This is a genomic window from Brucella thiophenivorans, assembly GCF_002252445.1.
GTDB classification, from domain to species: Bacteria; Pseudomonadota; Alphaproteobacteria; order Rhizobiales; family Rhizobiaceae; genus Brucella; species Brucella thiophenivorans.
On record NZ_NNRJ01000027.1, the window covers coordinates 1 to 56012 of the forward strand.

The following is a 56012-nucleotide window of genomic DNA, read 5'->3' on the forward strand; positions in this document are numbered from 1 at the left end:
GTAAATCGCACGCAATCGCAAATGCCTCTGTTAATACAGTAAACTCCGGTCTTGTGTAGTTGCTGCTGTGTTCATACCTATTGCCCACGCCGACGATAAAATCTATTTGTGTTCCATAATTAGATTTGCGTACAGCCCTAATTACTATGCCTGTATCGGGTATGTGCATATGCTTCTTGATAGTTGTAATAGCTTCTGTTTTTCGTATTTCTTCGAGACGTTCAGACACTCGATCTTCTTTATTTTTTCTTTTAGAGATATTCAATGGATTGATCTTCCTGCGCATAAAGCGCTGTTCTGTGGCTGCTTTAAATCCGCGCATAAAGCGGAAAAATTAATTCGATGTTCTGATTATAAAATCAAATTTTTTTTGAGGTGACGCAAGCATTATGAGTACCATATGCTCTATTAAACAATTTAAATGGTTATTAAGGATCGAACTCTCACGCTTCAGACGCTGCTGATCTTTTTGCATCTTCGGAAGCTTTTTGAATACAAATCTTCCGAAGATGTGATCAGGGCTGAATGCCGAGGCAGCGGTTAATTGTGCTCGATGAACTGGCTAACCGCCGCCTATGCCGCTCTATGCGGATTTGTCGCTATTTCAGAGTGATCTTGCAGACGGCTTGGCCATCATCAGTTTTAGATATTTCAAAGTTGCATTTGTGATCATTGTTATCAAGTTCTTCTAAAACCTGATTAAACGTCTCCAAAACACTGCGATTTCCAGCACTATTATTTGGTATGTTTATGCTCACATTAAGCTTAATATCACCATTAACAGTGCTATTTTGTTGGACAAATTTAGCTGCCTCTAAAACAAGCGACCGTGTCTGTCTCTCACTTTGGCGCTGCTCTTCGGTTCTTTTAACCATATAGCGCTTATGATCTACGGCATCAGAGCCTAAAAATCCAATAAGAGCCACGTTTTCAATTTCTTCTACAGATAGATGCTTTAAAAATATCTCTCTCAAACCATCATCACTATCCATACCTACAATTGTTTCAGCCTCGTCATCATTTATACAAGCAAGCGCCATAATTGTTCGGTTATTATTTTCTATGCAAAGTAGGTATTCTTCATTACCGATCTTGTAAAAGTCAACTTCTAGCCACCAGGAACGATTCTTACTCTCAGCGGTACAAAGATATTCGTAAGTTTCTATGTTATTGTATTTCATGTAGCTGTCGCATAGCATTTCAGTGGTTATTTTAGATCCGTAGGCCTCTCCTACTATATATTCTTCATCGTTGGTGTCTTTATCTTCGTTATCTTCGTTATCTTCGTCATCGTCCTCTCCTACAACTTCGGTACAGGACAAAACGTTAAAGTTTATTTTTGTAAACGCAGTATCTTCAATATCCTCTAAAAATCTTACTGCATCCATTTCTTCGCCGTCTTCGACTACGACAACAAAGCCGTCAAATTCAACTATATAATCCTGCGCATCATCTGCCGAGCTTTCAATTGAATCCTCGTCATATTTGTTATAGCTGTAGGTTTCTTTGTAATTAATATATATTTTTTTGTTTTCGAAAATCGTTGAAGATTCAACAATTAAATGGCCTTGTGTGTAGCCGTCATCATTTTCATAGGCTTCAATTTCTTCAGTCGTATGCTTCCATTCGCCTTTTTCGAGTAGAGTAAGGAAGTTTTTGAGCTCAATCTTTGGGTTCTGAAACTCGGTCATTTGATTATCTTTCTGCGCATCGCGCTGCTCTGTGGCGGGATTGCCAATCCGCTTATGCAGCGGCAATTTTTCTTTTCTGTTTATCCAGAGTCGCACTTATTGCACCATTATGCAAGCGTTATAAACTTATAAAAGGATTTTATTTTTGTTTTTTGTTTGCTTCTGGCGAGGGCGTATATAGCCACTTCAGACTCTGTCGTTCTTGTAGACTACGGTGGCGTACTCGTCGGCCACGATGAAAAACAGTGAGCAACTTCTGATCATTTTTGTTTCACGCAATTACTAATGCATGAGACTTTTATGAAGCTTCTGAAATTGAGATTGATAACAAGAAAAAAGTCCCTAAAGGGGCTTATTTTATTTAGGCTCGATCTTCCCAGTCTTGCGGTAATTCATGCAGAATGGCGTATTCAACACCTTGTTTTCGCATTTCCTCAGCGAGTGCCAGGCGCAGTTGTTCCGCTTCAGGCGCATGCGCATTCACCTGCTCTGAAATCTCGACTTCATAACAAAATGCGTGTTCCAACTGCTGTCTGAATGACAAGAAAAACAGTGAATCTGGGCCGAACTGGTCAAAGATAACTGCAAATAGCTCGCCTTCTTCATCTTTTCGTATGCAAACAGTCAGTTGCCGTGTGTGGCTTTTAATGCACAGGCTCATGCTCTTTTTCTCCAGTCACGTGGCAATTTACCCAGAATATCTAAGTTGTAATGATAAGCGCCGCCTTCCATCTGTGCGCGCAGCGCCATAGCCTGTTCATCAACACGATCAACTGCCTCGGTATCGGCGATGTAAAGCAGTTGCACGTCGTTGTGAGCGCCGTCAAAAGTGAGGAAACGTGTGCGTTCGTCTTCATAAAAATCGATCAGAACTGCAAAGACGTCTTCACGGTATTTCTTATGCCTACGGAAACAGACCTTCTGAGGGGTTTCGGTATTAAAATTCGCCATTTTCGGGAAATTCCTCTCTGATTATTTGAGAAATTCACTGGCGCTTCAATTATTAACGTCGTAAATTTAATCACATTAGCGGGGTTATATATGCTCGATAGGTTTACCGTTTGGCTGACTGAAATTTCAGACGATTATTCTTTATATGTTTTTCCACTTAGGATGCGAGATGACGGGTTTTCATGGAATGATCCTGGATTAATAGGAGCGATAATTGGCGCGTCTGTTTCAGTCGCTGTCGCTTTACTTTTACTAACAGTTACGGCGTATCTTGAAAAAGGACGTCGAATGGAAGATCGGCTTCGTCGTGAAGCCGCAGGTGCGTTGAACACCTACACCAAGGTAACTCGCTATGCGAATATCGTACTCTCAGTAAAAAAGGCGATTGATCACCGCTATGCTGAAATTGATAAAAATGGTTTCAAGCTGAAAAATCCCTCGCAGTTGATCGGACCTATAGCGGGTAAGAGCGTCGTGCCTGAAAGGCTCAGGTCGGAAGAGTTTGGCTTTCTTTTTAACAATAAAGACTTTTTAATAGCGGGAGAGATTGAGGACTTAGAATCCTCTTGTATTCAGATGCTTACCTTGATTGAAGATTACAATGCAATGCAATATGAGCTGCAAACTTGGCTTGATGAAATGCCTGGAGTTGTTCGGAGGATGGAAGGCATGATTGCTTCAGATGAAGTACCTCACGCAAGAAAGGCTAGTCTCGATCGACGGATTACTCAAATGAATATCCTTATTCGTGCAGTAATAGATGTAATTGAACAAACGAACCCAACACCATTAGAGGTCATTGACCATTTTATTGATGCAGCTCTTACTGCTCCCTTTGGAAAATATTTTCCTAAAATACAAATGTACTAAACAAAACACCGCTGTATTCGGATATAGATATCATTTTGGAATAGAAGTAAGTGCGTTTGGCATAAAATATGCAATCCCTTATTTCCAGCTTGTATGAGGGATAGATGGAGAATGTTTATGTTGCTGATACAAACTTATTCTTCGAGTGTAAGCGATTAGAAGAACTGCCATGGTCGGAACTTTCAACAGATAATGTCGTAATTGCGCTGATTAAACCTGTTTTGGGAGAGATCGATGCGCATAAAAAAGATAACGGCAGGACTGGCAGACGAGCTAAAGAAATTTCAAAGCGAATTCGCGAGATGCTTGGGGCACATGTTTTGGAAGCTGTAATTCAAGAAACATCTCCACGTGTGGTGCTTCGGCTAATGTCCATTGTCCAACCGTCGCCAGAGCTCGCCACTTCACTTGATTACAGCATCAACGATGACCGGATTGTTGGCACCGCGTATGCTATTTCAAAAACTGAAACATTTGCCACTGTTACAGTTCTGACTCACGATAGCGTTGCTGCATCGACTGCGTTAGGGCTCGGCGTTCCCTTTTATATAATCCCAGAAAGTTGGAGGCGACCGCCAGAGGACACGACAGAAGCAAAGCGTATAAAGGAACTTGAAAAAGAACTAACGACATATAAGGCACAAGAGCCTGTCATTAGCATTGAGAATGTTACAGAAGAGGTAATGTCTGTTAATGTAGTCCGCAGGGTAGCGTTAAAACTTAATCCGTCAGAAATTGATCATTTAATTGATAAGCTTAAAATTCGTCATCCTCAGAAAAAAGATTTTTCCGCGCCAGACACCGAGCTTAGTCCTGATGGAACTACGATTTTTTACGAACAACCAAGTGCTGAAGTTGTTACAAAATATTCATCGGAATCTTATCCAGAATGGATCAAAACTTGTCGGTCGCTTTTCGAAGCTTTGCATGAAAATCGCTTGGAATCAGAGACTGACGTAACTTTGACATTTGGCATTAAGAATAATGGAACTCGCCCTGCCTTAAATATGCGCGTTTCCTTTGAGGCTGTCGGAGACGTCCATTTTTGTCGATTTGAAGCCGAATTGGACGAAAGCGAGGAACGAAGAGATGATGAAGTTCCAGTCAAAAGCGATCCCATTTCTCAACTGCCTAAACCGCCCGTAGCGCCAGAAGTTCGACGGATCATAACGCGGCCTACCCCCGTTTCTAATGGCGTTGATATCGCAGCACTGAAAGCACCGGTCATCAATATTGCAAATTCAGAACTTGAAAAAGCGAAGCTCGCAATCATGGGCAGCTTAGCTACCGATACTTTAGATATGCTAAACATGCAGTCAGCGTTTGATAACGTTTACGGCAAAGGCGCACTCTCGGATCTAGCGCGTGGTGTAGGTCCAATGTCTGAAATTCTTAAGATCGCTCGCGGAAACGCCTTCGGACATAAATCACTTATAGACTCCATCACCGTGACTAGACCGAAAATAATGGATCATTTGTCAATCCAAGAATTCCCAATAGTGGAAAAGCACAATCCTGAAGCATTTTATTACGAAAAATGGCCTGATGGAAAACCAATTAAAAATGGTTCTCTAAAATGCGATCGGTTTCGTCATCAAGGCGATGAAGAGTTATTTGACATTGATGTGGTGTTTCCGGACGAAGGTGACGTCTCTGGGGCTATACGATGCACTGTCGTTGCAGAAAATCTAACAAAACCAAAAGAGCTACTCGTATCTGTCAGCCGAAAGGTTGAAAATTACAGTCTCATGTGTATCGCAAATGACATGGTTGAAAGATGCGAGGGCTAGTAGTGCAAGTAAAGCACTGTCCTTTCAATAATCTTTTTGAGAAGATACACGTAAGCACAATGAGATAGCACTACTTATCAGGACGACTGTGGTGTACTCGGCATTCGTTATTGATTAGGCATAGCGTATCTAAGCTTCGCTTCCGTGTATCATAAATCGCAAACACGGATCGATACTGGCCGAGAAATTTCCTCCATTAAAAGCCCTGCCAAGCGGTGGCAGGTCTAACGTATGCGCCAAGGCTTGGTTGGGCGGGATGTATTAAGCTGCAACGCTTACATCAAAATCAAAATGAATTCTGTCATATGGAAACACAACGCCCTTATCGTCGCGGTCTATAACACCTGCGCTGATCAGTGTTTGCACATCGCGATGCACAGCTTGAAAATCCCGATCGACGCGGCGCGCAATTTCTCTAATAGACAGAATGCCCTGACCGGCCAATGCCTTCACGATTTTAAGGCGCGCAGGCGCGAGAATGCGGTGCATATCATCGTAGCTTGTGAAATTCAGCGACGGCGTTGCAGGGGCTGTTTTAACCAAATCTGCGCTCTTCAACGCGGCGAGCAAGCCAGCCTTTTGAGCGGAAACGCTTTGAATGCGGATATTCAATGTGTTCATTTCATTATCCTTTCCATATCGGCATAAAAGGCTTGTACGACGGTTTCCATATCTTTGAACTCAATTGGCTCTTCCCGATCGTCAATATGCCTGTGGTCGCCCTTGCCGCGCTCGTTGTCATATCTAAGTACGCAAACCTCGTTCACAACGAGTGCTAGCCGATATTTGTAATTATGTTTACTCCCTGGAACAGGCGCAGGCAGCAACCAGATAACCGTTTCATAAAATGCACCATCAGACAGATTGGTGCGTGATTTCTCAATCAGAAGTGCGCTCATGTGATGTTATTGATAACATCATTCAGGATGTTTTGAAAGGCTGGATTCATCAAAATGAATGCCGGCCTGCGCTTTGCGCGTCGTGATAGCAATCATTTCGTCTTGTTCTTCTTTACATACCCCGCTCGCGGTGCAGATTTTTCGCAATTTCGCGATAATTTCGCATTGTTCGTCCATTTGTAGCGCTCCTTTTTTTGGGTTATGGCCTGATTAGGCATAAAAAAACCCCGGAATAACCGGGGTCTTTAAATCAAAGCTTGGGTGCAACGACTGGTTCTTTTGGCAACTTGTCGAGGTATTCAGTTATGAACGTAGGTATGCTGTTAATATCAAGCCTGCTAATGGTATTATCATCCAGATTAACTACTAACCTTTTAAGCTCATCACCGCTGCTAATGTCAATTCTCGCATTCAAGGAAATAGGGCACTTTTTGGTGGTATAACTCCAACCATCCGGTTTAGCCACCTTCTTGCAATCATCACCATAGTGCCAGCTCAATTTAAATTGTGACCTGCTTTTACTGTATTGAAATGGCTCCCCGTATTTCTCAGATAACATGACCATCAGATCAACAGGGCTAGGTTTATTTTGAACGTCGGAATAGTCTATACTTCTTTCAATTGAAGATACCACAGATCCTAAAACCGGCGACGTTAAACGTAAAATCACATTGCCATCGCTTTTTGTATATCCGTACAGACCAGTAATGAAAGGCTCGGACTCTACATTCTTGTATTCGTATCGAGCACCACTCTCTTCTATTCTTATTCCTTCAAATTCTTTGATGAGAATTTCTTTTGCTACATCCATTGTCATGCCGGGCTTAATACCCACAACATCTAGGTTATATTTAAACTCTGGAACTTGACTTGTTTGCGTCAATTTCAATAATTCAGCATGTGCGGAATGAGTGAAGCTGGCAGCTGCGATCAGAGCTGCTACAAACAGTGATTTCTTCATATGTAATACCCCTAAGCCCATATTGGTGATGCACTTTACATAAAATTTAGCATAAAAAAACCCCGGAATAACCGGGGCTTAACTGAGATAGAACTTGTGATAATTAAGCAGCGACGCGCCTTGAGTGCATCCCGATTGTAGGAATATTGCTGACGTCAATTTTGGATTCCGCATGCCACGCGTCATATTCAATTTGTTTATTTAGCCAAAACAGCGTGCCGGTTCCGTAGAATTTGCCGAGACGTACAGCAAGTGCAGCGGTCAAGTTCTTGTTTTGATTCATCAAATGAAACAAGCTGTCGCGCCCGATCCCCAAAGCGTTAGCGGTCTGGGATGGGTTCATGTCAGAATTTTTAATCAATTCGCTGATTATAATTCCAGGGTGCTTTGGCTTGTCATTCATCAGAAAACCCCAAACAATTTAACTATAGAGTATAGTGCAACTATGTCTATTTTTCAATGTGACTATCCGTTCTTTGGTAAAGGCGTTATGCGCAGCAGATCGTTGCAGCCGCCGTCAAAGATTGGATAATCATGCGTTAGTTGAACATACTTTATATCTCCGCGCATAACAAATTCCGCCCTTGTTTTAAAAAACATTTGCTGATTTTTAATGTCTGAAAAAATACAAACGTTGTTAAAATTGATGATTTCCGGCTCTGCATTTGGCCTTTTAATTGCAAGTCTCAACATGCATCGCTGCGGTCTTTTAAAATCAAATTCGTATATAGTTTTACAAAATTGATCGGTCGCAACTGTTGAAAAAACATACTCAATATTATCTTGCTGAATCGCAAAAAAATACCAGTTGTGGAAATGATATTTTGTCGGGTCTGTTTTTGCATCAGAAAACATAGGTGGTAATTCAGTTGATTTAATCGGAATATAATAGAATTGCCCCATTTTCAGATTGTTAAAATTATTTTTGGTCGCAACCTGCGCAAAGCTGGGAAATGCAATCGTTGACGCAGTCAGGATAAGCGCGATTTTTTTAAACATTACGGATCTCTTTTTTTGGGAAAATTGGAAACACTGAATTCTAAATTTTTTCGCGGCGCTGGATCTCTCGCGCGACAGTTTGGCGTGAAATTGAGAAGATCTCGCCAATTTCAGTCAATGATCTGCCCGCCTCTCGCATCGTGAGGGCTTCTTTTATTTGTATAGATGACATTTTGCGTTTTCTGCCAATCACGACGCCGCGCTCTTTTGCGCGCGCAAGGCCCTCTGCCGTTCGTTCTTTAATCAAAGCTCGTTCAAACTCTGCAAGGCCAGCAAATACTGTGATTATAAGTTTTCCTGCCGCTGTTGTGGTATCCAGCCATGCATCAGAAAGGCTTTTTATAAACACGCCGCGCTCTTCGAGCTCGCGCATTATTTTGAGCAAGTCAAATGTCGATCGGGCAAGCCTGTCTAGACGCGTTATTATGATTGTGTCTCCCTCCCCCACTTTTTCTAAAAGCTTTTTCAGTTCTGGCCGCGCGACATCTGCTCCAGATTTTTTTTCAGAGAATATCTTTGAACAGCCGGCCGATTTAAGCGCATCAATCTGAGCATCGAGTTTTTGATCTAGGGTCGAGACGCGCGCATATCCAAAAATCACCAAAATCCCCTCTTTTTCAGGATTATTTTTGGACATAGGTTTTGGACATAGCAACTGCTTGTTTTTGTTATCCCCAAAAGTCACGTCCATAACTTAGGGGTTATGGACGCGCATAAAATCAAATAGTGAAATTTTGATTGACAATAGTGAATGTATTTGCAAAAATTCAACAGGATTAGAAAATGATCCATTTCCCAGTATAAAGGATTACACAATGCGCATCCAATTTCTGTCGTTTGCAGCTGTTGCTGTTTTCGCTTTTACCACTTCTGTCATGGCTGCTCCCTCTGTTAGCGGAGTATCGGGCTGCATTTTAAATAACGGGGCAAAAGCAGGCTCCGTTTCATACCAGCCTGCAAAGTCAGGCGGCGGTTCTGGTTCTGGCGGGAATTCTGGCGGCGGGAGAGATTCAGGAGCATCTGTGAGCTCTAATTTCCCAAATTGTGGCAGTGGTAACAATGGCACCTGGAACAGTGTAAACACTGTCAACGCGAATGAGGTAAATTCGGCATTTTGGCAAATGGAACAACAGACTAACGCCGCCATCCACAACGCAGTGCAGAACAGCACGGCAGCTATTCGGAATGAGTACAACAATGCAATTGCTCAGAATAAGCAGCGTATTGAGGTAAACACGAAGGATCCCGTTGATAATGTTCGAGGACCAAACGACGGCGTTTTTTCAACCAGTACAAAAGGTTATGTTGGCGTTACAATCAGCACGCGCATTTCTGACATAACCGCAAATGGGACGGATATAACATCAGCAGGTGCTGCTTTTAGATAAAATGAATCTTCTTTGTGTGAAACTAGCCGCCCTTTTGGGCGGTTTTTTTTGTGATGAAATGTAGCGCGCAAATATAAAGCGCTGTAGCAAATTTCATCAGCAAAACATTTTATAAGTTTTCATTTTCAGGTAATTGTAATATGCAATTTTTCACTTACAATAATATTAAAATAGATTTGAGGGTATTAGAAAATGAGAAATGCAGTGAAAAAGAAACTTCTGGTTTCAACTGCGCTTGTAAGCGCTTTTTTTGGATCCATGGCGGCAGCGAATGCAGCTTGTGTTGCACCCGAAGGATCAAACTACGTGTGCTCAGGAAAATCGACGAGCGTGTCGATTACGAACACAGAAGCGAAAAATCTGACGTTTACAACTGAGCCTGGCTTCGAAATTACGGGCGGCGACGGGCTTTCTATTAACAATGTTGGCAGCGTTGAATTTGTGGATGCTGTGAACTCAATAATTTTCGCTAACGCGTTCCGCTCATCGGTTAGCATTTTTAACGAAAACGCGGCTGATGCTGCTGTTGTGTTCAGATCTAACGGTCAATTTTCTGGCGATATAGGCATCACCAATAGAGCTGATGCTGGCTCTGCCACGCTTGGCGTTGAGTTGAGTGAAAAATTGAACGATAACAGCAATTTGGCGCTATATAATACAGCGCTTAATGGCGGTGCTGCTACTACTCTGAGCATGGCCGGTGCAGAGCGCGGCTTACGCGTCATAAATCGTTCAAATAACGGATCGAGCTCAATCGACATTTTATCCTCAGACACGATCAGTGTTGATGGTGGCTTCGGCATTGAAGTGTCAAATGTAGCTGAAAACGTTAATGCAGCTGAGAAAGCTGATGCTACAGTTTCAATTGATGTAAAAGACGTGCACGCATCTGGAAATGAGGCAATAGCGGTTTACAACATTGCTCAAGCGTCGGGCGGTATATCCGCTGGAGATACAAGCGTTTATGTTAAAGCGGAAAATGTTTCATCTGACATTTCAAATGGCGTCAGTGTACAGAGCAACACGATCAATTTTGACGACAATTTCCAATATGCGGAAGGCAGCAACCGAACCGAAATCGATGTTAAAAATGTCAGCGCTTTAAACGGAACCGGCATTTTTGTTAGTTCGGGCGCGCATGACGAGACTAATGTTTCTGTCAAAGCGGAAGAAATCAATGCGTTCACAGGTGTTGCTGCAAACGCGTATGGCTCTTTGTCTATGAGCGACACAACTTCCAAAATTATTGTTGATACAATAACGTCCGGCGATACAGGTGTTGCTGCTGTTGCTCAAGGCAAAACGGTTAACCAGAGCATTGATGTTAGAGAGGTTGTTTCCTCAAATATTGGTGTCTCATCGAATTCTGACGGCACAACTTCTTCAGCAAATACTGTCAATGTTGGTGAAATTGATGCAGGTGGATCAGGCATATATGTGAACAACCGAGTTCGCGACAATGCTACAACCGGAGATAACGCTCGATATGCAGCCACGACCGTTGCAGCCGATCGCATAAATGCGGGTGGAGATGGCATCAATCTTCAAAATTCCACGTTTTCTGATACGTCAGAATCTGTTGCTGCTATTGCTGTCAATGTTGGTGAAATTGTTGCTGGAAACGACGGAATTAATCTGCGCAATTCGTCCAGCGGTGGTTCTGTTTCAACAGTTGTAAACGTTGATCAGGTCAATGCTAGCGGTGTCGGTGTCCTCGTTGATGCCAGCACACTAAGCACTGATCAGCGCTCAATAATGACTGTTTCGGTAGGCGACGTAAACGCTATCGGCAATGGTGTTCAGCTAGAGAATTATGCAAGTAATTCTAATGGTTCTAACATCTCGCTAACTGTTAATGGTAGTGTTTCATCTGAAGCTGGAACGGGCGTCCTGATGACGACGTCAGGCAGCAACCAGGAGCTTCTTGTAAACTCGCGGATCGCTGGCGGAAACGGCAAAGCTATCGAGATGCGCAATAATAATGGCATTGCGACATTGGGTTTGTCTGCTGGTTATGTGCTTGATGGCGCGGCGATTGCGACGACATGGGGCTCTTTAAATATTGGGAATGCAAAGCTTGCTCTTGTCGGTGATCAAGACGCAATGCTTGATCTCACACGGATCGATAATCGCAGCCAGGCTGCGACTGGCGGCGGGGTTGTCAATTCAATCAGCGGTTTTGGTCAGTTGGACAAAAATGACGCTGGAAAATGGACACTCACGGGTGCGAATAACCGCGACATAAATGACATTTTCTTAAGCACGTCGATCAACGCAGGGACGATGCATTTTGACAATGCAGTGCTCGGCTCTCAGCAAACTGCAATCGGCGCAGCTGCTGTTCTGTTTGCTGAAGGCAGTTCAGGCATAGACACTTATAATGGCTACTGGGGCTTGCCAGCGCAGTTTACAAACGCTGGCACGTTAACAATGGCGAACGGAAGGGCTGGCGACGTTTTTTCTATCAACGGCAACTATGCCGGTGATGGCGGTACGCTTGTCTTAGATACTGTTATGGGTGGTGATGAAAGCCACACTGATCGATTGACTGTTTCTGGCGACACGTCGGGTCAAACAAATGTTGTGATCAATCAGGTTGGTGGTAGTGGCGCTCACACGGTCAATGGCATCGGTGTCGTTTACGTCGGTGGCGTGTCGGCTGGCACCTTCGATCTTGTTGGCGATGTTGAATACAACGGTCGTCAAGCAATTGTTGTGGGTGAATACATTTACGGCCTCGGTCGTGGTGCTGGTCAGAATAATGGTAATTGGTATCTAACCTCTGATCTTCGCGAAACTCCGGTTGATCCTGAGCCGCCGGTAGATCCAGAGCCACCAGTTGTGCCTGTTGATCCAGAGCCAGAAGTGCCTGTCATACCTGTAGATCCGGTCGATCCAGAGCCGCCAGTTGTTCCGATTGATCCAATTGACCCAGAAGTTCCGGTCATCCCGGAGCCTATCGATCCAGAACCTATCCGTCCGGTCGTCGCGCCAGGTGTACCAAGTTATGAAGCGTTGCCGCAAAACATGCTGATCGCTAACAACCTGCCCACGCTTCAACAGCGCGTTGGTGATCGCTATTGGTCATCTGAAGGCAAGTTGATGATCGATTCAGGCGCACTTTCGGCCAATAAGTCAGCTTGGTGGGGTCGTGTCGAAGGCGAGCATGGCGACATTAAATCTGCAATCACGACGTCTGGCACTGATTACACGTATAACAAATTTAAGATGCAAGCTGGCACGGACATGCTGCTTTACGAGGGTGATAAAGGCATCTTAATTGGCGGCTTTACGATGCATTATGTCAATTCAGCAATGAAAACGTCATTGCGTGGCGAAAATGGTTATGGATCGGGCAAAATCTCGACGTCTGGTTATGGTGCGGGTCTTACTGCAACCTGGTATGGCAACAACGGTTTCTATGTTGACGGACAGCTGCAAACGACATGGTATTCGTCAGACATTGAGGCCGGTGGCCGCAACATGGCATCGAGCATCAAAGGCATGGGTTATGCGGCGTCTGTTGAAGTCGGCAAGCGCTATGAACTGAAAAACGGATGGGTAATTACACCGCAAGCGCAGCTGCAATACAGCCGTGTGAAGTTTGATCCTTTCGTTGATACCTACGGCACAACAGTCATGCATAATTATGCTGACAGTCTCGACGGTCGCCTTGGTGTTTTGATTGCAAAAGAAACAGTCAAGCGGGACGCCAAGGGTAAGGTTAAGAGCCGCTCAAAGGTCTATGCAACAGCCAATGTGCATCAGGAGTTTAAGAAGGGTTCAAGCGTACGCGTTGGTGAAACCGACTTTGACAATCGCCGTGATCGTACCCGCGTAAGCGTTTCTGTTGGTGCACAGCACACATGGGGCAAGACTAAATACAATGAAAACGACAAGTACACGATCTACGGCGAAGCACGTGTAGAAAAGTCGATTTCATCGAGCTCTTTCAGCGCCGGTGCATTTGCTGGCCTGAAGATCAAGTTTTGAGGGTTGAGAAGATGACCAAAGAAAATAGCGCTTTTCGATCTAAAGATTATTCGACAAGTCTGGAGCGCGCTCTTCAGAACAAGACCAAGAAGCTTGAAATTATAAATGCCACAACTTTAAAAGTGGCGGAGATGATTATGTCGGGGTCGCACTATGACCCCGGCAACCTGTTTAAAACTATATACTCAAAACTGGCGATTGAAGAGGGAGTTAAAAAAGAAAGGCCGGCGGTTAGACGACGAAAGGTAAACTACGATGAAGTTATTTCTCTTCATAAAAGTGGATTATTGCCGCTGGAGATATCGGAGTTACTTTGTGTCAACCGCGTCACTGTGTACAGAATAATTCGATTGAACCGGGAAAAAAAGAATTTCTAATCGTGCTAATTAGCGTGAAAATAGAAAGCCCTGGATTTTCCGGGGCTTCATTTTACTCAAAGCTCAATCATCATTATGATCAAGATCAGAAATATTTGTAAAGTTTTTCAGCATAATTTTTTCATCTGAATGCATCACAGAGCTGTCGATAAACGAATTGCCGCTAACTGTTAAGTTGCCCGAAATCTCAGACTGAGTGATGTGCGCGTTGTCAGTAATAACAACATTGCCGCTGATAACAGAATGGCTGTCAACAATCGCATTACCATTAACTAGCGCATTGTCGGTCACACGTGATTTTTCACCCACATAACCGTCTTCTGCAATCCAACAGTCGCCATCCTGAGAAAGAACGCCAATGCTGTCAACATAACCGCCCTTGTCGCCAGTCTTAACACCGTGCGTATCATTATCTCTCAAAGCAACGAGTTGAAATCGATTATTATTTAAATTATGGATTACGTCATATTTCATAGTTCAAGTCTTCTCTCTCTTTTTTCTATCTCTTTTTTTCTCCAAGCTTGCTGCTTGTTGTATATAATGCTGCAAAAAAGTATTTCCTGCGTCAAATATTATTTTTAACTTTATTTTAATAAGCCGCCACATTTGCGCCGCAAAATTTTCTGACGCGCACGTGCATTATACATACGCGCGCGCGCATTCATCTTTGTAAGTCGTAAAATGGAGTGCATGGTGATCTCTCGGCGGTCACTTGCACAAATTCACACTCAAAATTGAAAAAGCCGCCTCGATCAGATCGGGCGGCTTATGTTGCTATACGCATTTGTTCTCAATTTTCTGCATCTCGCAGCGCTTGGTTAGTCAGCTGGATAATTTCAGTCTTACTGAATGCAGACAGATCCGGAAGATCCGCATCCTTTAGAACATCGGTCAGAATTTCTTTGATATGTTCGGCGTCCATAGTATTACTTCCTAAAATAAGAGCGCACGTTTGGCGCTGCCGGTTTCGGAATATTTTGGGCTCCATGGATCGACATGATTGTCGGCATCAAAATGGCTGTCTACCTCCACAATTTTTTTGCCGAATTCTTTTTCAGCAGCCATTTTGCCACTTTTTGTATATCTATTGGATTTATTGATCCTCATTTGTCTGTTCCCTGTTGTGTTGATGTTGATGGGGTTAATGTAAGGCCAAGGATGAATCCCCCGGCGGCGATAAAAGCAGCAATCGCAAGGATTTTAGTCATTCATAGCCTCAATTACTAAGTTCAAGGCTTCTTCAGTGGCCGAAAGTGCAACTGGCGCATGAACGCGCTCAACATATGCAAAATCCGGATTTGATATGTGGATAGGCAAAGGCTTAGTCGAGCTTTGATTGCTGAAGCCGAAAATGATGATTGCGAAAAACGCAATTAGTCCAGTTACAGACGAAATTACATTCAATGTAGATGCGCCCATTTCTTCGTTCTGGGCGGCGTCGAAGCGGATTCTGTCTTCCAAGGTCAGTGCAGTCATTTTTCCTCATCCTTCTCTTCTGTGGCGTGTTTTTGTGGATTTAGAGCTGGTCTGCGCGCTTGCCGCCGATCATAATCTTTGACAGATCGACAATACCGCCTGTCATGAGCTGCGCACGCAGCTGATCAGCTGCCTCGTAATTGGCTGTGTAATCAGCTTGCGCGGCATGCGCTTTGTTCGCAGTTTTAGCCAAATAATTTGCGCCAGCGAGCACTGCGATAGCGGCAAGACCGATACGAATAAGCGCAAACATTTCCATTTTTCTTTTTACCTCTATTAGATGTCGTTGTATATTTATCATTATACATTTATAACGTTATTGATCAACAGTTATTATGTCTAAAAGTGAATTTATGTTAGGAAATTTCATTTATTGTTAGAATCTCAGTTGGGGATTGACCTATAGATAAAAAAAAGCCCGGTTTTCCGGGCTTTTGCTATCGTAATGGGTAATATTGAGTGAATGAGATTCAGTCCTGGAATTTGACTTTCTTAATTCCAAGGCGGGATTTGCTTAGTCCAGTCCGTGCAGATATCGCAGAACGTTTTTCAGACAAAGCGGCAGCAACGATCGGGTAATCTTCTGGAAGGCCATATTTAATTTTATATTGATCAGCTGTAAGGCCGTGCGCGACTTTTAAATGTTTGCGCAAGTTCGTGAATTTGGCACCGCATTCCAAGCACGTAATTTTGTCGTGCTGGACACTTCCTTCAATCGGGATAATGGGTTTCTCAATCTTATAAACAAATGCAGTCCGGGCATTGTCTGGATCTTTCAAAAAGTCGGGTATTTCGTCCTCTTCGTCCACTTCAACCATTTGTTCGACAGATGCTGGGGGTGTCTGCGCGATTGGTATTTCAGACCGAGAAACAGGAGCTGTTTGAGGTATATTCATTGCGCTCACCGCTCTGTATGCTTCTGCAAATAGCGTGCCCATGTCGGCATCTGGCCTCTTATCGAGCAGGGCAATGGCCAATTTCGTTGCCGCGTCGATGCGCGCAATTTCGATTTCATTTTGTGACATTGGATGACCTGTTATCTTTTGTGGTGTCTTGTTTTAAATTTTATATTTTTTCTGAAATTAGCAGTTGAATGAAGTTAATGCAATTTTTTTGGGGAATTATTAAAGTGTAATCTGTTCAAAAGTGCGGATTTCATATTTTTGCGGGTTCTTGAAAGAGCCTGTGGCCTTAGGATGTACGGAAACCTTATTAAGTACGTTTAATAAAGAATTACGTAAGACCTTATAATTCCTTTATCAAAAATTAGCAGGTTCGTTTTGGATTGAGTTAGAAAAACAATATAAAAATTGTTTTTCCGTAGGTCCGAGTCGATTAATGATACACATAGATCGATGAAATCCTCTCATTTTTGCTTTCACGCCCCTTTCTGTGCTTTGTAAGATAACGCCAGACGTGCGAAAACAGGCAGCTGAACTGCCTTTCTCTTTTAAAAAGGGAATAATTACATCAATCCGGCTATGTCGGCGGCGCGGATGCGCCGCATATCTGTTTTAGATATGCTGGCACTTCAGGCTCAATGAGTGCTTGAGGGGTAAAGTTCAGCTCGTCAAAGGCATCAGCTGGCTGCGGTTTCGCAAAAGTGTCAGCATCAAAATCTGTGTGAGCAAATTCAGCGATTTCACCCAGATGCTCTGTGATAATGCGTTTGACGTCGTCTGCGGTAAAACGACTGTCAAAAAGACCGCTTTGCAGCTTCATGCCTGGACCAGCTAAGCGGTAATAAAATGCTGTGTATTGTGCACGCCAGCTTTGATCAACACCATAATCTCGCAATTTTGCGCGGCGTTCTTCGAGCGTCCGGTTCGATATAGCAAGTGCCGTTCCTTCAGAAACCTTTGATTCTGCCGCTGGCATGTCAAACACGATGCCGCGCACTTGCATTCTCTGGTGATCGTCAAACAGGTCAACCTCTGCCGGATTAATTACTTCAACTGGGAAAGGAACGCTAACATCAGATAGAATGTATGTGTCGCAGACAGCCCCCTCCTCGCGCCAAATTTGACGAAGACGGCCAAGGCCCTGAATAACCTGTCCAGTCGCTGTCTGTTGCAAAACGCCATTCGCGATCGGATCTGAAGACCCTGCACCTTTATATTTCGCAGTCCACTTCTTACAGCCTATCACTACGGTGCGCGACTTTTCAACTTGTTGCCACTCTTTTGCGTCGTGAGTGCCGCCGAGGGCATGAATTGTATCGCTTACAGATTCCACTGATGGCTGTGGGCGTCCGATGACAAAACACGCTTCATAATTCTTATAACCGTCTAAGCCGGCGACTGCGTTAAAATGTTCAAATGCACATTGTTGAAGAGACGGAATCTTCCTCATTTCTTCAGCAACAGACTTGTTAGTCACTACCAAAACTGAGGACATACCTTTGGTTGTGCGAGAGATAAAATCAGCAATCTTTTCAATGTTCTTCTTTTTTGAGAGATATGTTTTGGAATAGGAACGGCTGACGTCTTGAAAGAAGCGCGCATGCGGTGCCGCAATGTCCGCAACAACTGATGATGAAATGTGTCTTCCGAACATTGGCTCAATGAGGCTCATTTCTGCCGTTGCGTCGGCGAAAATGATTGGAGCATAAGAAAGATCTTTATGCACGCCTGACACGGTCATCTTTAAGTGCGTGGTCGCTGTCTTGTCGTCAAACACAAAGGAAATCAGCGGTTGCCAGCCATTTCGCAGGCGATCAATTTTATATTGTTCGACCTTACAGGATGACGTCTGATTGCTGCTTAAATCGTAGGTGAAATCGAGATAAGCTATGTCCTTGAGTTCTTCGATAAAGCCAACCATGCGCATAACGCGCGCATTAAAACTGCGGTTCTTCCAGTCTTTCTCGTCTGATTTGCCCAAAAGCATTGAGTAAATGCTTTTGTGTGCTTTTTCGAGCATTTCCAGTACGTTAATAGATATATTAACATTGCCTGATTGGGCTAATTTTGGATAAAAGTTATGTGTTAGTCGCTTCGCAAAATCGTATGCTCCGACCGGCTTGCCGTCCTTTACATATGCTTTGATTGTCGCATTTAAAGCAGTCAGAAATTCATCAGCTGTTTCAAGAATGCTCGGCTTGTTTTTCAGCAACGCGCGCTGATCTTTAATAGCGACAGATGGGTGCAAGGGCTCATTGATTTCGGCAACAGACAGAATATGCTTTTTTTCAAGTGCCGCGAGTGGGCTTTCATCAACAATGATCGACACAATTCTTCTACCGCGCAAAGCGTAAGGTGTTTTACCACTTTGAAGCATGTTTTGGCTCGCGATCAGGACGCGTGGACGATTGTATTCCAGACGACGAAGCTGGTTTTGAAACCCGCAATCCTCGAAAAAAGGGCAAGTTGCGCAGATTTCTTTCTGCATATCGATCATGTTTGCGCGATGCGGCGCAATCTCTGCTGCTCGTTTGCAGAGCTTCTGATCTGGGTTCTCCGGATCCATTTGTTCAATGGACTTGTAAATTTCGCTTGATATTCCAGTGTCGCGGGTGAGACGATCAGAAAATTCCTGTGACAGCTTGTGATTTGGAACAAGCATCAAAATGATGCCTTCAATATTATCAAGTTTGTCGGGATCGACATAGCTATAGGTTTTTCCTGTTGCTGTAAGAATTTTCGCAACGTGCTGATCAATCGCGTCCGAAAAGCGGACGATTGCGCTATGAATAATTTCGTGCGTCTTTCCTGCGCCAACGCTCGATTTGGCGACGTGCAGGAAATTTCTGCGATTTAACTGGTCTTCGATGACCTGTGCAGGGATGGATTCAGGCTTGTTTTTAACAGTAAGCTCAATGCTATTATCTTCAACAATCGTGCGCGCAATCTGCTGCTCGATCGAATTCTTTACAAATTCTGGTCCGTATTCAATGAGCAAGTCGTTGAAGTCATGGCCGGTGTGCGTACGCTTACCATAAGGCCAAACCTCATTATACATTCCCCCGCGCTTCAAAACCTGACGCTTAATCGCTGCTGCGGCCTTATCTGGTCCAATGTTCGGCTTGCCGTTCGAGGTAAATTGCTTGTCGTCGTCGCGGCAATCAATAAAGTGACGATTTTCTGGTACGTCTAGCTCGCGTGCGGTGCCGCACGTCGCAATAACGGTTAGCTGGCCTTTGAAGGCAAGCCAGATGGACAGTGCTGTTTCAGCGCCCTCTGCGCGAATGAATTCGCCCTTCAGGTCAGTGCCGGGAAAGCAGACGGCATTTCCCTTTTTGTGTCCATGCACGCGCTTTGTCGCGTCATACACCTCTCGTTTGTTGCCATTTTCGTCAAGATAAACAACAGAAACGCCTGTGATCACACGGCGTCCGGCGCATCGTGCTGAAATGTTTTCGATCGCGAAGACAATGCATTTTTTAAAGGGGTTCCAGCGGCAAGCGTCTTCAGGGAAATTGGTGATGTGGCGGGAATTGAGGTATTTTTCGGCTGGCGTTCCGTCGAGCGGCAAAGATGAATGCCAAAATGCATTTGATTCAATGGCTTTTTCAAGAACCGACTTTTCAGTCGTGCTTCTACGAAACGATTTTGATGGTGTGTAATCAGGCTTGATATTAAGCCATTCGCCAGCTGCTTTTAAGACTTCAGGAAACTTCGCGTTTTCAATACCTAACGCTATCTTTGCAATCTCGAAAACGTTCCCACCACGGGCATGAGCAAAATTGTAATAAGAGCCTATTGATGCATCAACAATGGTAACCCCATTGTCGTCGTAGCGCCAAGCGTTGCCGCGTGTTGATTTGTGCTGTTTGCCAAAAGCTTTTTCGCACAGCTGCTCAAGATTGTTGAGAAGCGCTTTTTGTACGTCAGCTTTTTCAAAGCTTTTGCGTATTTGAAAATTCTGCTTTGGTTCAAAGCGCATGTTGGGTTTCCTTCAACGGGTTGAGCGTTGACCGAATTTCCCTAAAACCAATTCTGTGAAAAATTTCCCGAACGTTGTTTATTTCTGATGCTACGGACTTGATAGATTTAAAAAAAAGCCGTATTATCGTAAACATAATTCGGAAAAGATTGTTTCGAGCTGGTTGAGAGCTTATTCAATCTAAAGGGCAGTAGTCTTACCAGGACTGCTGCCCTTTTCCGTTTATAATTGTTGTCCATGCAGCAACAGAAAGCAAGTCATTTATTGAAAAAACTAAATTATTTTTAAATTCGTTTGCTTTTTAGCTTTTTAGATACCAATAAAATTTGATTTTCTCCCCCTTTAAGCATTCACGCGCTCTCTCCTACCATTCATTTAAAATGGTATTCAACATACTCAGTTCGCCAGCCTTCCACGGCTTCACCCACAGAGCTGTGGCCTACATGTATAAAAAAAGCCCCGGAAAACCGGGGCATTTGTTATTTAAAGAGTGTTATTGCTTTTGCTAAAATTTCATCAATGATTTCTTCGGGCAGCTTTACTACTAATTTCGCATCATATTCTTTTAACGGCATCACTCTTGGCATGTCAGCGCGAGCAGTTCCACCCTCTCCATACCCGTCGAGTTTAACCTCAAAAGCATTTGTATGCGATTTGAAAAGGACTACAGGGACCACTACCGTAAGTTCAGATTCATTATTGTATATGTTGGGTGAAACGACAACTACTTCGCTACTAAGTCTCATTCCTTTATGATTTTGGTAGTAAATTTTGTAAATCTCACCACGTTTATATTTACCCATATCATACATCTTTCAATGGTCTAGCGTAGATAAATCCTTCTTCATCCATTCCTCTTTCTTCAAAACGTGGAAAATCGGATTCGTTCATCAAATCTTCTATTTTGTATTCTAATTTTGGTTCAGGAGAAATTACGATCTTTCCGTCTATTAATTCTATACCGCATTTTTGACCAGGAACTATGCCGGACGGATCCAGCACGAGTGGCGGTATTGAGATCATAACGGAGCCGCCTACTTTACGAACACTTGTTGTGTACATATTGCATGTCCTTGTTCAATTATTATTATATTATGTATATTTCATGCCATTATATATAACAAGCAATTATAAGTTATGTGCACAATATTGATATATATTTCAGTGCGTTAGCTCTTTGGGACTGTATGGCCGAAGGGAAATTGCATTTACCTGTCAATGGCATGCCTGAAGTCTTCTATCGAGACTACAGTGGCACATATTCTGATTAGTAAAGCTTGGGAGCATAAGTTTTGCAGTTATACTTCTAATAGATTTTCTTAGTTTTAATGATTTGCAATGCTTACATATGCTTTTGAATTTGATTATTATAACCTAACTTTAAATGCTGGGCTCAGATGGAATATTCAGGAGATTATGATGGCCATAAGACTAAATGATATTGGGGTGAACAACGTCACAGCATACGACCTGATCTCTGGCAACGCTGCGCGGAAAATTGCGAAAAGTCTGTCACCCGAAGAGATTGCAGAGGCAACGCATAAGCACGACGATTACATCATATGTCTGGAAGACGGTCAGCACGTAAAGTATCTTAAGTGTCACTTAAAGAAGCTCGGCTTGACACCGCAGGAATACATCGAAAAGTGGCGTTTGCCACTGGATTATAGTCTTGTCGCAAGAGCGTCGGTAAAAGGGCGAGGTAAGAAGGCGTGGCGGTCACGAAGACGCAACGCTGAACTTAAAGGATAGTAGAGAAAAACCCCGCCATAGCGGGGTTTTGAAACTTAAGAGAGACTAAGATGGGTTAATCTAATTTACCCAATCCCTGTCTTTTCGCATTCTTCTTGCGTTTAAGCGACAACTCTTCACAGACCATTGGATAATCGCGCGGAAGTTTCCATCGATTGCGATATTCGGCTTCTGTTATGCCATAGGTTTCGCCAAGATGACGTTTCAATGAGCGGAATGAGCGTCCGTCCTCTAGACAGATAATGTGATCTGGGAACACGGATTCATCGATCGGAACAGCTGGGTCATTTGTGTCCCGCAATGGCGCATACTGGCTGTTTGCATTGCCTTCTAACACCGTTCGAATTCGGTTGAATATCTGTTGAGCTTGTACTCTGTTTATTTCTCCAGCTTCTAGTGCTCCAAATGTGATTTCATTGGCGATAGACACGAATGTAGACCCTTCCATCGCCTGAATGGGTTTTCTTGCCATTTGTGATGTCCTCGTTTGATATGCTTTTTATCAAGCATTTGTATGCTACAAAATGTATTGTAGTCTATTTAATTTTAGGATTTTTTGGGATTTAAACCAGATTATTTTTATTGAAAATTATTAGAGTATTTTGGAATAAATTTTAAATCGATATCATCGTTCTGGCGTTATTTTTCTATTTATCCGGGCCGTTCGCTGAAGAGATTTTTGTTGTATGTAATCATCAAAATCATCATCAAAATTACGTTTTGGCCGTAAAGACAGTTCAGCGTCCATTCTTGCAGCCGCTTTGCCGCGACGAAGGGCTTCTTCGTCGCTTATAGCACCGTCGGCTTTCTCCATTGCCCGGAGATGTTTGATCGTGCGCTGAACTGGATCTTCCATCATTCTCCCTTTTCTGGCTGATCAATCCGACGAATATAAGTGCTGGTAATTGTGATTAATTCACGTTTATGCGCTTTGGCATCGACGACAAAGCAGCCTTGCTGCGAGACAATTACAGCTTCATTTTCAGCGATTGTTGCTAAATCGATGACACAAGTCTTACTCGAGTTTTGTGCATATGAGGGTTGCGTGAAAAAAGAGAAAGCTACAGCAATTGCTGATACCGCCAAATTTAAGCGAAGTGCATGTGAAAAAGGAAACATCTAGGGCCTTTCCGGGCGGCTCGATGACCGCCCTATTGCATTAAGGACATGTTATCTCTGCAAAGTAGTGGACTGCTCGTTCGTAGCGGATCGGTCTTTGTCGCGATCTTGTGATTGCTGACGCGAAAGACCTTCTTGCCGCGCTGCGCGCAGTTCAGCGGCTCTTAACTCTTGAGCCGCAACTAGCTCCTCGGCAGGAATCGACTCTGCATGATTGCTGTTGTCTTTGTCCTTAAAGGACTCGTGGCGGACATCATTGTCCTGTTTGTTAGTTTGATCGCTCATTTTATAACCTCTATTTGCACAATGATTACAGTAATTTGCCGGGAGGGAATGCTCAAACTAGAGGGGCTTAACTAGCTTGAGTACAGGCTTTTTTCCGTGAGCCTTGCTTTCCTTTAACTCAGTGGCTCTTTGCTCCTGTTCCTTCACTAATTTTCGCGCTGCACTCTTCTCCTTCGCTTCATTTCTATTTTCTACATTTTCTTCGACACGCTCGTGCGTTGCGTCTCGCGCTATACGCTCGCCCTGCTGTTTTGTATTTTTGTTTAAAGCGTTGTTGATCTGTGCATCAGCCACAGGCACTTTGCTGTCCTGTTTTTCCTGCTTTTGCTCGATATCACGAGCTTTTTTAATGATTTCGATTTGATATTCAGGGTCACCAAAACCACTTTGGACAGCCTCATTGTGGCCTTCAAGATCAAATTCGTCAGATCCCAGTCCGAGCGGATGCATTTCGATTGTATTGCCGGCAACTGCTGCGTATTCTGTATCAATTTTCTGGATCACGGCGGGGTCACTCAGGTCAAGATTATCTAATGTTTCCAAACGTTCAGTATTTTGGGATTGCATTGGATCTTGGTCAACAAGGCCACGAGTTTCCAGATACTCGCCATACGTCTGCCCCCACTGCTTTTCATCGCTTTCGTGATAATCGTGGAAATGGGGGTCTTTGTTATATTCAGCGCGCTCTAGTGCCTCTAGGTTTTCAACCTCGGACATATATTCGTCATGCGAACGCATTTCATCCGGCGTATATTCAAGTCGTGCATACCGCTCATCTGTTAATCTGCTACGAATATCATTAATTGATAGCTCAAGCGGCTTATCTCCGTAGAGCTTTCCCGACACATCTGAACCAATCGAAGCTATCTTTTCGTCTGAAAGCGGTTTCTTTTGAAACGTAAAAGTTGTCTCAAAGTCGCGCAGCAGATTGTCATCTGCTGAATAAATAGCATGTGATTTTTCTGCGAGCTTGAGCGTGTTAATGTCTCGGTTGGGCGTACCTTCTGACTCTTGAACTGGTCCATCGATCATAACCTCAACCGAAACTTTCTTTCTTTCAACATCAGCCTTTCTTATTAAGTGTTGATCCAGCTGCTGGATCTGTTCCTCCGGAGAGAAACGTTGACGTTCAACTGAAATAAGTGCTGCAACAGCGTGGGGCGTCATCTCCTGCTGATGGAGCCATGCCTCAAAGCGCATTGGCTCTTTTGGTTTAATGTTGGTCATCGCGTATTTGAGCGTTTTAGCCACAATCAGCTTATTGTCTTCGCGCATTTCACGATACGCGCGTACAGCGGCAGCTTTACCGCTGAAAGCTTCTGTCCAGTCGCGCTTGGCTTGAGATTTAAAATCCAGCCATACTTCTCTAACGTTTGAAGCAGTTAAGGCTTTTCCCTGAGCTTTAAAAACAGCGTTAATTTCGCTTGAACGAAATTCTGAGGCAAATTTTGCGTATCGAGCCTTCATTTCCAGCAAAGCTATTTGCTCAACAACAAATTTCCGCTCTGGCGTGTCAGGCTTCGTTTCTGCCAGTAATCCATCTAGCTTCTTTTTTTCAGATGCTAAGAAGATCATCGTCTTCCGGTCTTCATTGAGAGCATAAGCTTTGGAGCTTACTTGCTGCGCTTTGAAACCGTTCTCTAAGTCTTTCTTTTCTCGCGCTTCTTTATAGAGTCCAAATCGCGCACCGCGTTCGTACCGTTTCATCGCTCTTGAATTTAACGACTTGTCTAATTGTAGCTTGGAAGTCGCTAAATCTGAGGACTGTGCTTGAGTCCAAATAGAGTAGACACCAAAATCAGAATTCGGGCCTTCTAGGTCCGCATCAATTTTTTCTAGTGTGTCATAGTAAGTAAATTGATCGATTTCGTCTGGAACTTGCTCTGGGCGATCAATCATTTCTTGCGCACGAGCGAGCTGCACGTGCTCTTGATTGTTTTCTGCATATTGTGATGCAGCGTCTTTGTCGGCTTTATCGAGATTAGGAAAAAGCTCCTTTTGCTCCTGCCATTCTTCGTAATATCCGGGCGTTTGATACCAATCCTGTTTTGGTTCACCGAACTTTGAAATCAGAACATGTGCAGATAAATCAATGTCTTGACCTGCGAACCCAGCATGGTCATCCAGGTCAGTGAAGGACACAGCGCGGTGTTTCGTTGGCTTGCCTACTTCAACATTCTGGCGCTCACGAATAACCAATTTTACAAGCACACCTTGTTCAGCGAGCTTGCTTCTAAATGTGTCAAAGTCGCGCGCCTCATCAGCACAGGAATTAATAATTTGCGATTTTGACTGCCTAAAACTAGCGTTTTCCTGTTGTGAGGCCACGTCACTACTCCTATGCAATATAAATATTGAGGATATAATAACGTAGATTATGTGCTATAACAAGCGCATTGGACCGTTTATTTTATTCCTGACATTAGCATTTGTGCCACGGTGAAGCCCCCTGCCCCCGCCTTCTGTGTCAAGGACCGCAGATAGCCGCCCGGAGAAGCTATGTGGTCAATCTTATGCAAAATAGAGGCAATCGCCACTGATGCGCTTTCTAAGCCAAAGATCCGGACGGCATTGATGTAGGCGTCATGAGATATACCCAGAAACGATGACACAACTCGGCTTGCATCAATGAGATCTCTCCAATTGCGAATTCCTGAAGACGAATATGCTTGGATATCTGGACATGCTCTGAGAACCATCTCAAGCGAAATGGTTTCAGCTTTCGAGACAGATGACTTTGGAGCCACAGCCTCTGATGCCGTCTCTGTCAAATCTGAAAATTCATCTTTTTCTTCTAAATGGGATTCTGAAAGTGACTCTATATGGTGCCGCTCAAACTGAGCGGCATTGCCGCTCAATTCCGTAGCATTATGATTGTTTTTCAACGTGATAGACAATTCCGACTGGATCACTTCCAAAGCAGTCTTAATTGTTGTCAGTTCTGTCTTTGTGGCACGACGCGGAATGATATCAACGACGCCACGGAACTCACTGAATAAGTCACTTTCATTCTTTTCGGTCAGTTGTTCAAATGCTGCTGCCAGATTTCTGCGAACGACGGAAACCTCATCACGCATGCGTTTGATTGCGCGCTGTTCTTCAAGAACGCGTTCAGCCGCCTGGATGATATCTGATGCTCTTACAAAGAACGGTGAGAGGTCAAAGCCATAAGCCAGTTCAACCTCCCCTGCCCCATTCTTATGTGCATATCGCTTGCAGTTAGGGCTATCTTGGCGAGTGATCAGACCTGCCTGAATAAGAGACGCAAGATGTCTTCTGAGTGTGGATTCAGCCATCATATGAGCACGAATGGAGATCTGCTTGTTGGATGGAAAGACAACAAGCTTCGACTTTGATGTGATGACGTCATCGCTCAGGAATGACAGTAAAGAATTCAGAACAGTCAGGCAGCGATCATTCAGGCCATAGTCAGCCTTAGCGATACAGAGGTGTCTGTATAGTTCCCATTTTTTGATACCCTCGCCTGACTTTTGTGAAGTCGGGACGCGATTGGTCATTCGACTGCGAATAGCAGTCGTTACAGTCTCCAGAATTTGCATTTCCCTCTACCTTTCTTAAGGCAAAAGAAATCCGCTCATCAAAACGATGCCAATGACTCTTGACAGTGATTCATGGAAATGCGATTCTCTGAGTGCTTAAATCTGAGGAAGGCTTCCACGACGGCAACGTCTGGGGGCTTTTTTCTTTTGTGGTTATTCTCCGGATTTCGTATCTTTAAATTCGGCGTGCAATTGATCAAGCTTTTCAGAGAGCCAATCGCCAAATTCGCCGGCGTCCTCACTTTTGAATTTTAAATCGACTTGTGTATCTTTCCGCTTCATTTCGTAAGCGACAGATTTATCAGGCGAAGTCCATTTCCGAGGTTCAGCTACGATAGCAGTTTCCGATGCCTTTTTTGACTTTGTGTTGAGGAACGCAAAGAGGTTTTCCAAGCGCTCGTCGCTGCTCGTCAATTCTTGAAACTCGTCAGTCGTTGAGTGGAGCTGAACATCCATACAAAAGGTCTTGTCCCTCAAAGCTTTCGCAAGCTTATACCACTTGTCGCGGCCTGAGTTTTTGGCGGGACCAATATCTATTATGAGATCGTAAGGGATATCATTTACGACCGACAGCATTTTTGAAACAACTGTTTTATCGACCGATAATGCGGAGATAATCAAATCTCTGCCATATCCACGCTCATCAAGCTCTTTCGTAAATAGAGCTTTTTCAATGAATGAGAGGTTCGCGCGCGCGCTGTTTTCTTGTCCTTGTGCAAGAATGTGTTCTTGATCCGAAAGCTCTTTAACTACTGCTTTGACTGGTCTTCCAAGTTCCACAGCCGCTCGTAGACGACGGTGACCATATACCACCTGATAACGGCCTGTTTTTTCAGGGTGAGGGCGAACCAGGATCGGGGTGTTTTGTCCATGGTCACGAATAGCCGCTATGAGCTCCGCAAAAGCTTCCTTATCGTGACCAATGCGGTCTGAGATGAAGGAGGATTCTATAAGCGCAGGGTCTAATTCAACAATGACCGAACCTTCGCGCAAACGAGCTTCGATATCTTTTGCAGCCATGGCCTGCTGATTGAGCTGGTCAATAGATTTTGTGATCGCCCCGAACGCGCCTTTATTCTTTGACCCGAAAGGCGAGTTGACCGCAGTCAACTTTTCATCAGATTCATTATTCGTCGTAACATCAGGATCAGAGTTGACCGTAGTCAACTTTTTCCCTGTCAAATTACTTAGTAAATTTTTCCTAGACATCACCGACCCCACGCTTTGTGTGTTAGCTGGATGATTTCGTTGTTAACGCGATGTAGTGCTTCCATTGCGCGGTCATAGGTGCTGCGCGTAAATTGGCTACGCTCAACTTCATACAATGTCTGCTTGGTTATTCCTGCATCTGAGATCGCCGTACTCTTGAGCATTTCATTGATTAGTACATGCTGCTTAAAGATGGACCGCATGAACGCGACCATCTGACTTTGAGGGCCATCCGTCGGCTCGTATCGAGTTACGAGATATCGCAGCCAATCAAGCTTGATTGTTGCACCAGCATTTTTTAGCGTTCTCATCAGGTCGCCGAGCATGATCAAAAACTGACACATAGACATAACGTCAAGCATCTGGGGGTGCACAGTGATGAGCATCGCGGTTGATGCAGACAGAGAGGTGAGGGTGAGATAGCCCAGCTGAGGAGGGCAATCGATGACGACAACGTCGTAGTCGTTTGAAACATCGGCAAGTGCTTCGTCCAGCCTACCAAAAAACATTGAACCCATCGCACCGTCTTTTTTAGCAAGCGCAAGAGGCGTATCATACTCATATTCTTGCAATTCAAGATTTGCAGGTACGATATCTAATCCCGGAAAATTCGTCTTCTTTATCAATGAAGAAAGAGACTTGCGTTCATCGTCGTAGCGAAGTGCTTCGTAAAGAGATTCGTTTTGATCGATTTCAGGTTGATAGCCATGAAGAGCGGACAACGATGCTTGTGGATCAAGATCGATGGTCAGCACACGATGTCCGGTCAATGCTAGATGCTGCGCAAGGTGTGCGGTTGTTGTGGTCTTCGCACTTCCGCCCTTGAAGTTGACGACAGAAATAACTTGCAGGTGATCGCCGCCGCGACGGTGAGGGACATATTTCCCAGGAGTTCGGCTGTTCTTGTCAAGAAAATCACGAAGCTCCAGCATCTGCTGTGCGGTGTAAGAACGGCGTCCGGATGCTGTGACCAGAGGCTCCGGACCTTTTCCTTCAAGCGAAAGATTTTTAAGGTATCCGCTTGTTACACCGATATAATCCGCAACTTCAGAGAGTTGAAAAGGTCGAAGTCGTTTCTGCGCATCAGGAGGGAACATTTCTAAACGGTGTTCATGCAGCATTTCAGACAATTCTTGAGCCTGCTGTGTTATTAGCAGGTCAACGTCGGAAATAGTGTCACTCGTAGCTGTAGAAACATTCATTTGAAAAATCCGCACATGCGCTTTTTATTCATTCTGGTTTGTTAAACCGCATGTAGCGCCGATTCTCTTGTGCTTGCAAGGAATTTAAAGTTAATGGAAGGTTAACGGCAAGGGCGGGGCACTATCAATGCATACTGATATTAGTGAATTCGATACAAATATTCATAGCATACACTCAGTTTTAAGAGAACGCATAGTCGAGCATGTCTTTGTTGGTGACGTACTTCGCAGACTCTGGCAACGCGGAATCACCGACGTAGAAGTTATGCGTTCAGAGTTTGACGCCGGTGGTTACGATTTGGTGATGGCACGCGGTAAAGTTGTTAGGCACATCCAGCTCAAAACAATGATTAAAGATGGCAAGGCCGCGAGAACAACGATCGGAGTTAAGCTGGCTGAGAAGCCAAGCGGTTGCGTTATATGGATAATTGTTGATGCGGGTCTGGTTTTGAATTCTTATCTTTGGTTCGGTGGTGAACCAGGTGAGCCGCTGCCAGATATTTCTAACCTAAAAGTGGCTAAGCATAGTAAGGGCGACGCAACGGGATCGAAAAATGATCGTCCTAACCACCGAACGTTGCCGCGCGGCAGGTTTAAGAAGCTGATAGATGATGATCCGAAAGTAAACCTTGATGGCCTGCTAGAGCTGCTTTTTGGACCACTCGAAGCAGGGCAGGTGTTTTCTAATGGATAAAAACGATATTGTGAGATCATCGCTAACGGAAGCTATTCAGAAGCTTGGATTGATAAAGCCTGATGCTTTGGAGCGCATAGTGCATCTACTAAGCGCAGACATGTCGGTCCATCCTCGGCAGACTTGTGCTGAATATCGCAAAACCGGAGTGCAGTTAACAAAAGAAGAAAAGAAATCGCTTGGAATTAACGGCAATGCGTTTTTTAGCCGCGAGGCATTTGATGACTTGACCGAATTAGGCAGAAAGAACCCGATTTCTGCTCATCAGCAAACAGTTTTGAGGGCTAATTTTACGATTGGGCGGTTCCAGTCAATTGAACAAATGAGGTCTTATCTCGAACAGGATTATGGGTTTCGAGGAGTCGTGAAACTGATAGGCTCGACACCTACTTGCCCGTTTTGTTCAGACGCTGATGGTAAGCTTATGAATATGGAAGAAGCTCCCGTATTTCCACCTCCCGAATGCGTATGTACAGCGCCATACTATTTATTCGTGCCTGAGATCGATTTTCTAAGTCAGTGGAATGAGCCTGAAAAAGTAGTGCCTCAATCGCTGCTTGGGCGGATTAGGTGCTGGTTTGTCAAAAAGTAATGATAGGGGATATTGAAGTAGTTAAGAAAAAAGCATCACTCTTATGAGTGATGCTAACAATTAACTAAGAAGGTAGGATTTGATCCTATCAGCTTCTGACGCGGCTTTAAAGATCTCGCGCGGATCTTCGCGTAGCGCTTTGATCCAAGATTGAACATAACCAGCATGATTTCTCGGCAGGAAGTCTGTGCCGAGCTTTTCAGCCAGCATCATCGCGGCGATTTCTGCGCGCAATTCTTCTTTTGCATATGTCTCACTGCCAAACTTGCCAGTCAGATCCCGATCCAAGCGGCTCTTGTGGCCTGTGCTGTGTGCCAGCTCATGAAAAGTGGTGGCATAGAATTCGCCATTGCCTTTGAACTGGCTGCGCAAGGGTAGGGTGATACTGTCCAAGACAGGATTATAAAAAGCTTTATTGCCTACAACGTGCCGAATTTCGACGCCTGATGCTGCAATCATTGCGTCTGCCGCGACGTTGACGACCGGCTTAATGCCAGTGTCCGGAACAGGTAGATCTGGTATGCCTTCAATCTGCTGCGCATTGAATACAACGGCGCGGAATCCGCGTGGCTGAGACAGCTTGACCGTGATTTTGATCGGCTTGCCGTCTTCACCAAGCACAGGCTTGCCGTGCTCGTCTTTCTTGATGCGCTCTTCAGTGAACTTCCAATATTCTACGAGTGCGCCGTTTGATCCTTTCTTAACTTTATATCCAGCTGCAACCGCTTGGTTGAAAGTAATCCAGCGTGGATCTGAGTATCCATGCATCGCTAGCCACAGTGAGTTCATTCCGCGATATTCTTTATCTGTCGCTGCATTATAGGGCAGGCGCAACTCGCCTGCTTTCCAGGGCTTCATCCAAATCGCTTCACCTGTCTCGATGAGCTCAATGATGCGTTCTGCAACAGTGGATGCATAATCTTTTTTTGGCGTAGTATGGATTGTCATTTTGCTCTTCCTCATTTTGGGGAAATTAGAAAATCCCCTTCTTGAAGAGCCTTGCGATGAACCATTTTAGACCGCAGACAAAAAAATAGCGGCTTTAAAGCCGCTGAAAACAGTTATCTATGTGATTGATTTTTAATTAAATCACTATAGAGTTTTTTATATTATTACGAACTAAATTGAATTAAATCAATCTAGATGTAAAAAACTCTCTTCAGTAGCATCTTTACGAAATAAGCTAAAATTAGATGCATTACTGTATTTTACGTCACTATTAATCTCTGTTAAAAAGTTAACCAATTTCACCATATCATTAACATTATTATCGCCCATAAAATTAACAAAAACATCTATGTGTCCGTTGGATGTTAAGAAAGCTACATTTGCTTCAGTCAAAATACCGTCTTTAAAACCGATTTGTTTCTTGATCGCTGAATATATATATGGGTTATCATCACTCTGAACAAATGTACTTTTATTAACTAATTTAGATTTAATCATTCTGTGTTCTATTTGCTCAAGTCCAATCATCTCTAACATCTGATCATCAATTTTTTCTAATATTCCTGATTCAATAAATTTCTGAGAAGCATAGCCATTATTGTAGTCTTTGGTGTATGCAAATAAATCTAGGTAATTTTCGTTGGAAACAACAACAATTTCAATTTCATTGTCATTGGGATCGCAGTCATGAGATTCTAAGGACAATAGATAAATGCAGGCGAATTTTGAATTCATGCTATAATAAAAGCTGTTAGGTACTTTCACTTTCCCCCAGCTGACATCAATTGTAAGGAAACTTCCTGTATCATTTCTCTTAAATCCGGACTCTATAATCCGTTTCTGGTCGGATGTGTTTAAACCCTCAAGAGCTCCTAATAGTTCATTCATGAATTGAGAGTTTGCCTGAGAAGTAAACATCAGCATCATGACAACAAATGTAGTTAGGATCTTCATATAACTCCCCCAAATTAAAGCCTTGCCCGTTTTTTAGATCAATTCCAATCTCAATATCTCTAATGAGGCTATCTAGCGTGAGTTGGATAACTTCTGCAATGATATTGCAGACCAACTGCTTTGTTAATTAATAAATCAGATCAGACGGAATCTATATCTATAAATTGTATAGTAAGATAAAAAAACGGACTACTGGCCGCTTTTTTTTAGAAACGCATGATTGCGTCAAATTCTAGATCTTTGCGCATTTTGGCGCTGCGTTGGCGTATCATGCCTGGTATCACAAAGAGGTCAATGACTTGCCATATGCACAGTGCTATGAGGGTCATGTCTGACGCATTGTCGGCTTCAATTATAACTAAAGCGATAGTTAAAGCTGCAAGAAAAAGCATGCCAAAAGCGCCTGTTGAAGGGCCGTTCACATAGAAACGGTGAGAACCTAATCCACCCAGTAAAATCAGAAGAACATATGCCAGCCATGTCTTTTTCTGTGAATCGTCGATGCGGCGTTCAATCATCAGGTTTTGCTTGTCAGTGAGCATACGTCTCTTCCTTTTTGGGAAATTTGTTGATTTCTCTTCAGAAGATCCGCTGCAAAAAAAACGGCCCGAAAGCCGTTTATATATTGCAAATAGGTACTCTATTATTGGTCAGCTATGATTTAAGATGTAAAATGGTAGCTTTCTCATATGGCTTGTTCCAGAGTGTTCCCTTTAGCGGTATTGCACGCGGCACAAGAGACTTTCCCATTCGAAACTGTAGTTCTTCCACCTTGTGTGTAAGGTATTGTGTGGTCGGCATGCCAGTCACCCCAACTCAATTTGTCTCCAGTACATTTTACTCGAATTTGACAGCGGCCTTCATCCCTGCGGAAGATAGCTAAACGCTGCTCATGCGTGAAAATGCGGATATCGTCTTTGGTCGGAATGTCAGGGCAGGCAAGAAAGAACTGCTTTTCTAGATATTCTAAACGTCCACGGATAGATTCCTCTCCATCGGTTGAGTAGCTAGTCAGTCTTTTGTATTCAATCAACTGACTGTCACGCTCCTCCTCAGGCAAAGAATCTTGTGTGCGGCGGTTGGTCTCAAACTGGATGAACCACTTCGCAAGCGCCTGTTCAGTGTCGTAGTGAACGTACTTTTCTATAAGGACAGATGAGAGGCAATAAAGCGTGATAACATTATAACGCTCTAATTCTGGTGTTTTCTCTGGAAAGGCTTTCAATAGATATTCAAGAACGCGGCGAATTTTCTTTGCGGTCGCACTTGAGCTGTCAAAATTCTTATTGCGGTCGTACATTCGATTGAGATCGCTATCACGAACACCGGTTGGTTGGCCCGTAATTTCTAAACAGGTGATCTGTGCGGCAATATGGTCAAAAGTGAATCGAGAATTGGTAAACTTGCAATTCTCAAGAAACGGGTGCCGGGCAATGTCCCTAACAAAGTCCCTCATGTTCCCAGTCATAGCATTGCGCTTTTCCTGCGCTTTTAGTGTAGTTCCGTTCTGTAAACGAAGAAACATATCTCGGACTTCATCGTCACCCTCGTTTTGGATTGCCTCTTCAACGATCACCACGTCCACTGGGTAAGAATCGAAAACACTGCTCACATCAAGGTCGAGATCATCATATTTTTGGCCTGCGATGGATATACCGTCGATCGGATCTGCATCGCGCATTAGAGAAAATTCACCCTTACGGAATTCCCAAATGGTGCGAAGACGTTGTTGACCGTCGATTACTTCGAATTTAATGCCATCCACGCGATTTACCGCCCGCCAGTACATCTTTGGTATGTCATATTCGCGTAAAATGGAGTCAATCAAAAGCTGCTTTTGCTTTGTCGTCCAGGCAGGTGGGCGCTGATAATCTGGGGTGGGGTCAATTTTCTTTTCCCAACTACAAATCGTCGATATAGGCAATGGTTTTTTGTTCATTTTCATAATGTTACCCCCGGATATAACCTTCATGGAAACATATTATTGAAATGTGAGCGTAGTAAAGTGAATTAAGTAACGAAACTGATTATTTTGAAGGAAGTGTATGCGCTACGCGCGCGTATTTTGGATGCCCGGGAAGTGTTTATTCAACCCTGTTTTAGTTAGAAGTATAAAAAGAAATAATGGACGGACTAGAGAATTCAGATTACTAAAAATATAGCTATAAAACCGGAACCATTATGAAATTTTTCCTTATCATATCATCATTGGTCTTTCTTGCTGTTTGTACAAACCCCTCTATGTCGGATGAGGCGCGTTTTGAAGCTGCGCGTCGCTCAGTGAAAGAAGGACTGGAGCGCAGTAAAGCCACCGACCCTGATATTGAAAAACTTATTGAGCATAATAAGCGGGGCTACGGCCCGGAACCAAAGCAGATGCTAAAGCAAGTAAAAGATAGGTATAAGAATGAGTGGAACGGCGTTTCCCCTATCGAAAAAAATTTGATGGGCCTTGGGATAGTGCATAGTTTTTACATAGATGATGCTGATCACAAAAGGGCAATTGAAACAGCGAAATTGATCGAAGATACTTATCGTTATGCTAATAGGCGCTTTGAAAAAATAAATGAAATTTCATCTGACCAAGTTTCTGAATTAGAGGCTGAATTTGTACGCAATTATGCGGGACTTCCAAACGCCCAAGCATTGAAGATTATGCAGTTAGATAACGGTAATATTCTTCTTAATTTCAAAAACAGAAATGGAATGTCAGAAGAACGCACATTGCGTACTCCACGATCGATTGTCGCGCAGAGTTTGGGGATTCCAGAAAGTTCTGTAGAGACGGAACTTGAAATGGCAATTGAGCCGTAGACTAATTTATCTCCCTCTGTATGGGGCAGGATTCTGAGGCTTAATAACTGTCAATGGGGCAACCGGTCTTTCAATAGTCTTTTTCGCGGCTTGTTCTTCAGCTGCGCGTTGGCGCTGAGCTGCCAGCCGCGCTTTGTGCTCAGCATCAATCTGCGCTTGTTTGATGCGCGCCTGCTCTTCTCGTTGGGCCTTGCTTTTTGCAAGATCTGCTTTGTACTGCTCAGGTGTTGGGGCTGTGTATGCTTTACGTGGGGCAGGGGCGGCGCGCTTTGTATCTTGTTCTTTGATCCATTTTAGGCGTGATACTTCAACTTCAACAGCGGCCATGTTGCGCGCGCTGTTCGGCTGGTTTTTTAACCAATCAAGATAAGTTGCTGGATTTTGGTTGTTCAAAAATTTCAGACGTGCGTCTCTATCCGCATTAACTGAATAGCGCGCTTCATTTTCACGTTGCCTCTTCGAGCGATATGCAGATCGTGCGCCAAAAAGGAATTTATCAACGCTTGTTCTAAAGGCTATCAGCTTCTTTTTAGACTTCAGGCTGTGTGTGGCATCTTTATAAATCTTATCGCGCATTTGCTTTTTTTGCAGCATAAATTTTTTGCGAAAGATCTCATATTCGGCCTTCGCGTCCAGTGCGAATATCCTGAGTTCTGTCTTTTCACGCCGATCAGATTGATGGTCTGGGATAGCATCGAGCTGCTTTTGCAGCTTTATGCGTTCCTTCTCAAAAGCAACGAGAATCTTGTTACCCTCATCTACAAGGCGTTGATTAGAATCTGCTCGGCGCTGCAATCGAAGATGACGTGCTTGCCGATCTTGCATAGACTTTTGAAACAGGCCGATTTTTGATCCAGCACTGACAATCTTGAATTGCAAGGTTGCTTTTTCTTTGGCGATTGTCTGCCTGTCAACATGCACGGCGATACGATCAACGTCTACAAGACGTTCAAACGTCTTTTGGTTTTCAGTTTTCTCAACAACTGAAATTACAGGCTCAATTTTTGCAACTGGCTCAATTGGTTTAATAGGCTCAACTTGCGCAACTGGCTTAACTTGCGGAACAACAGATCGCCGTGCTTTCGCGTCTTCTTCTCTACGCTGAGCAAGAGATTCACGCGCTGCTACATCCGCAACAAGCGGTTTAGCCTGTTCAACCCAGTCTTTTTGCGGTTGACCGAACTTTTCTATCAATGCTTTGGCCGGAACACCAATTTGTGTGCCGGATTTTCCTGCACCGTCAAAAATGTCAGCGTACGACACGCCAGGCAGGACATTGCCTTTCTTCGTTGTTTTCTCTGAAAATTTTACGATAACGCCAGCCGCGAAACATTTGTCTTTAAAGTCCTGCATCGTTTTAGCGTCTTTAAAAGCGTTCTGCACTGTTTCAGAATAGTCCTCTACAAAGGAGGCCTTATCTGCGTTACGCGCTGCAAGTTCAGCCGTCGTCAGACGCGCTTTCTCTTCCAAGTTTTTGCGCATGGCCGTGAACGTTGAAAACTGCCCCGCTTCTAGCATAGCCAGTTCATCTTTAGACGCGCCGCGTTGGATTGCCTGCTCTTTTATCTGAGATTGGTTGTAGACAGAATTTACAACATCCCAATTTCTTTCACGTGAAATGCGTGCTGCAAGGTTATCGTTCTTGCGTGAAAAATGAGAAAGGGATGCAATGTGGCCGTCTCTACTGACGCGGTTTACAAGTATGTGTACGTGCTTGTTTTTGGTGTCTCCGTGAACCACAGCAACGTACTGGTTAAGCTCATTTTCCGCGTGTGCTGCGCGTTGTTCGGGCGTCGTCTTCCCGCGTAGAGCTGGGGCGTTAACAAGACCTCGCTCGCGCAGAAAATTTTCAACGTCTTGCCTGATTTGATCCGGGGTAGGGTCTTCACCGTTCATTGATGCGTATGCGATTACAGAATGTAAAACAGGGTCTTTGCATCTTCCAATCCGAGCGTGAGCTTCCATTTCTTTGGCGGCAGTTTGTAGAGACAACAGAGCGCCTTCGTTATAAAAAGTCGCTTCGACACGCTCGCCAGATTTAAGATGCTGATCAGCCTTATCGTTCAGCATATAGTCAACGTTTTCGCCAAAAGCTTGCTTGAGCGAATTGTTGAGTTCAACGTTCTGAGATCGACCTTTGTCTTTAATTTCGAGCATGTACTCTAAGCTCGATTTAAAACGAGAAGTCGTCGAAGATCGGCTGTTCCGGCGTGGTAAATCTCGGATGATCATAGCTCTTTTACCTTCATGGCCAGAAGCTGAATTGTGCCGTAAAGCTCGTCGGCTAATTCTTGTTTTTTGATCCCTTTGTCTGCGTTTACGAAGCGCGCAATCTGGTTGAGGTTGCCACCAATACGCGATAGTTCGCGTATGATTGTGTCTCTTTCAACGAGGCTCGGCTGGGCTGAATTTGTATGCGTTATGCCGCCTTCTACACAGCGCCTAACGTAAGCGGATAGCGTCAGTTGGGCGAAATCGGCGCGGCTTTGCCAAGCGGCTTTTTCTTCGGGCGTAAGACGTATTTTCCATTCAGCAGATTTATGGTCTGCGGTCTTCTTTCCGCTGTTTCTCTTCTCAGAAATTTTTTGATGCGAAGTATCAATATTCATCAAACTTCCTTTCGAGTTGGGCTGAGCGAAGCGACCCCAATGATGAAAGCCAGGCGCGCCGCAGTGGACAGCAAATCGGAGATTTGTGGCCACAAGGCGCAGGTCTGGCCCCGTAGAAATACTGCGCGCAGCGCTAATCACTCTTCTGTAAAAAAATGTAGATTAAAAAAACCAATTTGTAAATGCCCTATGCTGTACTATGCTCATTGTAAAAAAACGAATTTCACCCGTATTATCGATTATTGTAAATCAATCGCGGCTGTGACTGTAATAAAAAAATAATTTCAGTATTCACTTGTCAGTAAAAACTGAGCAATTACAGTTATTTGTCATTTATGTAGAGCACTAGATCGCAAATTTTAGAGATAAAATATTTCAAATGTAATTGCCAAATAGCTCTGCTTGAATTATGCTTATGCAAGAAATCAAAAATGCGTTGTAAATCCGGGCAATAAAAATTTGCAAAAGGATTGTAGGGAGCCTGTAATGACGGCGGCAGAGATTATCGAAATTAACCTGCAAGAAATACGCAAGGCCATTGATAAAGGCATTTCCGTTGCAAGAGCTGTCGAGCCTTTTGCGACCCAAGCAATCAATGTAAACAATCTGCGATCGACATATGCGCAGAAGTATGGCTCAGCTGCAAAACGCGATAGTAGAGATAAAAAACGCGCCAGCGTTGCCGATTTTAAGTCAATTGCAAACGACCTTGTAAAGATCTTTGTAGATCGACAAATCGAAGTTCTAGATCCGTTTGAAGAGTTTGCAAAAAGTGCCGAAGGCAAAGATGCCCTCATCAAAATTTCGTCTGTTGTGAAGCTCGCAGAGCTGCGATCTATCCTCAATGAGCGCGGCCTGCCGGTGAAAGCTACAAGACTGAAAGAAGTGATTGTAGAACTTCAGAAGCCATCTTCTGCAAAGCCTAAAACCACACTTACAAAACCTTCTGTAGAACCAGTTGCAAAGGAAATTTCGACGCCTGCAAAGAGCGTTGTAGAGCCTGTTGCAAAAGCAGAAACGCGCGTTGCTGCAAAGCCAAGTGCAGAGAATAAGCCTCCATCCGTACCGCACATTGAGAGCGACCGCATCACAGAAGACGATGAAGATTTTGATAATTAACAAGAGGTAATGAGATGAAGAGCCCGTCAACACCGATCGAAAGCTATCTCTACAATAGTATTAAAGATGGCGTCAAAAATCTGATCCTCATTCACGGCGACAAGGGCGGCGTGGGCAAGTCAATTTTTGCGCTTATACTCATCCAGCTTTGCCTCGAAAAGGGTTTAAAAGTCGCGGTAATCGATTTCGATTACGTAAACGACGATGTTTACAAAGCGTCTGACAATGTTGTTGCGCGATACAAGTTCGAGGGTGTCAACGAAAATTCATGGGGCAAAGCCAGTGCGGTAACAAACTCCGTCGATGCGGACGTGTTTGTTGTCAATCTTCCCGCTCAAGCTGAACAGTTCATTGCTAAGCATGGTTCAACATGGATCGGAGTTATGCAAAAGTTTATGAATGTTTTTACCGTCTGGGTCTACGGAAAGACAAAAGACAGCTTTAACGCACTGGGTAGGTACACTGTCCTAAAAACGGGCGAACCGATCTTTGTTGCAAAGTCTCAGTTTCTGCCAGGCAGTGATGAAGGCTTCATGCAGCTGGAAGAGAAAATGGCTAGCGATAAGCCGTTCAAGTTGCGCGGCGGCAGCACTTTTGACTTCGTCGAGTTTCCCAAATCACTGACAGAAAAGATTACGTTCGGCAGCAAAAACTCTGAAGCAAAAACAGAACGCTGGAGCGTGGAGCGGTTCCTCAAAGAAAATGAGGGAACGTGGGAGGGCGGTTTTAACTACGCCAATGTTCAAAAAGCTCTGGAAGTAATGCGTGGCAATCTTGGCTTTGCTGAAAAAGATGAGGATTTCGACAATGAGTGATGATCTTCTAGAAAAGGGCAACCGCCAGATAATTCAGCGAATTTGTGAAGAGCTCGGCCTTTCTGAAAAGGAAGGCGAGCGCATGATGCAGGATCTAGTTCTCCTTGGTTTTAAAAGCTTTAGTCCAGAAGCTGCGCAATACTTTTTGAGACAGCTTCGGGTTGATCAGCCTCTCAAGACAATGATGTTGGACGTTCTGGACAGCCTTAAAACGCTGAATTTGAACGTTCACAATATTGATGTGAAAGACGACCTGCTTTCAAGAAAGCTGGGCGATCTGAATGCTGCCGTAAATCATCTGAATGAATCTAACAGCAACCACGATGCGATGGTTGCAGACATAAAAGAAAAACTCGAAGGTGTTGTTTCTCATATTTTTGATGATCTGCAAAAGCAGATGATGGCCGCTGCTTCTCAAAAGTTTCTCAACAAAGACGATGCCAGTGCGATTTTGCGCAAAGGTTTTATGGACCTGCGCTACGCACAGAAAGATCACTTCGACAAGATCGAGCAGCATCAGCGCGATATGTATAAAAGACAGGAGGCGATGAACGAAAAAGTAGTCGCAAATTCTGAAGGCTGGTTCTACGGCGCTATCATGTTTGCGGTTGGTTCACTCTTTGGCATCGCAATCTGTTTCATGATCTTTGTTCGATAGGGGAGAGGGGAATGGCAACCTCAATTCTAGTAAAGTACGCAAGAGCCAAGAACAGCATCGAGACGTCGATAATCGTCTGGCGTTACACGTATAAAGTAAGAGCCAAGGCAGTTGCTGCTGGCATTTTAGGTGGTCTATTTTCGACCTATCTCATCTTCTTTGTAGCCTTTCATTATTTAACAAGCGGCACTTATCTGAGAAGCTTTAACAGCTACACAGTTTCAACCGTTGTGGGGCAAATGAAGCCCGTGCTGAGCATTGTTGACAGCTACAAATTAGCCGCTGCGCACTGCAATGCGTCTAAAGAGAAGTATGGCTCACCAGACCACAACTGCACAAAAATCCAATCACTTGAGGAGAAATACACATGGCTGTCGAAATGGAAATCCTGGAAGAAGACAACACCGCAAATGAAGATGGATCAGCAGGAGCAGAGAGTTCCGAAAATAGATCTGTTGGACGCAGCGAGGGGCAATCAGGCGATGTAAATGGACAAGTTTCAGACGAACTGCGCACGCGGATTGAGGATGTCACTCTAAGCATTTACACGGCGCGTGCAGGCGAGATTATTGGCGATGGTGAATACACGCTCGACCACGCGTTTGCAGAAGCTGCTGACCTATTAACGCGATCAGCCAACGACCAATATCTCGTGGCGCGTTTCATTGAGGCCGCTGAAAAAGCTGAGCTGCCGTCTGTGTTTTAAACATTTACAGGAGAACGTGAATGCGTGCGCTGTGGTCATTTGCTACCAGACTTACAAAACTCGGACTGATGTTTTTTTGGCCTGTGCCAGTGTGGGCGTTCTTCGTTATCCCTTGGTTTAGCCGTCCAGATGGTTCAGCCCTCTCTCTTTGGAACATGCTGTTTGGCAATGCGCTCGGCGATACCATAATGACGTGGCCGTTGCTGTTTATGAGCTGGTATCTGGCTTGGACAAGTCGCATACATCTTGTTGCTTCGTTCATTATTTCCGGCGGCGTTATGTTGTACGCGTGGCCACAAGCCTCTCAAATCGTGACGTATTTTAGTCAAATGTTCAGCGTTTATGGCTTGTCGCTCGGCCTACGTGAGATACACTCTTATACTTATTTCCTTGGCTTTCTCACATGCCTGACTTTTGTGATGGCGATCGGAGCTTTCATTCTCGCGATTCCAGGAGCAACAGAAGGCGCTATTAAAATTAGCAATCGCGGCTTCAAAAAATTTAAAATATCGGAGAGCGGCTTGCACGGCAATTCGCGGCTGGCGACTGTTAAGGAGCTGCGCAACGTTACCAAAGTCGCTGAAACCAAGAAAGCGCAGTTGTTGATCGGATCCATCAAAGGTACAAAAGGAGAGAGAGTTTATTGGCCGCTTGAAGCGCACCCAATGGTTTTCGCACCTACCCGATCGGGGAAGGGCGTGGGCTTCATTATGAACAATATATTTGGGTACGGTGGACCAATTATCATTAATGATCCCAAAGCGGAATCCTTGATGGTGACTGGACGCTATCGATCTCAGAAACGGCAGATCGTTGCTTTCGACCCTTATAAAATTTGTGAGAAAAAGGGCAGTGACTACATTCCTGCTTATGCTTCGTGGAATCCGCTCGATTACATTGGAGAAGATGTAGAGGACGATATTGAAGCAATTATGGAAGCTTTAATCGTTCCGCCTGATGGCGCAAAAGGTGCGGATTTCTGGGAAAATTCGTCTGTTCTGTATATCGCTGGGCTTATCCAATATTGTCATTATATCCGTAAAGCTTTTCCTGATCGAGGAAATCTTCCTTACGTGCTTGATCTTTTAAACACGACAGATCCTGACGATCTGCGGGCGCTCTGGGAAGCGATGGTAAAGATTGGTGGCCGCGCGAAAGCAGCTGGTGCTCTTCTTATGAACACTGCGGAGCAAACCGGCGCAGGAATTATTACGACCGCGCGAGTGCACATGGGTTGGCTTACTTCAAAACCGCTAGCAAATGCGGTGAGGACGTCAACTTTTTCAATGGAAGATATCGCAGAAGATAAAATCGATATTTACATTTGCATTCCGCTTCACAATCTCAAGCTTGCCAAAGTCTTTATGCGGATCATGACGATTATGCCAATGAAGACAATATTGCGCGGAAAAGTCCCCAAAAGTCGCGTGCTCATGATTATAGACGAGGCTCCGCTAATGGGTCGTCTTGACGCCTTACCTGATGCATTCCGCCTCATGTCAGGTGCAAGGCTATCAGTCATGCCTATTGCACAAACAATGGCTGGGATGGAAAAAGTCTATGGCAAACATGATTTTGAAGACATGCGAGGCAATGCAGAGCTCGTCATCGCCTTTGGCTTAAAAGCTAACAATCAGGATGGCTCCGAATGGGTGTCAAAAGCGTCTGGATCGTACGGAGCAATACAGGAAACAAAGAATAGCTCTTCGGGCAACTCAGCAAAGGACATTGATGTGTTCTCGAACAAATCGAAAAATGAAGGCGTGAATTATCAAGAGGTGAAACGTGAGGTGCTAAGCATAGACGATATCGCTAATCTTCCAAGTGACGATATTATCGTTATTCCCCGCGCAAAAGATCACATTCTGCGCAGAACAGCTTTGCTCCAAAACGTAAAATACTATGAACAGCCCGATTTCAAATCTGTGATGGATCGGAATCCTTTGCACATAGATGATTAAGACAAAAGTGAAGCAGAAAGCCCCTACTTAGGGGCTTTCGTACCTTCACGAAGCCCATCACCAACATTCTTTTTTTGTTATAGGTTTATCAGCGGCCATAAAGGCGCTAATTTTTGTTTTTAGACACATAAGATTTGTAGACACATGCACTTATATGCTTTATAATGTTATTAATTATAGCATTGACAATGGCAAGGTGTAAATTATGAATTATAATTACAGAACCCTGACGCGCTATTTAAGGGCCAGACATCCCTCGTTCAGCAGCATCGCGAATAAGTTTGAGATGAGCCTCAAGGATCAAACTTCAAAAACTGAAAATTGCATGACGGCTTCCTTGATAAAAGGAGATGTAAATAGCGCTAAACGTTTTTGCTATTTAGCGTCAAAATTCTACAGCTATAGTCCTGTTTACGTTGATTGTTTACAGTCAAATGCAGTTAAAGCAGCATTGGAAGCAGATTATAAAAATCAGGTTTCAGTTGTACTGCTTAATGCTGATAAAATTAGTTTAAACGATGCTTTAAATGTTGAGCGTGCTTTGTCAGGTCGCAATAAGAGTTTTTCTGGCGCAGTTAGTCTTATTTTCTTTTTGTGCAATTTAGGACGCAATGACCCCACGCCATACAATCTGCAAGGCATTAAAGGCAGATCTAACATTTACAATCTCAATTCGGACGAGCTGATGGCCGCTTAAAAGCGGCATCACACAAATGAGCCGTCAACAAATTATTTCTATAATGTATCATTATAAATTTATAATTTGTTGACAGATAAATCATTTCGTGAAAACATACCAAAATGATAAGCCTTTTTTGAAAAAGGTATTTGACATCCCCCCCCCTGTAAGCGCCGGAAGCGCAGAAAGTGAAATAAAATGTCGCTGAGTGAATTGTTTCATAATATCGCCGTTAATTATTCAGCACTTCTGCTTTTCATTCCGTTGCCGGTTGGCTTAGGACTATTGTGCTTTCTGATTAGAGATCCCCTAATTAATAGATTAAAGAAAGAGGGCATTAGTAAACTGAATGAAATGTTGATTCATTTTATTGACTGTATAGCAATGTATTCCTTGTTGTGGTTTGGCTTTGGAATAACTTCTGCGAAGAACCCTGAGTTCTTTTATGCCGCCACCCAAGAAGCCTCGATTAAATATATATTTATATTAGCTTCAGTGATAACGGTATTAATCATTCACTCAAAAGATGAAGCCGATAAGCAAACAGGAAGTTGTTCAAAATCTTGAATGATTAGCGCGCCTTCGGGGGCGCGCCCTTCTCTTACATGAAGACTGCCCCCCCCCTGAAGCGCTGTGCGCAGGAGATTTCAAGATGCCGAACAAATCTAATGAAACCACCGAAGATTTGAGCTTTTGGTTCATATTTTCACTCGGATTGATTGTGGGAGTATTGCTTAGTTTATTATATTTTCTTGGTGATAAACCATTGGAAAATCCAACTCTTAGAATTGAAAAAACTGGTGGTGGCGAAGCGACTGTCTCAATTGGAGAATTTGCAACAACCGTTCAAATAAAGGACGGCGAATTCGTTGACGTTAAAATGCCGTTTCCAATGCGCCATAGCCTTCTAAGAGTGACAACAGATGGCGAAGCTAAAATCCTGCTTCGTTATTGCAAGCACACATTTTCAGATCAAATCGAATTCACTGGATCAAGCCCGACCAGATACTCAGCGCCGTCAATTCCTGCTGCTGATAAGAAAGAATGTGAGCATCGCATTATCAAGCCATCTTAAAAGTGCGTTGACGGGGCGCGCGCCCTTCCCCTTGCATAAAAACATAGTGTTCTAAGCGTTTAGGAGACATGAAATGCGCAATTTTGACCGCAAAGAATTCACTCGAATTCTGTCTGCTCAGTTTACCAACCACGCAGTCCTTATAAATGCATTGGCTTCTAGATTGCATGCTTCGTTTGAATGCAATTCAAAGCCCAAGCGCCGCATTTTAGTGCGTCTTGATACAAACCATCATTTCAGTTCGGAAGCCTTTGTCAAAGCCGTAGCGTGTGGGCTTGATCTCCCGTTTTTGTGCTTCGATACCGTAAGCGATGAATTCTCGAAATTTGCTGAAGATAACGTCCAGGCACCGGAAGCCGTTGTTTTCATTTCTAACTTTCACAGTTCAACGCAGTCCGTTCAGGCAGCACTCAAGCGCCTGACTTTTATCAACTCGGAAGGCATTTATTTCTTCGCTACTGATCCATTCTTGTATCGAGCGGCTGACTTTTCCGTGGAGTTTTCAGAAACTAAATAAGCATTCTTTATCATTATGCAGAAAAAGCGCCTGAAGGCGCTTTTTCTTATCAAATTTCAAAAATTGTTATATAATAAACATTTTAATATATTGACCAATGCCTAAATTAATAATACAATTATTGAAATTCACTAATTGTTGGCGTTGAGGAAGATAAGAATGAAAAAGGCGCAGATTAAAATTTTTGTCGGCCCTCATGGCACCGGAAAGACAGAAGCTGCAAAACAAATTGCAGCGGATTTAGGCATTGATTGTGTGGTTACAGATATGACCTACCGCTCTGGCCTTGATTATGCAGGTCTTGGCATCCCTGAAATCAACCCATATTTTTCAGCTCAAGCTGTCGCTGTACTAGAAGATTTTGACGGCGCAACAGAAAACGCGAAGCGCGAGCTTATGCAATATTCTGGCATTATTCCGAGCGACAACACATACCCGCCACACACGTACATTTTGACCACGCAAGCGCATGGCAAGCGGATAGCAGAATTACCCAGCTCGATTGTAGGCGGCTCAGACGAGAGCTTGCGCGGTGTGATTGAAGGGCTTCTGGAAAAATCCGGCTTTGATCGTGAATTGCTGAAAGCCGCACAGGAAATTCGTGTTTTTGGGAGTGGCGAACAATGATTAGGGTTCGTCCGCAAACGATTATTCATGTCGCGATTGCCGCTGCTGCAACTTATTACGTCTTGCAACTCTATGAATATATCAATGGTCCAGCGACCCAATCTGAACTTGGATCATACGGGATCTTCCTCATTTTCTCAGTGTTATTTTTAGTCGCCAAAAACCTTCCCTGGTTTGCAAGAACTGTAATCAGAACCGCAATTTATGCATTCATCGCGCTGAACGTGAAGCGCTTCTTTTTTAATCGAAAAGGCTAGTTTGGAGTTTGTGACATGCGCATATCTGACAATCAAAAAGCTGCAATCAGCGCGTTTTCGATCCTCATTGCTGCTATGTCGTTCGTTTTCTTTTTACTTCAACCAGCACGTGCAGAGGTTCATTTTAAGCTGCCGCCAACGCCACTTTCGTTCGCAAAAGGCATTGCTGAGAAAGCACTAAAAGAGACTAAGGACGTCTCCCGTCAAGCTGCGGATGCAATCAATAATTTCATAGCGCCTGTGCGTATTGAAGAGCAAGCCGACGCGCACGTGGTCGATTATTATGCGCAAAAGCATCTTTATAAAATGCGTGCTGCAAGCTATGGCGAAACTAAGTCAGGCATAAATGATCTGCTTGGCGGCAATGACAAAGATCGACTTGCCAGAGTTATGCTTAACGGGCTCAATCACGGTTTTATATCTTATGGTGCAATTGATTTAGTTGCGGATAGTGACGGCATTTATGAGCTCAATTATGCAAACTGGCGCATTATAAAGGCGATGCTAAAGGGCGATCGGGAAACAGTTGTATTTCCTCTTTCTGCCCGTAATGAGCCGCTGCTGCTTAAAGCCAAGGGTAAAGCCTCTTTATCATTTGCAGGCAAGGTCGTTCAGTCTGACGGCGAAAAATCCATAGTTGTTCTAAACGAAATTGAGAAGTGAGGTGACGACATGAAACCTCAGCTTAAGCAGGCCGAATTGAAAACAGCGGAAGCTGTAAATTCACGCAATTCTTCCTCAAACCAACAAGACAAAGCGACTTCTAAGCCGACCTCAAAAATTGCCGCTGGCATCTTTGCTGCTGCTCTTGCGATTGGAATTGGAGCTTATGCTTTGTGGCCGTCTGACAGCTTGAATGGCAAAGCTCAGCTTGATCTTGTGCCACAGAATGACGTCGTTCAAAGCGTGATGCGCATGCCGCTGAGTGAGTTTCAAAAAGCAGCAATGCTGGCAGACATTCATAACAAAGGCACCCAGCTTTATAAATTCGGCGTCGTAGCGGCCAATGGTGGCAACGTGCATGTCAATGTGAGCGGTTTTAACCGCACAATGCTTGCTCCTGCCGGCGTAATGGTTGTTTTTGAAGTGCCTATCCCTGCGGGTGGCGGAATACTCAATATTAATGCTCCGGGTAATGCGGTTGCGCACTTTAGAAATGGGAAAAACGCTTTTGTGAATACAGACACCATGACAATCGGGCGGTGATGAATGGGCGGTCTTACATCAAAAATTGGCGCATTCTACAAAATAAGCCCGTTCGTTTTCATCCTCATTTGCCTTTTCCTTTATTTTATAGGCGGAGCGCTGATTTCTGGCATTGCGACCAGCAATTATAGGCTTTTTCAGATTGGATTCTGGGTCTGCCTCGCGCTCGTAATTGTCGCTTACATTCACAGTGCGGGTCTTTTTGAAAAGGCTTGGCCGAAGACATTTAAACCAAAATGGAGAGCAAGTTTCATGTCCCTCGTGAGCAGATATTCAAATCCTGAAGTGCTTCAAGTTTTGATAAACAAAAAGAAAAAGCTGGTCAATTTTGATATCGATGATTTCACCACGAGAGTAAATGAGGGGCTCATTGGACAAAAAGCGGTCGTGCAGTCGATTGCAGAAGTGCTTTATCTGCGTTTTAGCATGCTTCGGTCAACCACCGCCCTGTATGTCACAGTTTTGGCTGGGCCTCCGAGCGTCGGAAAAACTGAGGCCGGTAAGCAGATTGCAAAAGTGCTAGGCTACGATTTTAAGCTGATCGATATGTCTCAATACAAAGACTTAAACAGTTTTGGTGGATTGATAGGCAATCAAGATATTTATCAAGGCTCGGAAAAACCTGGTGAAATAACCGGACAGCTCGAAATTAATCAAAAAACTGTCTTCATACTTGATGAAATTGATCGCGCACATAAGAAGATTTTTGATATTTTCCTCATTCCCTTCAATGAGGGGCATTTCATCAACGGAAAAACCGGAAAACACATTAGCTGCAAAGAAGCTATATTCATTTTTACCACTAATAAAGGACACGAAAGAATAACTGACGCTCGCAAGGGCAACCCCGACGAAGACAAACTTGCTGAAATTACTACTCAAATTCTGATCGAAGAAGAGTTTGATGGTGCCCTGCTGTCCCGTCTTGACAGTGTGGAAACGTTTAACATTTTGGCCGACGAAGATGCGGCTGAAATTGTTGTCCTTAAAATCAACAGCCTGGTTAAACAGTATGGCATGGAGCTTGAGGACAGCTCTAAAGCGTTAGATCCACACGTTATAGCTAATGCGCTTGAGAGAATGGAAGCTCTTCAAAAATCGAAGGGTGTTCGCGGGTTTATGAAAGTTTTGGAAAAAACAATCGGCAAAAAGCTCGCTGACGCGACGAAAGTTGATGCAAAGACTGTACGCTTGATCATGACTGGTGAAACGTTAAACGACGTGGATCTTGTCATAACAGAGTATCAAGACCATGCGGCTGAGCAGGCAGCAAAACCACAAAGAATGACTCCGAGCGAACGTGCACGCGCTGCCGCTGAGATGCGAGGTGACTGATGCTCGATGTCATCACGCGGTCCCGATATGTTACGCTTGCAGCTTACGGCACCTGCATTTGCGGTTTTATGCTTTACATGGGCGAGCCTCCAGCTCCCCCTGAGCATGAAAAACAAGAGCAAGCAACGCCGACCGCGCCGCCTCAGGACATTGGCACAGCTGACTATCAGTCTCCGCACGGAACTTATGAAAAAGAGACTTCAGCGCCAGTTTCAACCCTACCGCCGTCATCCGTTGCCGAACCCGTTGAGCCTGTTGAGCACGTCAAGCCAGCTCCACCACCAAAGCCTAAAATTTTAGACCTATCGAACGACGATGACGCTCCAACCATAAACTTTAAAAAGTCATCCGAACCAAAATATGACTTTCAAAATTGAATTTAGCTGAAGGGAAATAACATGATGAAAACAATAGCAATTATCGCCGCATCAGTGCTGTTTTCAGCAAGTGCATTTGCGCAAGCGCCTGTTGATCCTTTTACGCAAAAATACTTTCCAGAAAATTTAACGGAGGATCAAAAAAAGACTTTAGAAGCGGAGAGAGCCGCTACTAATGACAACGGGTCAGCCGCACAAAAAACTCAGAAGGAAGTCAATCTCTCAAATGATGAAGGGGTCTCAGAGCCTGTTGCAGCGCCAAAGCCGGCTGTGAGAGAGGCTCCAGCCACAAACGAAGGCGGCAGTTTGTTTCCAGCGGATACGCTTGGCGGCGCTCAAATAGGCGGTAATCAAGCAAACGATAGGGCAAGCAAGAAAGCGCCCATTGATTTAGATTCTGGAGAGGATGACGAAGTCGAAAAGCCAGAACAGCCGAAGAAGCAAGCGACGGTTGATATAGAGCGCGGCAAGTGGCTGCTACGCACCTATGCAGGCTATGAAGGTGTACAAAAGCAGCTTGTAATCAGAGATGAGCCTGATACGTGGGGCAGCGCGGTTATTCCTGTAGCCACGCCATTCAATTACGAAACCGCAATCCAAAAGGGTAAGGCGATTGGCGCAAAAGCCGGTCAAAATGATCCTTTAAACAACATTCTAGTCGTCTATGATGGGGTTTATTATGCGTCCCAAAGTGGTCGTTACAGTTTCCAGTTGAATTACAAGACGACTGCGCCGCGCAGTTCTGCTGACATCGAGTGCGGATCTGACCTTGAGATCGCGACGCTGAAGGGCGCTGAATACAATAATCTAGCGTCAATGCGTGTCGTATATGCGCCTCAAGGCGGCGGCAATATTTCTCCAGCGTTAGGTAGCGCCAACCTGAAGAAGGGCTTCTTCAAAGTTCGAATTAAGGCCGCGTGTCAGGTGAATAGGTTTGGAATTAAGTTTGAAGATCAAACGTTTGGTGTGCTCGTTAAGGGGCCGAACGACAACGATTTTTCAAACCTGACGCCAAAAAATATTGGCTACCTGAAACAGGTTGAAGTTGAAGACGATGACTCTTGGCCGACTGAATAATCGAAGTTAGAATCTGCCGCGAAGAACGCGCAAACCAAATGCGCTGTAGTGATCGGGGCAGGTTTTTTCAGGAGGAGTGAAATGATAAAGAAGTTGAGCCTTCTTGTTTTTAAAACTGAAGACCGTCAGCCGGAGCGGACACTGATCCGGCATTCCGTGCAAATGCTGGCCGAAAAATACGGCCTAGTTATATGGCTTGATGGCGAAGCGATCATGTTCGATTTTATTGACGCTGTGCTCAAAAGTTCAGATGTTTTTGAGCTTGCGGAGTGGAATGCGCGTCATTTGCTAGAGCCTAAGTTTGCGCGAATTGAAGCTGGAACGGTGATCTATATTACAACGTGCGGCGGCTCAGAACTGCATCAGACTTACGTAGGTAAAAAGTCAGAACAGTGGCGTAAAAAATAGAAATTATGAAAATTCGTTTTGAAACAAGGTATTTGTATTATAATCAAATGTAATCAATTTGGGGGATTACATGTATAAGCTATTTGGGGCGATCGGGACGGCATTTTTATTTTTGGCAACGTCGCCAAATGTTTCATTTGCAGCAAAAGATCCATTCGTTGGTGAGTATCAGGGCACATGTCCAGGTGCTCAATGCTATTTAGAGATTACTAAGAAAAAAGGGAAAAACTACGACGTCGTTTTTACCGCGCGTGATCGCATGAATTACAAAAAAATTCTTTGTAAGGCAGTGATGAAGATGGAGCGTGGACGTCTCGAATTTAACCCATCGTGGAACATTGAAGATGGTCTGTCGGGTCCATACAAAAGTGACAACCTTGCTTATATCGAGCCCGGATATGGCGTCATGCTACTGAAAAATCTTGAGAAATGCGGAAAATTTGAAATTGGCGGCGAATTCAATGAATACGGCGATTAATCGGTAATGCGTAAAATTCATAGGTCTGCATTTAAGTTAGTGTTTTTTGTTCTGTTTGTGATTTTTGGCTCTAGCTTTGCTTCATACGCATCGAATGAGCCTAATAATTACGGAAAGATCGGTGAGTGGGATATAGAGATCAGTGGTAACAATGCCTACTGTTCAGCAACAAATTGGACTAGAGCTGCAAGACTTGGGATAAATGTTGGAAAAAAAGTGAACATGTTCGTGTTTCTTCCAGATGATAAATGGAAGAAATCGAAGTTTCAAAAAGGTAAGAGAGTACCAATTAGTTTAAATTTTTCGGATGGAACAAGAATTAAGCTGAGCGTACTCGCGATGGAAAAAGTGATGTTTTTGATTGACGACGATTTGGACAACATCATTACCGCAGCGATGAATTCTGACAGCTTGTATATTCCAGAATTTAAAGGTTTGTATGATTTGTCTAGCTTTACAGAAGCCGCAAAAATGGCATTCAAGTGTTCGAAGCTGCACAATTAGTAGTGCGAACTCAAATAATAGTTAGTAGGTCTGCAAAATGAAAAAGAGCCTAGCGGCTCTTTTTTTGCTTATCTATTTTGGTTTTCAAATAATCGATTATTTACTCATCCCCAAATAATAATCGTTCCAGCTTCTCCTTTGTCGGAACTTCACGTTCGAGTATCATTTTCATTATGCAGGATCGAAGTAATATAAACGAGGCAACGAGATCATCTTGAACATGTCTCGGTTTTCCATGTGCGGCGGATGACCGCTTATCATAGAGTTTAGCGATATTTCGTTGCGCTTCCAGTCTTGCAATACCTGGTTTGTGAAGATAAGCGGCAATTAATGCCGAGACGCGGAATTTCAACTCTGATGTCGATGGAGAAAATAAAGCCTCTAACGCACCCCATAGAGAAATGAGAGCGAGAGCATCATTCTGAATAAATTGAGCGGCATCAAGGGCTGCTGATGCAACTCGAAACTCTTGGTGCTTTGAACGTAATTCTATAGCTGTTTCAAAATGGGATTTCACCCAACCAATTGTTTGAGAAGCCTTCTCACCGCCTGCATTCATTAATGGAATGAACCTAGGATAAACCTCCAGAGGCACCACCGGCGCAGTTGTGTCTGGAAGATTTTTGAGGGAGTCAAATGGTAGAGATGAGAAAGCGACCATGGTGATTGCGGGATCACATCTTAATCGCATAAGCGATACGATTGTTGCACCTAACCTCAGAGCTTCGACGCGGTCGTTATCACCAGTTAGTGGTATTGATATTTGCGCTGTAATATCATGCGAAGAGCCTCCAGATGTTGCTTTCCAAGGTCCAGGATGAGGCCCACCATTTAATGGTTTTGCGAAAGCTAACATCATGGGAGACATTAGATGCGCAAACGTACTTTCCACTAATATCCCTCGGCTAAGTACCAAGGACCGAGAACCCAGATCTAGGTTCGACAAACCTATATAAAGATATGCTTCCTCTACCAAAATCGCCTCTCTCTGACCCGTAAACTATCCTACGAGGTAGTTTTAGAGAAAATTATTGAGTGAAGCTAGGAACAGCAATCATAATACAACCGACAATGTTCAAAACTAAAGCCATATTCATCAAGTATCGACGTGGCATTTATTTAAGACATCTTACGCGATTGCGTTGAAAAGGTTTTTGTCTCGTTGGATTTTGGAGATTTCTAGCCAACTTAGCAGTCAGCTTTACTGCGTCGAAAGTCCGGTCAGATCGCTCGGCGAAGCCATGCGGACTCAACAGCGACCTCTTTACAAATGCGCTGTGCTGATTGGAATAGACAGGCCGATCTATAGTCCCAAATCACCAGTCCATTCATGTCCTTTTTCATCTTTATATGCTCTGAAGGACTTAAATTCATTTTGAATTTTCTCATCTGACTTAAAATAATGATGGAGAATTTCGCAGGACAGCAGAAGGGTCGCAATGAAACAGTCCAGCGTTGCAGCTAGATCTATCTTAGTTGGCTGATCGAAAATCACAATTTCTGCACCTTCTGCTTTTTGACGGAAATGTCGATCATTCAAGGCACGAATATTGTTATGGCTTTCATTGCATAGACTGTTGTAAATTGAGCGATAAATTTCTTCCATGCCAGCCATTTTGAACTTTTCGAAGTTGGTCAGCATTTTGCTTGTGGCAAGGCATTTCGCCAGCTCACTCTTGTGATGAGCAAGTTGCTCTTCAGCATCAACGTTATTTTTGAAAAAGGCTAAAAATTGATTTTCACCTTTTAGGCCCTCTTCTGTAACCCTGATCCACTCTTTATGATAAACGGCCCGCATCGAATTCATATATGTTGCGTCGTTAGCCAAATTGATTAGGTCAACATGGGCTTCAAGTGTGGTGCGCAGGATTACATCGACGCCTGTAAATACGCCGGATTTCCTGAGAATAATGGCGCTGTTCGTCATCTCGATGATAGTGGCATACAGTGATACGAGGGTGCGATTATGCTCATTATCTTTATTGAATTTGAGATGTGGAAGATTTCTCACTGAAGCGTCGTAAATGTCTAATAGCAAACCAAACATTCACTTTCGCTCCGTTCTTGAAAACCCTGAAAAAGCCCAACCACACGCCGCACCAACAATGAGCAATGCGATTGGCAACCACAATGCTGATTGGACGAGTAGCCAGAGATTTTCCAATCGCTTGTTATTTACTTCTCTGTTGCGGGGCTGGACAAGCTCCGCTTCAACTCTTTGGATCAGGCTTTCAGTCTTTTCACTCGGCAAGTCGTTTGGAATGTGAGCTATAATGTTATTCGCAAATTTAATAGTCGTGAAAGACAATATAAAATTCATCCATTTATCAGGATCTTTTTCATCTTGATGCAGCTCAAATTTCCCAATTTCTGAGGAATAGCGATATTCTTTTTGTGGGATCTCAGGTGAATTAATTTCGTGAAAATGTTGATACGTCATGGTCCCGATCCAAGCGACAGATAAAACAATCCATATGCGAAACAAGCCACGCCTAAAATTCATATTATTTCCCCCGCCAGTATTTTTATATCAGCCGCATTAACTGTACCTATAAAGTCGTGAGCATCTGTTTTAAAGATGATGCGTTAAATGAATTTATGGCCAATAATATCACTGAAAGTTGCACTTAATTCTGGTGATATTTTTATCGTGAAAATTGCAATCAGCGTATCATTTGGGGAGTTCTTATTTGTCAAAGCCACTATCCGCACAAATCGATTTCGCAAAACGTTATCTCACAAAGGATTCAACGTTTACCGCTGCGTCTGCGATTCAACGCTTAGAAGAACTGATTGAAGACATACGTGATGTCACCAAAGTCTTGCAGCCAGTTTTAAATGAACGATTCGTGCCGAGCTTTTTTGAATTCACTTCGTATTATAAAGTTGGGTTTGTAACGTGCTTAGAGTGGCACGCGAAGTCTCGACTTTACGATATGTTTTGTTTCGATCCAAAGACCATAAGATCCGATGATCTCAAGCAAGCGACTTCGAACGAAAAGCTCATTAGCATGATTGCTGAAGGGCTCACCATCCCTCATTTGCTCGCAGGATCAATGAGTATCAGCACAAAGGATAGCTACATAGCAGCAATGGATCGTGTTCTCTCAGCTATTGGTGCTCAGAAATCTCATATGTCCTCAATTCTGAAGAAAGATAAGAACGGTACGACAGTCGGCCAGGTTCTAGAAGAACTCTACATATACAGGAATGACCTTGTTCATGAGATCGGGCTTCAAACGATCGGGCATCAAAACATTCGGGACTACACCAGCTTTGAAGAAGCGTTAGATGTTGGTGAACGAGTGTTGGGAATGATCTTGGCATTGGAAAATGTTCTGACAAACGCGGCTCCGGTGGAATTTCCAAATAAGCTTGATCACAGCGGAATTCCCATAAGTGAAGTGGATGTCCTCAATAAACTCATCGCGTCCATGGAAAATAAAATCGAGGAATCTGTCTCGGCTGACCAAGACGAAATATTGCCGTTAGAAGCATGGCAGGACGAAGTATCCATGAACCGAACGATGCGAGATAAAGAACTGCAATTTATTGACAGCATCAACATTGCCGGCAGTCGCTATTATGATACCAGGCCTTACATACAGGCGATGCTGCTCAAACAAAGAATTCAGTACCTGACTCTCCTATCTGAACAACTGCTCTAGTCGCGGTCGCTTCACAAATTGAATGTTTATAAATTATGTCGCAGTTTTAAAATTTGCAGAGCTCTGACGTTACAGATCCAAAAAAGTTAACCATAACAGTTCACAGACGGTCCCCCATGAACTGAAAGAGGTGAGCAGTGGGCAAATATCCATACCGATTTTTGACGTATCAGATGTTGGATATGCTTACATAGCAGACATTATGTATTATTTTCTAACTCGACTATTAGTCTATGTTCTTAATTCACTTACTCCGGTTTCCAGTCCTTACAATGAGTATTGTTATTATATATATTCAAATAGCTTTTATTATTCTCTTTCAAAGCCTTTAGATAAGGAGGGCATACTCTACTGTTGCGATCTTTTATACCCTGAGCCAAACGGTTAGCTTCATTATTGCGGTAAGATTTGCTTTCCGTCTGTATGTTTGAAAATTCAAGAAAGCTTGGTAGCGCTATACTAGCTAATAGAAATAGTGAGCAAGATAACAATACAACCCCGATACTTATTGATACAATGCTCTTCATC

Annotated in this window: 66 protein-coding genes and 1 pseudogene; 29 read left to right on the forward strand and 38 right to left on the reverse strand. The window is 43.8% G+C overall.

Going from position 1 to position 56012, the window contains the following annotated elements; translation table 11 throughout:
* The 4 genes from CEV31_RS21220 to CEV31_RS12350 all read right to left on the reverse strand — a co-directional run.
* Positions 1 to 265: hypothetical protein (locus tag CEV31_RS21220; RefSeq protein WP_210190919.1), on the reverse strand; the 265-nt coding region annotated here is incomplete at its 3' end.
* A gap of 334 nt (positions 266 to 599) precedes the next feature.
* Complete coding sequence (locus CEV31_RS12340) at positions 600 to 1787, reverse strand: hypothetical protein (RefSeq protein ID WP_094507376.1); 1188 nt, start codon at positions 1785 to 1787, stop codon at positions 600 to 602.
* Between the two features lie 265 nt (positions 1788 to 2052).
* A complete protein-coding gene (locus tag CEV31_RS12345; protein ID WP_094507377.1) occupies positions 2053 to 2352 on the reverse strand; it encodes a hypothetical protein in 300 nt (99 codons plus the stop codon).
* Positions 2349 to 2642, reverse strand: a complete 294-nt coding sequence (locus tag CEV31_RS12350; RefSeq protein ID WP_094507378.1) for a hypothetical protein — start codon at positions 2640 to 2642, stop codon at positions 2349 to 2351. Before CEV31_RS12350 ends, CEV31_RS12345 begins: the two co-directional genes overlap by 4 nt.
* A 90-nt stretch (positions 2643 to 2732) precedes the next feature.
* Between CEV31_RS12350 and CEV31_RS12355 the strand changes: the two genes are divergently transcribed.
* On the forward strand, positions 2733 to 3512 hold the full coding sequence (locus CEV31_RS12355) for a hypothetical protein (RefSeq protein WP_094507379.1): 780 nt from the start codon (positions 2733 to 2735) through the stop codon (positions 3510 to 3512).
* Between the two features lie 104 nt (positions 3513 to 3616).
* Positions 3617 to 5302, forward strand: coding sequence for a PIN domain-containing protein (locus CEV31_RS12360; protein WP_094507380.1), 1686 nt, complete (start codon positions 3617 to 3619; stop codon positions 5300 to 5302).
* 261 nt (positions 5303 to 5563) lie between these two features.
* Here CEV31_RS12360 and CEV31_RS12365 read toward each other — a convergent pair whose 3' ends face one another.
* From CEV31_RS12365 to CEV31_RS12390, 7 genes are all read right to left on the reverse strand, one after another.
* Positions 5564 to 5923 carry an HVO_A0114 family putative DNA-binding protein gene (locus tag CEV31_RS12365; RefSeq protein ID WP_094507381.1) on the reverse strand — a complete coding sequence of 120 codons (360 nt, stop codon included), beginning with the start codon at positions 5921 to 5923 and terminating at the stop codon, positions 5564 to 5566.
* A complete protein-coding gene (locus CEV31_RS12370; protein WP_094507382.1) occupies positions 5920 to 6201 on the reverse strand; it encodes a toxin-antitoxin system TumE family protein in 282 nt (93 codons plus the stop codon). Before CEV31_RS12370 ends, CEV31_RS12365 begins: the two co-directional genes overlap by 4 nt.
* A gap of 18 nt (positions 6202 to 6219) precedes the next feature.
* Positions 6220 to 6378, reverse strand: coding sequence for a hypothetical protein (locus tag CEV31_RS21105; protein ID WP_169717340.1), 159 nt, complete (start codon positions 6376 to 6378; stop codon positions 6220 to 6222).
* A gap of 73 nt (positions 6379 to 6451) precedes the next feature.
* Entirely contained in the window at positions 6452 to 7162 is a 711-nt protein-coding gene (locus CEV31_RS12375; protein ID WP_143850925.1) for a hypothetical protein, read from the reverse strand.
* A 103-nt stretch (positions 7163 to 7265) separates the two neighbouring features.
* A complete protein-coding gene (locus CEV31_RS12380; RefSeq protein ID WP_094507384.1) occupies positions 7266 to 7565 on the reverse strand; it encodes a HigA family addiction module antitoxin in 300 nt (99 codons plus the stop codon).
* Between the two features lie 62 nt (positions 7566 to 7627).
* Positions 7628 to 8161, reverse strand: a complete 534-nt coding sequence (locus tag CEV31_RS12385; protein ID WP_094507385.1) for a hypothetical protein — start codon at positions 8159 to 8161, stop codon at positions 7628 to 7630.
* A 40-nt stretch (positions 8162 to 8201) separates the two neighbouring features.
* Complete coding sequence (locus CEV31_RS12390) at positions 8202 to 8846, reverse strand: recombinase family protein (RefSeq protein ID WP_235818089.1); 645 nt, start codon at positions 8844 to 8846, stop codon at positions 8202 to 8204.
* A gap of 130 nt (positions 8847 to 8976) precedes the next feature.
* Here CEV31_RS12390 and CEV31_RS20910 point away from each other — a divergent pair, with 130 nt between their 5' ends.
* The 3 genes from CEV31_RS20910 (at position 8977) to CEV31_RS12410 (ending at position 13919) form a co-directional block, all read left to right on the forward strand.
* Positions 8977 to 9549, forward strand: coding sequence for a hypothetical protein (locus tag CEV31_RS20910; RefSeq protein ID WP_143850926.1), 573 nt, complete (start codon positions 8977 to 8979; stop codon positions 9547 to 9549).
* A gap of 330 nt (positions 9550 to 9879) precedes the next feature.
* Positions 9880 to 13542 (forward strand): autotransporter outer membrane beta-barrel domain-containing protein, encoded by a 3663-nt coding sequence (locus CEV31_RS12405; RefSeq protein WP_169717341.1) that lies wholly within the window; start codon positions 9880 to 9882, stop codon positions 13540 to 13542.
* Positions 13543 to 13553: 11 nt separating this feature from the next.
* Positions 13554 to 13919 (forward strand): hypothetical protein, encoded by a 366-nt coding sequence (locus CEV31_RS12410; RefSeq protein WP_143850927.1) that lies wholly within the window; start codon positions 13554 to 13556, stop codon positions 13917 to 13919.
* A gap of 63 nt (positions 13920 to 13982) precedes the next feature.
* Here the strand turns inward: CEV31_RS12410 and CEV31_RS12415 are convergent, their stop codons facing one another.
* From CEV31_RS12415 to CEV31_RS12445, 10 genes and pseudogenes are all read right to left on the reverse strand, one after another.
* Entirely contained in the window at positions 13983 to 14393 is a 411-nt protein-coding gene (locus CEV31_RS12415) for a hypothetical protein (protein WP_143850928.1), read from the reverse strand.
* Between the two features lie 316 nt (positions 14394 to 14709).
* Positions 14710 to 14841: a hypothetical protein gene (locus CEV31_RS21415; protein ID WP_268876347.1), complete on the reverse strand. Its 132-nt coding sequence runs from the start codon at positions 14839 to 14841 to the stop codon at positions 14710 to 14712.
* 11 nt (positions 14842 to 14852) lie between these two features.
* The gene (locus CEV31_RS21110) at positions 14853 to 15026 is read right to left on the reverse strand and encodes a hypothetical protein (RefSeq protein ID WP_169717342.1); all 174 of its coding nucleotides are present in this window, start codon (positions 15024 to 15026) and stop codon (positions 14853 to 14855) included.
* 93 nt (positions 15027 to 15119) lie between these two features.
* Positions 15120 to 15395: a hypothetical protein gene (locus CEV31_RS12420; RefSeq protein ID WP_094507391.1), complete on the reverse strand. Its 276-nt coding sequence runs from the start codon at positions 15393 to 15395 to the stop codon at positions 15120 to 15122.
* Positions 15396 to 15435: 40 nt separating this feature from the next.
* Positions 15436 to 15654, reverse strand: a complete 219-nt coding sequence (locus tag CEV31_RS12425; RefSeq protein WP_094507392.1) for a hypothetical protein — start codon at positions 15652 to 15654, stop codon at positions 15436 to 15438.
* 211 nt (positions 15655 to 15865) lie between these two features.
* Complete coding sequence (locus CEV31_RS12430) at positions 15866 to 16420, reverse strand: MucR family transcriptional regulator (protein ID WP_094507393.1); 555 nt, start codon at positions 16418 to 16420, stop codon at positions 15866 to 15868.
* A gap of 454 nt (positions 16421 to 16874) precedes the next feature.
* On the reverse strand, positions 16875 to 19355 hold the full coding sequence (locus tag CEV31_RS12435; RefSeq protein WP_143850929.1) for a hypothetical protein: 2481 nt from the start codon (positions 19353 to 19355) through the stop codon (positions 16875 to 16877).
* Between the two features lie 270 nt (positions 19356 to 19625).
* Positions 19626 to 20279 (reverse strand): annotated as a pseudogene (locus CEV31_RS21625) (DUF7146 domain-containing protein); the annotation flags it as partial.
* A 479-nt stretch (positions 20280 to 20758) separates the two neighbouring features.
* Positions 20759 to 21082: a type II toxin-antitoxin system PemK/MazF family toxin gene (locus CEV31_RS12440; RefSeq protein ID WP_169717343.1), complete on the reverse strand. Its 324-nt coding sequence runs from the start codon at positions 21080 to 21082 to the stop codon at positions 20759 to 20761.
* 1 nt (position 21083) lies between these two features.
* Positions 21084 to 21341, reverse strand: coding sequence for an AbrB/MazE/SpoVT family DNA-binding domain-containing protein (locus CEV31_RS12445; protein ID WP_094507396.1), 258 nt, complete (start codon positions 21339 to 21341; stop codon positions 21084 to 21086).
* 276 nt (positions 21342 to 21617) lie between these two features.
* Between CEV31_RS12445 and CEV31_RS12450 the strand changes: the two genes are divergently transcribed.
* Positions 21618 to 22031, forward strand: coding sequence for a MucR family transcriptional regulator (locus CEV31_RS12450; RefSeq protein ID WP_094507397.1), 414 nt, complete (start codon positions 21618 to 21620; stop codon positions 22029 to 22031).
* Positions 22032 to 22086: 55 nt separating this feature from the next.
* On the opposite strand, the gene CEV31_RS12455 is transcribed toward CEV31_RS12450, so the two are convergent.
* The 8 genes from CEV31_RS12455 to repA all read right to left on the reverse strand — a co-directional run bounded on the left by CEV31_RS12455 (position 22087) and on the right by repA (position 29406).
* Positions 22087 to 22503, reverse strand: a complete 417-nt coding sequence (locus CEV31_RS12455; RefSeq protein WP_235818090.1) for a MucR family transcriptional regulator — start codon at positions 22501 to 22503, stop codon at positions 22087 to 22089.
* A gap of 153 nt (positions 22504 to 22656) precedes the next feature.
* A complete protein-coding gene (locus CEV31_RS12460; protein ID WP_094507398.1) occupies positions 22657 to 22890 on the reverse strand; it encodes a hypothetical protein in 234 nt (77 codons plus the stop codon).
* Positions 22887 to 23150 carry a hypothetical protein gene (locus tag CEV31_RS12465; protein WP_094507399.1) on the reverse strand — a complete coding sequence of 88 codons (264 nt, stop codon included), beginning with the start codon at positions 23148 to 23150 and terminating at the stop codon, positions 22887 to 22889. The genes CEV31_RS12460 and CEV31_RS12465 overlap by 4 nt, the downstream gene beginning before the upstream one ends.
* Before the next feature lie 51 nt (positions 23151 to 23201).
* A complete protein-coding gene (locus CEV31_RS12470) occupies positions 23202 to 23435 on the reverse strand; it encodes a hypothetical protein (RefSeq protein ID WP_094507400.1) in 234 nt (77 codons plus the stop codon).
* A gap of 57 nt (positions 23436 to 23492) precedes the next feature.
* Positions 23493 to 25763, reverse strand: coding sequence for a hypothetical protein (locus tag CEV31_RS12475; RefSeq protein ID WP_094507401.1), 2271 nt, complete (start codon positions 25761 to 25763; stop codon positions 23493 to 23495).
* Positions 25764 to 25840: 77 nt separating this feature from the next.
* Positions 25841 to 26995, reverse strand: a complete 1155-nt coding sequence (gene repC / locus CEV31_RS12480; RefSeq protein WP_094507402.1) for a plasmid replication protein RepC — start codon at positions 26993 to 26995, stop codon at positions 25841 to 25843.
* Between the two features lie 153 nt (positions 26996 to 27148).
* Positions 27149 to 28204 carry a plasmid partitioning protein RepB gene (gene repB / locus CEV31_RS12485; protein WP_235818091.1) on the reverse strand — a complete coding sequence of 352 codons (1056 nt, stop codon included), beginning with the start codon at positions 28202 to 28204 and terminating at the stop codon, positions 27149 to 27151.
* Positions 28204 to 29406: a plasmid partitioning protein RepA gene (gene repA, locus CEV31_RS12490; RefSeq protein ID WP_094507404.1), complete on the reverse strand. Its 1203-nt coding sequence runs from the start codon at positions 29404 to 29406 to the stop codon at positions 28204 to 28206. Before repA ends, repB begins: the two co-directional genes overlap by 1 nt.
* A 127-nt stretch (positions 29407 to 29533) precedes the next feature.
* On the opposite strand from repA, the gene CEV31_RS12495 reads away from it, so the two are divergent.
* Positions 29534 to 30100 carry a hypothetical protein gene (locus CEV31_RS12495; protein ID WP_094507405.1) on the forward strand — a complete coding sequence of 189 codons (567 nt, stop codon included), beginning with the start codon at positions 29534 to 29536 and terminating at the stop codon, positions 30098 to 30100.
* Positions 30093 to 30692: a hypothetical protein gene (locus tag CEV31_RS12500; RefSeq protein WP_094507406.1), complete on the forward strand. Its 600-nt coding sequence runs from the start codon at positions 30093 to 30095 to the stop codon at positions 30690 to 30692. Before CEV31_RS12495 ends, CEV31_RS12500 begins: the two co-directional genes overlap by 8 nt.
* Before the next feature lie 60 nt (positions 30693 to 30752).
* Here CEV31_RS12500 and CEV31_RS12505 read toward each other — a convergent pair whose 3' ends face one another.
* From CEV31_RS12505 to CEV31_RS12520, 4 genes are all read right to left on the reverse strand, one after another.
* Positions 30753 to 31640, reverse strand: a complete 888-nt coding sequence (locus CEV31_RS12505) for an ArdC family protein (RefSeq protein WP_169717344.1) — start codon at positions 31638 to 31640, stop codon at positions 30753 to 30755.
* A gap of 186 nt (positions 31641 to 31826) precedes the next feature.
* The gene (locus tag CEV31_RS12510; protein ID WP_094507408.1) at positions 31827 to 32594 is read right to left on the reverse strand and encodes a hypothetical protein; all 768 of its coding nucleotides are present in this window, start codon (positions 32592 to 32594) and stop codon (positions 31827 to 31829) included.
* A 206-nt stretch (positions 32595 to 32800) separates the two neighbouring features.
* Positions 32801 to 33136: an NINE protein gene (locus CEV31_RS12515; protein ID WP_094507409.1), complete on the reverse strand. Its 336-nt coding sequence runs from the start codon at positions 33134 to 33136 to the stop codon at positions 32801 to 32803.
* A gap of 143 nt (positions 33137 to 33279) precedes the next feature.
* Entirely contained in the window at positions 33280 to 34539 is a 1260-nt protein-coding gene (locus CEV31_RS12520; RefSeq protein WP_169717345.1) for an HNH endonuclease family protein, read from the reverse strand.
* A 236-nt stretch (positions 34540 to 34775) separates the two neighbouring features.
* Between CEV31_RS12520 and CEV31_RS12525 the strand changes: the two genes are divergently transcribed.
* Positions 34776 to 35408, forward strand: a complete 633-nt coding sequence (locus tag CEV31_RS12525) for a hypothetical protein (protein WP_143850930.1) — start codon at positions 34776 to 34778, stop codon at positions 35406 to 35408.
* Positions 35409 to 35414: 6 nt separating this feature from the next.
* Here CEV31_RS12525 and CEV31_RS12530 read toward each other — a convergent pair whose 3' ends face one another.
* Positions 35415 to 37565, reverse strand: a complete 2151-nt coding sequence (locus tag CEV31_RS12530) for a relaxase/mobilization nuclease domain-containing protein (protein ID WP_169717346.1) — start codon at positions 37563 to 37565, stop codon at positions 35415 to 35417.
* A gap of 71 nt (positions 37566 to 37636) precedes the next feature.
* Positions 37637 to 38017 carry a plasmid mobilization protein gene (locus CEV31_RS12535; protein ID WP_143850931.1) on the reverse strand — a complete coding sequence of 127 codons (381 nt, stop codon included), beginning with the start codon at positions 38015 to 38017 and terminating at the stop codon, positions 37637 to 37639.
* Positions 38018 to 38503: 486 nt separating this feature from the next.
* Here CEV31_RS12535 and CEV31_RS12540 point away from each other — a divergent pair, with 486 nt between their 5' ends.
* The 19 genes from CEV31_RS12540 (at position 38504) to CEV31_RS12630 (ending at position 51816) form a co-directional block, all read left to right on the forward strand.
* Positions 38504 to 39136, forward strand: a complete 633-nt coding sequence (locus CEV31_RS12540) for a hypothetical protein (RefSeq protein WP_094507414.1) — start codon at positions 38504 to 38506, stop codon at positions 39134 to 39136.
* Between the two features lie 14 nt (positions 39137 to 39150).
* Positions 39151 to 39951 carry a nucleotide-binding protein gene (locus CEV31_RS12545; protein ID WP_094507415.1) on the forward strand — a complete coding sequence of 267 codons (801 nt, stop codon included), beginning with the start codon at positions 39151 to 39153 and terminating at the stop codon, positions 39949 to 39951.
* Positions 39944 to 40609, forward strand: a complete 666-nt coding sequence (locus CEV31_RS12550) for a hypothetical protein (protein ID WP_094507416.1) — start codon at positions 39944 to 39946, stop codon at positions 40607 to 40609. The genes CEV31_RS12545 and CEV31_RS12550 overlap by 8 nt, the downstream gene beginning before the upstream one ends.
* A gap of 367 nt (positions 40610 to 40976) precedes the next feature.
* Entirely contained in the window at positions 40977 to 41315 is a 339-nt protein-coding gene (locus tag CEV31_RS12555; RefSeq protein WP_094507417.1) for a hypothetical protein, read from the forward strand.
* A gap of 20 nt (positions 41316 to 41335) precedes the next feature.
* Entirely contained in the window at positions 41336 to 43276 is a 1941-nt protein-coding gene (locus CEV31_RS12560; RefSeq protein ID WP_094507418.1) for a type IV secretory system conjugative DNA transfer family protein, read from the forward strand.
* A gap of 205 nt (positions 43277 to 43481) precedes the next feature.
* Positions 43482 to 43973 (forward strand): hypothetical protein, encoded by a 492-nt coding sequence (locus tag CEV31_RS12565; RefSeq protein ID WP_143850932.1) that lies wholly within the window; start codon positions 43482 to 43484, stop codon positions 43971 to 43973.
* A gap of 180 nt (positions 43974 to 44153) precedes the next feature.
* Positions 44154 to 44522: a hypothetical protein gene (locus CEV31_RS12570; RefSeq protein ID WP_094507420.1), complete on the forward strand. Its 369-nt coding sequence runs from the start codon at positions 44154 to 44156 to the stop codon at positions 44520 to 44522.
* Positions 44523 to 44607: 85 nt separating this feature from the next.
* Entirely contained in the window at positions 44608 to 45030 is a 423-nt protein-coding gene (locus tag CEV31_RS12575; RefSeq protein ID WP_094507421.1) for a hypothetical protein, read from the forward strand.
* 73 nt (positions 45031 to 45103) lie between these two features.
* On the forward strand, positions 45104 to 45547 hold the full coding sequence (locus CEV31_RS12580) for a hypothetical protein (protein ID WP_094507422.1): 444 nt from the start codon (positions 45104 to 45106) through the stop codon (positions 45545 to 45547).
* Positions 45548 to 45706: 159 nt separating this feature from the next.
* Positions 45707 to 46174: an AAA family ATPase gene (locus CEV31_RS12585; protein WP_094507423.1), complete on the forward strand. Its 468-nt coding sequence runs from the start codon at positions 45707 to 45709 to the stop codon at positions 46172 to 46174.
* On the forward strand, positions 46171 to 46431 hold the full coding sequence (locus tag CEV31_RS12590) for a hypothetical protein (RefSeq protein ID WP_094507424.1): 261 nt from the start codon (positions 46171 to 46173) through the stop codon (positions 46429 to 46431). Before CEV31_RS12585 ends, CEV31_RS12590 begins: the two co-directional genes overlap by 4 nt.
* A gap of 15 nt (positions 46432 to 46446) precedes the next feature.
* Positions 46447 to 47094 (forward strand): hypothetical protein, encoded by a 648-nt coding sequence (locus CEV31_RS12595; protein WP_094507425.1) that lies wholly within the window; start codon positions 46447 to 46449, stop codon positions 47092 to 47094.
* Between the two features lie 9 nt (positions 47095 to 47103).
* Complete coding sequence (locus CEV31_RS12600) at positions 47104 to 47637, forward strand: hypothetical protein (RefSeq protein ID WP_094507426.1); 534 nt, start codon at positions 47104 to 47106, stop codon at positions 47635 to 47637.
* 3 nt (positions 47638 to 47640) lie between these two features.
* Positions 47641 to 48972, forward strand: a complete 1332-nt coding sequence (locus tag CEV31_RS12605; RefSeq protein WP_094507427.1) for an AAA family ATPase — start codon at positions 47641 to 47643, stop codon at positions 48970 to 48972.
* A complete protein-coding gene (locus tag CEV31_RS12610) occupies positions 48972 to 49349 on the forward strand; it encodes a hypothetical protein (RefSeq protein WP_094507428.1) in 378 nt (125 codons plus the stop codon). Before CEV31_RS12605 ends, CEV31_RS12610 begins: the two co-directional genes overlap by 1 nt.
* Before the next feature lie 21 nt (positions 49350 to 49370).
* Entirely contained in the window at positions 49371 to 50426 is a 1056-nt protein-coding gene (locus CEV31_RS12615; RefSeq protein WP_094507429.1) for a hypothetical protein, read from the forward strand.
* An 81-nt stretch (positions 50427 to 50507) separates the two neighbouring features.
* Positions 50508 to 50834, forward strand: a complete 327-nt coding sequence (locus CEV31_RS12620) for a hypothetical protein (protein WP_094507430.1) — start codon at positions 50508 to 50510, stop codon at positions 50832 to 50834.
* 70 nt (positions 50835 to 50904) lie between these two features.
* Positions 50905 to 51312 carry a hypothetical protein gene (locus tag CEV31_RS12625; RefSeq protein WP_094507431.1) on the forward strand — a complete coding sequence of 136 codons (408 nt, stop codon included), beginning with the start codon at positions 50905 to 50907 and terminating at the stop codon, positions 51310 to 51312.
* A 6-nt stretch (positions 51313 to 51318) separates the two neighbouring features.
* Positions 51319 to 51816 (forward strand): hypothetical protein, encoded by a 498-nt coding sequence (locus CEV31_RS12630; RefSeq protein ID WP_094507432.1) that lies wholly within the window; start codon positions 51319 to 51321, stop codon positions 51814 to 51816.
* 100 nt (positions 51817 to 51916) lie between these two features.
* Here CEV31_RS12630 and CEV31_RS12635 read toward each other — a convergent pair whose 3' ends face one another.
* From CEV31_RS12635 to CEV31_RS12645, 3 genes are all read right to left on the reverse strand, one after another.
* Positions 51917 to 52708, reverse strand: coding sequence for a HEPN domain-containing protein (locus tag CEV31_RS12635; protein WP_143850933.1), 792 nt, complete (start codon positions 52706 to 52708; stop codon positions 51917 to 51919).
* Between the two features lie 411 nt (positions 52709 to 53119).
* Positions 53120 to 53863, reverse strand: a complete 744-nt coding sequence (locus tag CEV31_RS12640; RefSeq protein WP_094507434.1) for a DUF5677 domain-containing protein — start codon at positions 53861 to 53863, stop codon at positions 53120 to 53122.
* Positions 53864 to 54256 (reverse strand): hypothetical protein, encoded by a 393-nt coding sequence (locus CEV31_RS12645; protein WP_094507435.1) that lies wholly within the window; start codon positions 54254 to 54256, stop codon positions 53864 to 53866.
* Between the two features lie 250 nt (positions 54257 to 54506).
* Here CEV31_RS12645 and CEV31_RS12650 point away from each other — a divergent pair, with 250 nt between their 5' ends.
* The gene (locus CEV31_RS12650; RefSeq protein WP_094507436.1) at positions 54507 to 55484 is read left to right on the forward strand and encodes a hypothetical protein; all 978 of its coding nucleotides are present in this window, start codon (positions 54507 to 54509) and stop codon (positions 55482 to 55484) included.
* Positions 55485 to 56012: the final 528 nt, after the last annotated feature.

Excerpts from the sequence above, each read along its gene's own strand:
- CEV31_RS12365 (WP_094507381.1), bottom strand. The coding sequence starts at position 5,923 with ATGAACACATTGAATATCCGCATTCAAAGCGTTTCCGCTCAAAAGGCT.
- CEV31_RS12350 (WP_094507378.1), bottom strand. The coding sequence starts at position 2,642 with ATGGCGAATTTTAATACCGAAACCCCTCAGAAGGTCTGTTTCCGTAGG.
- CEV31_RS12440 (WP_169717343.1), bottom strand. The coding sequence starts at position 21,082 with ATGGGTAAATATAAACGTGGTGAGATTTACAAAATTTACTACCAAAAT.
- CEV31_RS12555 (WP_094507417.1), top strand. The coding sequence starts at position 40,977 with ATGGCTGTCGAAATGGAAATCCTGGAAGAAGACAACACCGCAAATGAA.
- CEV31_RS12420 (WP_094507391.1), bottom strand. The coding sequence starts at position 15,395 with ATGACTGCACTGACCTTGGAAGACAGAATCCGCTTCGACGCCGCCCAG.
- CEV31_RS12455 (WP_235818090.1), bottom strand. The coding sequence starts at position 22,503 with ATGGCAAGAAAACCCATTCAGGCGATGGAAGGGTCTACATTCGTGTCT.
- CEV31_RS12515 (WP_094507409.1), bottom strand. The coding sequence starts at position 33,136 with ATGCTCACTGACAAGCAAAACCTGATGATTGAACGCCGCATCGACGAT.
- CEV31_RS12625 (WP_094507431.1), top strand. The coding sequence starts at position 50,905 with ATGTATAAGCTATTTGGGGCGATCGGGACGGCATTTTTATTTTTGGCA.
- CEV31_RS12375 (WP_143850925.1), bottom strand. The coding sequence starts at position 7,162 with ATGAAGAAATCACTGTTTGTAGCAGCTCTGATCGCAGCTGCCAGCTTC.
- CEV31_RS21110 (WP_169717342.1), bottom strand. The coding sequence starts at position 15,026 with ATGAGGATCAATAAATCCAATAGATATACAAAAAGTGGCAAAATGGCT.
- CEV31_RS12415 (WP_143850928.1), bottom strand. The coding sequence starts at position 14,393 with ATGAAATATGACGTAATCCATAATTTAAATAATAATCGATTTCAACTC.
- CEV31_RS12385 (WP_094507385.1), bottom strand. The coding sequence starts at position 8,161 with ATGTTTAAAAAAATCGCGCTTATCCTGACTGCGTCAACGATTGCATTT.
- CEV31_RS21105 (WP_169717340.1), bottom strand. The coding sequence starts at position 6,378 with ATGGACGAACAATGCGAAATTATCGCGAAATTGCGAAAAATCTGCACC.
- CEV31_RS12525 (WP_143850930.1), top strand. The coding sequence starts at position 34,776 with ATGAAATTTTTCCTTATCATATCATCATTGGTCTTTCTTGCTGTTTGT.
- CEV31_RS12585 (WP_094507423.1), top strand. The coding sequence starts at position 45,707 with ATGAAAAAGGCGCAGATTAAAATTTTTGTCGGCCCTCATGGCACCGGA.
- CEV31_RS12430 (WP_094507393.1), bottom strand. The coding sequence starts at position 16,420 with ATGTCACAAAATGAAATCGAAATTGCGCGCATCGACGCGGCAACGAAA.
- CEV31_RS12530 (WP_169717346.1), bottom strand. The coding sequence starts at position 37,565 with ATGCTCGAAATTAAAGACAAAGGTCGATCTCAGAACGTTGAACTCAAC.
- CEV31_RS12355 (WP_094507379.1), top strand. The coding sequence starts at position 2,733 with ATGCTCGATAGGTTTACCGTTTGGCTGACTGAAATTTCAGACGATTAT.
- CEV31_RS12470 (WP_094507400.1), bottom strand. The coding sequence starts at position 23,435 with ATGAGCGATCAAACTAACAAACAGGACAATGATGTCCGCCACGAGTCC.
- CEV31_RS12410 (WP_143850927.1), top strand. The coding sequence starts at position 13,554 with ATGACCAAAGAAAATAGCGCTTTTCGATCTAAAGATTATTCGACAAGT.
- repC (WP_094507402.1), bottom strand. The coding sequence starts at position 26,995 with ATGCAAATTCTGGAGACTGTAACGACTGCTATTCGCAGTCGAATGACC.
- CEV31_RS12640 (WP_094507434.1), bottom strand. The coding sequence starts at position 53,863 with ATGTTTGGTTTGCTATTAGACATTTACGACGCTTCAGTGAGAAATCTT.
- CEV31_RS12360 (WP_094507380.1), top strand. The coding sequence starts at position 3,617 with ATGGAGAATGTTTATGTTGCTGATACAAACTTATTCTTCGAGTGTAAG.
- CEV31_RS12510 (WP_094507408.1), bottom strand. The coding sequence starts at position 32,594 with ATGAAGATCCTAACTACATTTGTTGTCATGATGCTGATGTTTACTTCT.
- CEV31_RS12380 (WP_094507384.1), bottom strand. The coding sequence starts at position 7,565 with ATGAATGACAAGCCAAAGCACCCTGGAATTATAATCAGCGAATTGATT.
- CEV31_RS12425 (WP_094507392.1), bottom strand. The coding sequence starts at position 15,654 with ATGGAAATGTTTGCGCTTATTCGTATCGGTCTTGCCGCTATCGCAGTG.
- CEV31_RS12565 (WP_143850932.1), top strand. The coding sequence starts at position 43,482 with ATGAATTATAATTACAGAACCCTGACGCGCTATTTAAGGGCCAGACAT.
- CEV31_RS12575 (WP_094507421.1), top strand. The coding sequence starts at position 44,608 with ATGCCGAACAAATCTAATGAAACCACCGAAGATTTGAGCTTTTGGTTC.
- CEV31_RS12370 (WP_094507382.1), bottom strand. The coding sequence starts at position 6,201 with ATGAGCGCACTTCTGATTGAGAAATCACGCACCAATCTGTCTGATGGT.
- CEV31_RS21415 (WP_268876347.1), bottom strand. The coding sequence starts at position 14,841 with ATGGACGCCGAACATATCAAAGAAATTCTGACCGATGTTCTAAAGGAT.
- CEV31_RS12595 (WP_094507425.1), top strand. The coding sequence starts at position 46,447 with ATGCGCATATCTGACAATCAAAAAGCTGCAATCAGCGCGTTTTCGATC.
- CEV31_RS12450 (WP_094507397.1), top strand. The coding sequence starts at position 21,618 with ATGCTTACATATGCTTTTGAATTTGATTATTATAACCTAACTTTAAAT.
- CEV31_RS12610 (WP_094507428.1), top strand. The coding sequence starts at position 48,972 with ATGCTCGATGTCATCACGCGGTCCCGATATGTTACGCTTGCAGCTTAC.
- CEV31_RS12520 (WP_169717345.1), bottom strand. The coding sequence starts at position 34,539 with ATGAAAATGAACAAAAAACCATTGCCTATATCGACGATTTGTAGTTGG.
- CEV31_RS12590 (WP_094507424.1), top strand. The coding sequence starts at position 46,171 with ATGATTAGGGTTCGTCCGCAAACGATTATTCATGTCGCGATTGCCGCT.
- CEV31_RS12615 (WP_094507429.1), top strand. The coding sequence starts at position 49,371 with ATGATGAAAACAATAGCAATTATCGCCGCATCAGTGCTGTTTTCAGCA.
- CEV31_RS12560 (WP_094507418.1), top strand. The coding sequence starts at position 41,336 with ATGCGTGCGCTGTGGTCATTTGCTACCAGACTTACAAAACTCGGACTG.
- CEV31_RS12445 (WP_094507396.1), bottom strand. The coding sequence starts at position 21,341 with ATGTACACAACAAGTGTTCGTAAAGTAGGCGGCTCCGTTATGATCTCA.
- CEV31_RS12580 (WP_094507422.1), top strand. The coding sequence starts at position 45,104 with ATGCGCAATTTTGACCGCAAAGAATTCACTCGAATTCTGTCTGCTCAG.
- CEV31_RS12550 (WP_094507416.1), top strand. The coding sequence starts at position 39,944 with ATGAGTGATGATCTTCTAGAAAAGGGCAACCGCCAGATAATTCAGCGA.
- CEV31_RS12620 (WP_094507430.1), top strand. The coding sequence starts at position 50,508 with ATGATAAAGAAGTTGAGCCTTCTTGTTTTTAAAACTGAAGACCGTCAG.
- CEV31_RS12505 (WP_169717344.1), bottom strand. The coding sequence starts at position 31,640 with ATGACAATCCATACTACGCCAAAAAAAGATTATGCATCCACTGTTGCA.
- CEV31_RS12460 (WP_094507398.1), bottom strand. The coding sequence starts at position 22,890 with ATGATGGAAGATCCAGTTCAGCGCACGATCAAACATCTCCGGGCAATG.
- CEV31_RS12645 (WP_094507435.1), bottom strand. The coding sequence starts at position 54,256 with ATGACGTATCAACATTTTCACGAAATTAATTCACCTGAGATCCCACAA.
- CEV31_RS12535 (WP_143850931.1), bottom strand. The coding sequence starts at position 38,017 with ATGAATATTGATACTTCGCATCAAAAAATTTCTGAGAAGAGAAACAGC.
- CEV31_RS12435 (WP_143850929.1), bottom strand. The coding sequence starts at position 19,355 with ATGTATAATGAGGTTTGGCCTTATGGTAAGCGTACGCACACCGGCCAT.
- repB (WP_235818091.1), bottom strand. The coding sequence starts at position 28,204 with ATGTCTAGGAAAAATTTACTAAGTAATTTGACAGGGAAAAAGTTGACT.
- CEV31_RS12545 (WP_094507415.1), top strand. The coding sequence starts at position 39,151 with ATGAAGAGCCCGTCAACACCGATCGAAAGCTATCTCTACAATAGTATT.
- CEV31_RS12495 (WP_094507405.1), top strand. The coding sequence starts at position 29,534 with ATGCATACTGATATTAGTGAATTCGATACAAATATTCATAGCATACAC.
- CEV31_RS12540 (WP_094507414.1), top strand. The coding sequence starts at position 38,504 with ATGACGGCGGCAGAGATTATCGAAATTAACCTGCAAGAAATACGCAAG.
- CEV31_RS12465 (WP_094507399.1), bottom strand. The coding sequence starts at position 23,150 with ATGTTTCCTTTTTCACATGCACTTCGCTTAAATTTGGCGGTATCAGCA.
- CEV31_RS12600 (WP_094507426.1), top strand. The coding sequence starts at position 47,104 with ATGAAACCTCAGCTTAAGCAGGCCGAATTGAAAACAGCGGAAGCTGTA.
- CEV31_RS12500 (WP_094507406.1), top strand. The coding sequence starts at position 30,093 with ATGGATAAAAACGATATTGTGAGATCATCGCTAACGGAAGCTATTCAG.
- CEV31_RS12570 (WP_094507420.1), top strand. The coding sequence starts at position 44,154 with ATGTCGCTGAGTGAATTGTTTCATAATATCGCCGTTAATTATTCAGCA.
- CEV31_RS12345 (WP_094507377.1), bottom strand. The coding sequence starts at position 2,352 with ATGAGCCTGTGCATTAAAAGCCACACACGGCAACTGACTGTTTGCATA.
- repA (WP_094507404.1), bottom strand. The coding sequence starts at position 29,406 with ATGAATGTTTCTACAGCTACGAGTGACACTATTTCCGACGTTGACCTG.
- CEV31_RS12605 (WP_094507427.1), top strand. The coding sequence starts at position 47,641 with ATGGGCGGTCTTACATCAAAAATTGGCGCATTCTACAAAATAAGCCCG.
- CEV31_RS20910 (WP_143850926.1), top strand. The coding sequence starts at position 8,977 with ATGCGCATCCAATTTCTGTCGTTTGCAGCTGTTGCTGTTTTCGCTTTT.
- CEV31_RS12630 (WP_094507432.1), top strand. The coding sequence starts at position 51,319 with ATGCGTAAAATTCATAGGTCTGCATTTAAGTTAGTGTTTTTTGTTCTG.